Below are 57671 nucleotides of genomic sequence, written 5' to 3' on the forward strand. Positions count from 1 at the left end.
CGATCCGTTGCGAGCCGCCTATTAAACTGGATTCCGTATTCCGTGTCAACCGTCTTTTTTTCCGGTCAACCCCGAATCGGTTGGTGATCCGGGCCGCTCTGCCCTGAGCGAGCTGCGCATTTTAGACGCTTCTCGAAAAACGTCAACACTTTTTTCATCCTCTCGTCACTTCGACCTCCTCTCGCGCGCGCGTTCATTTATATGCGCGAGAATGAACGTCCACTCCTCGCCCCTGTCTGATGCCATCAGGGGCGCGCTGGTTTAATCTTCACTCGCACCGCATTCAACCAAGTACCGAGGACCTCATGCCAACCGATCCCCCACGTCACGGGCGCACCGGCAAGCCGATCAATACCGAGAAGCTCGATCGCGTGGTCGCCGCCGCGCGCAAGGCCAGCGACGACCGCGCCGCCGGTTACCGCGAACAGGCGCTCAAGCTCTACCCCTGGGTCTGTGGTCGCTGCGCACGCACCTTCACCCGCGAGAACCTGCACGAGCTCACCGTCCACCACAAGGACATGGACCACGACAACAACCCGGCAGACGGCAGCAACTGGGAGTTGCTGTGTCTGTACTGTCACGACAACGAACACCAGAAGTACGAGGAGCACCTCGCCGCCAAGGCCGGGGGCCGCACCCGCACTCGCGAAGACGGTCAGAAGGAGACCACCCACAACCCCTTCGCAGGCCTCGGCGCCCTGCTCAACAAGGGCGATTGAGCGGACGCAGCGCCCGCCATCCGGCGGGCGCCGTATAATCCCACCCCACGCCATCCCATTCGGACGCGCCGGCGCGCGTCACCCCAAGGAGTCCCCGCACCGCATGTCGCGTCACACCTTCTTCGCCTCGGCCCCGAAACACATGGGCGATCTGCTCGCCGACGAACTGCGCGGGCTGGGGCTCGCCGACGCCACCGAGACCCGAGGCGGCGCGCGCTTCTCGGGCGACCTGGAGGCGGCCTACCGCGCCTGTCTGTGGTCGCGCGTGGCCAACCGCATCCTGCTGCCGCTGGCCGAGTTCGCCGCCGAGGACGCCGACGCGCTCTATGCCGGGGTCACCGAGCTGCCCTGGGAGGATCACTTCTCGCCGGCGCAGAGCATCGCGGTGCAGTTCGACGGCACGCTGAACGCGACCCCGAACCGACACTACGCCACCCTGCGCGTCAAGGACGCCATCGTCGACCGCTTCTCGGCGCGTTGTGGGCAGCGCCCGGACGTCGATACCGAATGGCCGGACATCGGCATCCACGTCTATGCCCAGCGCGACCAGGTCACCGTCAGCCTCGATCTCTCCGGCGGCTCGCTGCACCGGCGCGGCTATCGCCGTCAGGGCTCGGCCGCGCCGCTCAAGGAGAACCTCGCCGCCGCGCTGCTGCTGCGCGCCGGCTGGCCCGAGCTGGCCGCCGAGGGCGCGGCACTGCTCGACCCGATGTGCGGCTCCGGCACCCTGGTGATCGAGGGGGCGCTGATCGCCGCCGACATCGCCCCGGGCCTGCTGCGCGAACACTTCGGTTTCCTCGGCTGGTCGGCGCACCAGCCCGAGGTGTGGGCGGCGCTGTGCGAGGAGGCGCGCGCGCGCGCCGAGGCCGGGCGCGAACGCGTCGGCACCCTGCGCGGCTACGACTGCAACCCCAACGCCATCCGCGTGGCGATCGACGATCTGGCGCTGGCCGGGCTCACCGGCCTCGCGCACTTCGAGCGGCGCGAGCTGAGCGACTGCCAGCCGGTGCATGCCGAGGATCGCGGGCTGGTGATCGTCAACCCGCCCTATGGCGAGCGCCTCGGCGCCGACGACGACCTCGAGGCGCTCTACGCGCGACTCGGCTCGGTGCTGCGCGAGCGCTTCCTCGGCTGGCGGGCGGCGGTGTTCACCGGCTCGCCCGAGCTCGGTCACCAGCTCGGACTGCGCGCGCACCGCACCCACACCCTCTACAACGGCCCGATCGAGTGCCGCCTGCTGCACTTCCAGATCGAGGCCGAGCGCTTCGCCACCAACCGCCCGCGCCCGTTGCCACCCGAGTCGCTCGGCCCCGGCGCCGAGATGTTCGCCAACCGGCTGCGCAAGAACCTCAAGGCACTGCGCAAGTGGTGCAAGCGCGAGGCGATCGACTGCTACCGTCTCTATGACGCCGACCTGCCCGAGTACGCCTTCGCCATCGACGTCTACGGCGGCGTCGACGGACGCTGGGTCAACGTCCAGGAGTACGCCCCGCCGGCGAGTGTCGATCAGAAGCGCGCGCGACTGCGCGCCCGCGAGGCGATGACGATGATCCCCGAGGTGCTCGAGATCCCCGCCGGTCAGGTCCATTTCAAGGTCCGTCGCCAGCAGAAAGGCGCCAGCCAGTACGAGCGCATCGCCGAGACCCGTCGCTTCCATGAGGTCGCCGAGGGCGGCCATCGCTTCCTCGTCAACTTCGAGGACTATCTCGACACCGGCCTGTTTCTCGATCACCGCGACACCCGCGCCCTGGTCGGGCGGCTGGCCGCGGGCGCGCGCTTCCTCAACCTCTTTGCCTACACCGCCAGCGCCACCGTCTATGCCGCGCGCGGCGGCGCGCGCTCCACCACCACGGTGGACATGTCGCGCACCTATCTCGACTGGGCCGAGCGCAATCTGGTGCTCAACGACATCGGCGGGCACGACCACACCCTGGTCCAGGCCGACTGTCTGCAGTGGATCGAACGTCACGCCGGACGACGCGAATTCGACCTGATCTTCCTCGATCCGCCGAGCTTCTCCAGCTCCAAGCGGATGCAGGGCACCTTCGACGTGCAGCGCGATCATGTCGACCTGATCGCGGCGACGATGCGCCTGCTCGCCCCCACGGGCACGCTGATCTTCTCCAACAACCGCCGCGGCTTCCGCATGGACCATGCCGCCCTGCCCCGGCTCGAGATCACCGACCTCACCGCACAAACGCTGCCGCACGACTTCGCGCGCAACCCGCGCATCCACAACTGCTGGCAGATCCGTCGCCGCGACCCGGCGCGAGGCAGCGATGTTGAGTAATACGTCACCAGCGTTTAAGGTTGCCGGCTCGACCCGGCGGCCCGCGGCGGCCCGCCAGACGTCAGAACCGGGCGCACCCGCCCCGTGCGGGGGATGCGCCGCAGCAATGGACCGGACCCCTGAACGACATGCTTGAGGTAGTGCAGCTCGAATGCCGACGCGGTGATCGGCTGCTCTTCAGCGCGCTGGACGTCGAGGTCGGGGGCGGCACCCTGCTGCACGTGCGCGGTCGCAACGGTAGCGGCAAGACCACCCTGCTGCGTGCACTCTGCGGTCTGTTCACCCCGGAGCGCGGCAAGATCCGCTGGCGCGGCACCCCGATCGCCGAACTCGGTGACGAGTACCACCGCGACCTCCTCTACTTCGGCCACCTCAACGGCATCAAGGGCGACCTGACCGGGGTCGAGAACCTGCGCGTCACCACCACCCTCGACGGCGAGCGCCTCGACGAGCAGGCGCTGTGGGCGGCGCTCGCGCGCATCGGTCTGCAGGGCTTCGAGGATCTGCCGACGCGGATGCTCTCGCAGGGGCAGAAGAAGCGGGTGGCGCTGGCGCGACTGGTGCTCAGCCGCGCGCCGCTGTGGGTGCTCGACGAGCCCTTCACCGCGCTCGACACCGCTGCCGTGGCGCTGCTCGAGACGTTGATCGCCGAGCACGTCGCCGGCGGCGGCATCGTCGTGCTCACCACCCATCAGGACGTGCCCCTGACCTCGGGGCAGGTCGCGCGACTCGACCTCGGGAGCTGAACCACCGGTGTTGCGACTCTTCTGGTGCATCCTCTCGCGCGACCTCACCCTCGCGCTCAGACGCGGCACGGACGTGCTGACCAGTCTGTTCTTCTTCGTCATCGTGGTGAGCCTCTTCCCGCTCGGCGTCGGTACCGAGCGCGAGGTGCTGCAGACGCTCGGCCCGGGCGTGGTCTGGGTGGCGGCGCTGCTCGCCTCGATGCTCGCACTCGAACGGCTGTTCGCCGCCGATCATGTCGACGGCACCCTCGAGCAGATGCTGCTCACCGATCAGCCGCGCGCGCTGCTGGTGCTGGCCAAGATCACCGCCCACTGGCTGCTCACCGGGCTGCCGCTGGTGCTGATCGCCCCGCTGGTGGGGATGCAGTACCACCTCACCGGCGCCGCCGTCGGGGTGATGATGCTCACCCTGCTGATCGGCACCCCGGTACTCAGCCTGCTCGGGGCGATCGGCGCGGCGCTGACCCTGGGGCTGCGCGGCGGCGGCATCCTGCTGGCGCTGCTGATCCTGCCGCTCTACATCCCGGTGCTGGTCTACGGCGCCGGGGCGATCGACGTCGCCGCCACGGTCTCGGTCGCCGACACCCGGCCCTACTTCGAGCTGCTCGGCGCCTTCCTGCTGGTGACATTGGTCTTCGCCCCGGTGGCCGCCGCCGCCGCGCTCAAGATCTCACTCGAATAAACCCTCAAGCGAACGCAGACACCCGCCATGGCACTGAACTGGTTCAAATTCGCCTCGCCCGCCTCCTTCTACCCGATCGCCGGCAGGCTGGTCCCGGCCTTCTGGATCATCACCCTGATCCTGCTCGGGCTCGGGCTCTACTGGGGCTTCTTCGAGACCGCCGACCGACTCGGCGGCAGCAATGCCCAGAAGGAGTACTACCGCATCATCTTCATCCACGTGCCGGCGGCCTGGATGTCGATGTGGCTCTACGTGGTGATGGTCGGCTGGGCGGCGATCGGACTGGTGTTCAACACCCGGTTGTCGTTCATGATGGCCAATGCCGTCGCCCCCACCGGCGCGATCTTCACCTTCCTAGCACTGTGGACCGGGGCCTTCTGGGGCCGACCGAGCTGGGGCACCTACTGGGACTGGGACCCGCGCCTGACCTCCGAGCTGGTGCTGTTCTTCCTCTACATCGGCTATATCGCGCTGCACTCGGCGATCGACGACGTGCGCCGCGCCGATCGCGCCGCGGCGCTGCTGGCGATCGTCGGGCTGATCATGGTCCCGGTGATCTTCTGGTCGATCAACTGCCCCGATCCCAACCAGTGCGCCGCGCTGCACCAGCGCTCCGACCTCACCCAGATCGACGCCAACATCCTCTTCGCGATGCTGGCGATGACCTTCGGATTCTGGACCTATTCCTTCGCCACCAGCTTCATGCGACTACGCGGCATCATCCTGCAGCGTGAGTCCGAGAGCGCCTGGGTGCGCGACCTGCTCGACACGGGGGACAAGGCATGAGCGACTTCTTCGCCCAGGGCGGCTACGCCTTCTTCGTCTGGGGGGCCTACGGCATGACCGCCCTCCTGCTGGTGATCGAGGTGCTGCAGTTGCGCGCGCGCCAGCGAACCATTCGCGCCCGGCTCGGTCGATTGATGCGGATTCGTGACGCAGGAGCCAACGATCAATGAAACCCCGACAGAAACGCCTGCTGTTCGTCGCCCTGGCCATCGTCGGTGTCGGCACCGCCGCCACCCTGGCGCTGACCGCGCTCAACAGCAACATCTCCTACTTTTTCAGCCCGACCCAGGTGCTGGCCAACGAGGCCCCCCAGGATCGCGTCTTCCGCCTCGGTGGACTGGTCACCGAGGGCAGCATCGCGCGCCAGGAGGACGGGCTGACGGTGCACTTCGATGTCACCGACAACGCCGAGACCGTCACCGTCGCCTATACCGGCATTCTCCCCGACCTGTTCAGCGAGGGTCAGGGCGTGGTCACCAAGGGACGGCTCGGCCCCGACGGCGTGTTCTACGCCGACGAGGTCCTCGCCAAGCACGATGAAAGCTACATGCCCCCCGAGGTCGAGAGCACCCTGCAGACGGCCCAGGCCGAGGGTGCATCGGACACCGCGGAGACGGCCGGAGTATCCAACTGATGGTTCCTGAACTCGGGCACTTCGCCCTGATCCTCGCCCTCGCGATCACCCTGGTGCAGGCGGTGCTGCCGCTGGCCGGCTCGTTCACCGGCAACCGCACCTGGATGGTGATGGCGCGCCCGCTGGCCTGGGGTCAGCTCACCTTCATCGGCATCGCCTTCGGCTGTCTGCTGCTGGCCTTTCTCACCGACGACTTCTCGGTGATCTACGTCGCCAGCAACTCCAACACCCTGATGCCGCTGATCTACAAGGTCTCGGCGATCTGGGGCGCACACGAGGGCTCGCTGCTGCTCTGGGCGCTGATGCTCGCCGGCTGGGGCGCGGCGGTGGCCGCCTACAGCAACAACCTGCCGCTGCCGATGGTGGCGCGGGTGCTGGCGGTGATGGGCATGGTGGCGATCGGCTTCCTGCTGTTCATGCTGCTGACCTCCAACCCCTTCGAGCGCATCTATCCCGCACCGCTCGAGGGCCGCGACCTCAATCCGCTGCTCCAGGACCCGGGGCTGGCGATCCATCCGCCGATGCTCTACATGGGCTATGTCGGCTTCTCGGTGGCCTTCGCCTTCGCCATCGCCGCGCTGATCGGCGGCAAGCTCGATGCGGCCTGGGCGCGCTGGTCGCGCCCCTGGACCACCGTTGCCTGGGTCTTTCTCACCATCGGCATCGCGCTCGGCTCCTGGTGGGCCTATTACGAGCTCGGCTGGGGCGGCTGGTGGTTCTGGGACCCGGTCGAGAACGCTTCCTTCATGCCCTGGCTGGTCGGCACCGCGCTGATCCACTCGCTGGCGGTCACCGAGAAGCGCGCGGCCTTCAAGAGCTGGACCGTGCTGCTCGCCATCTCGGCCTTCTCGCTGTCGCTGCTCGGCACCTTCCTGGTGCGCTCCGGGGTGCTGACCTCGGTGCACGCCTTTGCCACCGATCCAACGCGCGGCTCCTTCATCCTGCTGTTTCTCTGCGTGGTGATCGGCGGCTCGCTCGCGCTCTACGCTTGGCGCGCGACCGACATCTCCGGCGGCGGGCGCTTCGACCTGCTCTCGCGCGAGAGCTTCCTGCTGGTCAACAACCTGCTGTTCGCCACCCTCACCGTGCTGGTGCTGTTCGGCACCCTGGCGCCGCTGATCTACGAGGCCGCCGGCTGGGGCAAGATCTCGGTCGGCTTCCCCTGGTTCAACAAGATGTTCGTCGCGCTCTCGCCACTGCTGGTGCTGGCCACCGGGGTCGGTCCCAACACCCGCTGGAAGCATGACGAGCCGGTGCGACTGCTGCGCGCGCTGTGGCTCGCCGCCGCGCTCGGCATCGCCGCCTTCCTGCTGGTCTCCTGGCCCGGCTTCTCGGCGCGCGACATCGGTGTCGGCCTGGGCATCGGCATGAGCCTGTGGCTGGTGGTCACCCATCTGGCCAGCCTGCTCGATCGTCTCAAGCACAAGGGCGGGCTGCGCGCGCTGCGCCGCGACATCAACCCCAGCAGTCGCAGCTACTACGGCATGCTGCTGGCGCACCTGGGGCTGGCGGTGTTCATCGTCGGCGTCACCCTGGTCTCCAACGACGGCGCCGAGACCGACGTGCGGATGTCGCCGGGTGATGTCCACGAGGCCTCCGGCTACCGCTTCCTGTTCAACGGCGTCACCCCGGTCGAGGGCCCCAACTACACCGCCCAGCGCGGCGAGTTCGTGGTCTACGACGGTGAGCGCGAGATCGCCGTGCTCCACCCCGAGAAGCGTCGCTATGTCTCCGGCGGCATGCCGTTGACCGAGGCGGCGATCGACGCCGGGCTGCTGCGCGACATCTATGTCTCGCTCGGCGAGCCGATCGGCAACAGCGGCGACTGGGCACTGCGTCTCTACTACAAGCCCTATGTCCGCTGGATCTGGCTGGGCGCCATCCTGATGGCGCTCGGCGGCGTGCTCGCCGCCAGCGACCGGCGCTATCGCAGCGTTCGCAACCGCGCCACCGCGCCGTCCGGCGCGGCGACGAGCGCCGCCTGACCCAGACCCGCAAGGTATGCAGATGAAAGGTTCAAAAACCCGCGCACTGATCCCGCTGGGGATCTTCCTGGTCCTCGCCGCGCTGCTCTTCTACGGGCTGCAGCTCGACCCGCGCAAGGTCCCCTCGCCACTGGTGGGCAAGCCCGCGCCCGAGTTCGACCTGCCCTCGCTGAAGGACCCGCAGCAGCGACTCGATCGCGAACTGCTGCTCGGCGAGGTCTCGCTGGTCAACGTCTGGGCCTCGTGGTGCCCGTCCTGCCGCCAGGAGCACGCCGAGCTGCTGCGCATCGCTCGCGAGCACGGCGTCCGCGTGATCGGCTTCAACTGGAAGGACGACCGCGCCAGCGCGCTGCTGATGCTGCGCCAGTACGGCAACCCCTATACCGTCTCGCTCTACGACCCGGACAACGAGGCCGGCATCGACTGGGGCGTCTACGGCGCCCCGGAGACCTTCGTGGTCGACCCCGAGGGCATCATCCGTCACAAGGAGATCGGTCCCATCACCCCCGAGGTGTGGGAGGAGAAGATCCGTCCGATCGTCGAGCAGTATCGCGCGAGGAACTCATGAAGCGTCGTCACCACCGTCCACTGCTCGCCGGGATGGCACTCGCCGGCGCCCTGCTCGCCGGCACCGCCCAGGGCTACACCCTCGAGGAGTTCACCTTCGAGGACCCGAACCAGTTCGAGGACTTCCGCGACCTGATCAGCGAGTTGCGCTGTCTGGTCTGTCAGAACGAATCGCTCGCCGGCTCCCAGGCCGGGGTCGCCCAGGACCTGCGCGAGGAGGTCTACGCGATGATGCGCGAGGGTCAGAGTCGCAAGGAGGTCGTCGACTTCCTGGTCGCCCGCTACGGCGACTTCGTGCTCTACGATCCGCCGATCAAGCCCTCGACCTATATCCTCTGGTTCGGCCCCTTCGTACTGGTCGGCGGCGCCGGGCTGCTGCTGTGGCGCGCGATCAGACGCAAGAAGGCCGAGCCCGAGCAGGACCTCACCGCGGACGAACGCGCCCGACTCCAGCAACTGATCGCCTCGCGCGACGACGAGCAACGAGACTAGCGCCCCATGATCATCTTCTGGATACTCGCCGCCGGGCTGATCGGCCTGGCCTTCCTCTTCGTCGTCACGCCGCTGCTGCGTCCGACCCCGGAGCAACATGAGCCCGCCCAGGACGCGCTCAATCTCGAGGTCTTCCGCCAGCGATTGCAGGAACTCGACGCCGACCTCGAGTCCGGCTATCTCGACCGTGCCCGCTACGACGCTGCGCGTCACGACCTCGAGCGTGACCTGCTCCACGACGTCGACGGCAGTCAGCCGGTCGACGCGCACGGCGCTTCGCGGCTCGGACGCTGGACGCTGGCGCTGCTGCTCGCGCTGGCGCTCCCCGGCACCGCCACCCTGCTCTATCTGCAGCTTGGCGAACCGACGGTGATCGAGCGCATGGAACTGGCCGCGCGCGGCCTGCCCGCCGAGGACCAGGGCGCCGATCAATCGATGGAGGTGCTGGTACAGCGCCTGGCCAAGCGCCTCGAGGACAACCCCGACGACGTCGAGGGCTGGCTGATGATGGGGCGGACCTACTTCGCCCTGAAGCGCCCGGAGGACGGACTCGAGGCGGTGGCCAGCGCCTACCGGCTCGCCCCCGAGCGACTCGACGTGATGCTCGCCTATGCCGAGGCGATCGCCGCCAACCGCCCCGATCGCAGTCTCGAGGGCAAGCCCGCCGAGCTGGTGCGCGCGGCGCTCGAACTCGACCCGCAGAACGTCAACGCCCGCTGGCTGGCCGGATTGATGGCCTTCCAGCACGGCCAGTTCCAGGCCGCCGCGGTCGCCTGGCAGAAGATCCTCGACGAGTTCGAGCCCGGCAGCCAGGAGGCCGCCGAGCTGCAGGAGATGGTCGACGAGGCACGCCGCCGTGCCGGCATCGCCGCAGCCAAGGCCGCGACCGAGGAGCCGGTCGCTGCCCCGGTCGAGGGGTCGAGCGATGAGTCAACGGAGGCCGTCGGCGCCGAACGCATCGAGGTGAGCGTGAGCCTGGACCCGGCGCTTGCCGCCGAGGTCGCCGCCGAGGACACCGTCTTCGTGTTCGCCCGCGCCACCTCCGGCCCGGCGATGCCGCTGGCCGCCCAGCGGTTGCAGGCCGGATCGCTGCCGGCCACGCTCGCCCTCGACGACAGCATGGCGATGGCCCCGGGGATGCGTCTCTCGGCCCACGCCGAGATCCAGGTCACCGCCCGAATCTCGCGCAGCGGCGAGGCGGCACCGCAGCCCGGAGATCTAGAGGGTCAAAGCGAAACGATCGATACCCGCGAGACCACCGCCACTGCGGTCGTCATCGATCGCGCCCTGCCCTGAGCGCGCAGCGGCGCCGGCGCGCGGCACCCGCCGCGCGCCACCTGCCCTCATCCACCCTCACTCCTCGCCATAGACCCCGACCAACATCGCGCGAGCGATGATGTGCTCCTCCATCGCCAGCAGCAGCCGATCCTTGGTCGGCGTCCCCAGCTCATCGGGCAGACGGGTATCGAGGGCATAGAGACGGTGGAAATAACGATGTCGACCGACCGGCGGGCAGGGCCCGCCGTAACCCGTCCGCCCCCAGCTGTTGAGGCCCTGGCCGACACCCGGCGGCAGGCCGGTCGTCGGGTCCACCCCCTCGACCAGCTCACGGCACGTCGGCGGCAGATTGAAAAGCACCCAGTGGTCCCATACCATCCTTGGCGCTGCCGGATCCGGCGCATCCGGGTCATCGACGATCAGCACCAGGCTCCGTGTGCCCTCCGGAGGATCGGACCAGCACAGCGGCGGAGATCGGTCCTCGCCATGACACGTCAGACGCGCCGGGATCTCCCCGCCATCGACAAAGGCGGCGGATTTGAGAACGAGTTCCATAGCCAATCTCCGGTTCTGTGCTAGCCTTCTGGCTCAAGGATCGAGGCGAGAGACATTTCGATCATCGCCTTGATTATCGTCCATTCGACGGAATGGTCCATGGCACCAGGACGGTGACTCCATCCATCGGCCTGGCGCCACAGCATCGAGGGAATCCGCCCCCAAGTGATGCGGATCCCTGACAGACTGTGCGTCCTTCGGCGGCCGATCGGCCGCCTCTTTTTATCCACTCCATCCCGATTGATCTGGCGCACCCCGCGCGGCGATTCAATCCCACCCCGCCGATCCCCCGGTGATTGCCATCTATACTCCCTGTCATGACACCATTGCTGCGACGCGATCCCGCGCCCCTGCAACGTGCTGCACAACGACGGGAGCAACGATGTCCGACCACAATGCTGATGACGTCCGCAATATCGCCCTGATCGGTCATGCCGGTGCCGGCAAGACCTCCCTGGCCGAGGCGCTGCTTGCAGCGACCGGCGCAACCCCCGCCGCCACGGCCGCCGAGCGCGGTCCTGCGGTCTGCGACCAGGATCCACGCGAACAGGCGCTCGGACACTCGATCGACGCGGCCATCGTCGGCTTCCCCATCGAAGCGCGCCGGGTCAACCTGATCGACACCCCGGGGCTGCCCGACCTGCTCGGGCGCAGCCTGGCGGTCCTGCCCGCGGTCGAGACCGCCGCCCTGGTGATCAACGCCCAGGCCGGGATCGAGCCGATGACCGCCCGACTGATGAAGATGCTCGACGGTCGCGGGCTCTGCCGGATGATCATCGTCAACCAGATCGATGCAGCCGATCTCGATCTCGGCGCACTGACCGAGCAGATTCGCGACGGCTTCGGCCCGGCCTGCCTGCCGATCAACCTGCCTGCAGGGGGCGGCGAACGGGTCGCCGACTGCTTCTTCAACCCGGCGGAGAATGCCACCGACTTCTCCTCGGTGAGCGCGGCCCACGAGCAGATCGTCGACCAGGTGGTCGAGCTCGACGAGGCGCTGATGGAGACCTATCTCGAACAGGGTCAGACCCTCGCGCCCGAGCAACTTCATGACCCCTTCGAAGCGGCGCTGCGCGACACCCACCTGATTCCGATCTGCTTCGTCTCGGCACGCACCGGGGCCGGCATCCCCGAGCTGCTCGAGGTGATCGCCCGGCTGATGCCCAACCCCGCCGAGGGCAACCCGCCGGCCTTCCTCAAGGGCGAGGACGAGGCGGCCGAGCCGGTCGCCGTCAGTCCCGACCCCGAGCGTCACGCCATCGCCCATGTGTTCAAGGTGCTCAACGACCCCTACCGCGGTCGACTCGGCATCTTCCGCATCCACCAGGGACGCATCACCCCGACCAGCGCACTGTTCGTCGGCGACGCGCGCAAGCCGTTCAAGGTCACCCATCTCTACCGGCTGCAGGGCAGAGAGTTGATCGAGGTCGAGGACGGGGTGCCGGGTGACATCCTCGCCGTCTCCCGGGTCGACGAGGTCCATCTCGATGCCGTGCTGCACGACTCGCACGACGAGGATCACTTCCACCTCGCCCGTACCGACTACCCGATCCCGCTCCACGGACTGGCGATCACGCCGAGTCGTCGCGGCGACGAGCAGAAGCTCACCGAGGCGCTGCACAAGCTCCAGGACGAGGACCCCTGCTTCAAGGTCGATCATCACGCCGCGACCAACGAGACGGTGATCCGCGGACTCGGCGCCTTTCACCTCAAGCTGCTGATCGAGCGCCTCGCCGACCAGTTCCACGTCGAGGTCGATACCCGGCCGCCGCGCATCCCCTATCGCGAGACCATCACCGCCCCCGCCGAGGGACACTATCGGCACAAGAAGCAGACCGGTGGCGCGGGTCAGTTCGGCGAGGTCTACCTGCGCATCGAGCCGACCCCGCGCGGCACGGGATTCCGCTTCGTCGACGCGGTGGTGGGCGGCGCCATCCCCGGCAACTTCATCCCCTCGATCGAGAAGGGGGTACGCCAGGTCCTCGACGAAGGGGTGATCGCCGGCTACCCGCTGCAGGACATCCAGGTCACCGTCTATGACGGCAAGTCGCACGCCGTCGACTCCAAGGAGATCGCCTTCGTCACCGCCGCGCGCAAGGCCTTCGTCGCCGCCGTCGAACAGGCCCGTCCGGCGATCCTCGAACCCATCGTGCAGATCCGCATCAGCGCCCAGGAGCAGGCGATGGGCGACCTCGCCGGCGATCTTGCGGGACGACGCGGTCGCATCAGCGGCAGCGAGACCAGGTCGCAGGGGCGAGTGGTGATCGAGGGCGAGGTGCCGCTGGCCGAACTCGAGGGCTATGAGTCACGGCTCAAGGCGATCACCGGCGGCGAGGGGGTCTACAGCATCGAGTTCAGCCACTACGAGCCGGTCGGTGCGGCGATCCAACGGCAACTGATCGAGACGCACCAGCAGGAGGATCGGACCTAGCCTGCACCGAGCGCACCGAGCAGATCGGCGTTGATGGCGTGGAGGATCAGTCCACGGAACCTCTTCGCCCGCAACAGCTCACGCTCGCCCCAGGGCTCGGCCTGGCCGGAGGTGACCTCGACCCAACGCGCGAACGAGGCGCGTGGCGAGAGCTCGCCATCGCCCGATCGCACCAGCGCGTCCTTGCGTGGATCGCCCGCCCAGTGCACCTCCTGCGGCTGCTCCGGGCGCCACCACAGAAAGGTGCGCGAGACAGAGACACCGGCGCGCTCGACCCGTACCGCGAGCAATCCGCTGCCGCGATCGCGCCACTCCCGCGCCGGCGGATAGTGCTCGGCAAGCGCCGCGGTGGCGAACACCGTCGGCGTCTCGCTCGCCTCCAGCCAACGACACAGCGCGAGGAGCGCCGCGCACGGCGGCGTCTGGCCGAAGGTCGTGCAGCGCTCACCGTCGATCAACGCCGCGCCGCTCGCGCCGACGAGCGCCAGCAACTGCCCGGCAAGTGAGCCCTCCCCCGCCGTCGCCACCGATTCGATGTTGCCACCACTGCCGAGCCGCTCGACCAGCGCGGCGATCTCGCGATCGCTCTCGCTGACGTCCATCAGTCGCCGCGTGCTCTGATAACCGTAGATGGCCAGGGTGAAGGCGCGCGCCATCTCGGCGCAGCGCGCGCGCAACGCCGGCGCCAGCTGCGCGGGCTGGTCGTGGTGACAGGCGATCAGCCCCCACAGCCGCCCGGAGACGACCAGCGAGAAGGAGAGCGAGGCGCTCACCCCCATGTTGCGCAGATAGGTCAGGTGCACCGGCGAGACGGCGCGCAGCTCGGACAGGGTCAGGTCGGCGAGCGTCCCCTCGGGATCGGCGAGCAACGGCACCGGCGCTGCCGCGATGTCGGGGATCTGGCGATGGGGATTGAGCAGATACAGACGACGGGCGATCTGCGGGATGTCCGAGGCCGGGTAGCGCAGCCCGAGATAGGGATCGAGCCCTTCTCGCAGACTCTCGGCGACGACCTCGCCGCAGTCGTCGTCGCGGAAGCGATAGAGCAGCACCCGCGAGAAACCGGTGATGTGGCGCAGCGTATCGACCAGGAACTGACACTGACGCGACCAGTCCTCGGCGCTATAGGGCATGCGATAGAGCTGATGGGGAACGGGCCGATAGGCCGCGTGACGCTCGGCGGGCGCAAGCGCCGGCTCGAACTCCAGCAGCCAGGTCTCGGCGCTGCAGGAGAGCAGCGCATCGAGCGCACCCCGCGGACCGATGCAGAGATCTGGATAGAACCGCTTGTCGCTGCTCGGACGCAACCACGCATCGTCGCCGCCCTCCTCGGTACCCGGCACGCTCGGCGGCGGGAAGTCGGGGAGCAGCGAGGTCAACAGCCGCCCGAGCACCGCTTGCGCTTCCTCGCCGAGCCAGTGCGCCAGATTGGCGCTGGCGAAGCGGATCCGCGCATCGCCGGGACGACCGCCGAGCAGCGCTCCGCACGGCTGGATCGACTGCGCGCGCTGCAGTTGCTCGCGTTCGCACTCGGCGATGAACCCCTGTGTCGCCAGCTCACTCATCTCTCCGACCCTCTCGAACGATCATGCCCGCCATCGACGTCACAGGGCCAATGCTACACTGCCTGTGCCCTCATGGAGCTGGAGCGCGCCGCGATGAGCCAAGCCCCCCGACCGATATCGCCTCCCCCCGCCGCCGCCCTGGCGACAGCCCTGCGTCAAGCCACCGCAACCGCGCACCGGGCCGTGGAGACGCTGCCGCTGTCCAGACGCCTCCTCGCCCCCGACCTGACCCTGGACGAATACCGCGACTATCTCTATCGCCTGACCCTGCTCCATCAGGGGCTCGAACCCCATCTCACCACGATCGTGCCGGACGCGCTGCGACGACGCCTCGGGGCTCGACCACGACTCGCGGCGCTACGCGACGATCTTGCCCGACTCGACACCGAACCACCCGCCCCGCACAACACGCTGCCGGCACGGCTGTGTGCCGAGCAGGGCATCGACTGCGGCATCGGCGCGCTCTATGTCCTCGAAGGCTCGTCACTCGGCGGACAACTGATCGCGCGCCGTCTGCGCGCGCGCTTCGGCGCACGCTTCACCGCCACCGAGGCCATCGATCCGTACGGTGCCGCGGTCGGGGCGCGCTGGCGGGCATTCACCCTCACCCTCGACGCACTCGAGCATGAGGGCCGGATCGATCGTCCTCGGGTGCTGCACGGTGCCGTGACCGTCTTCGCCGACATCGCAGGTGCGCTATCCCTCGCGCCCCTTGATATCGGGCGAGCACGGGCGCAGGCAGAGAAGGGATGAAACAGGACAATAGATCAGCGATCGTTAATATTAAGAAAATGGATCATTAGTATTTAATTTCTAGCAAAGATCAGTATACTGCGACCCTGCTCGTGCGATTGCATTGGACCTTCTTCCGGGAACCGTCATGACCAAGCAGCCCGATATCGACCCCCAGGAAACCCAGGAATGGCTCGACGCGCTCGATGCCGTGTTCGAGAACGAAGGGGTCGACCGCGCCCACTTCCTGCTCGAGCGGCTGATCGACAAGGCGCGCCGCTCCGGGGCCTACCTGCCCTACAGCGCCAACACCGCCTATCTCAACACCATCCCCGTCCACCAGGAGCAACGCTTCCCCGGCGACCTGGCGATGGAGCGGCGCATCCGTTCCTTCGTGCGTTGGAACGCGATGGCGATGGTGATCCAGGCCAACCGGCTGTCGTCCGAACTCGGCGGCCACATCGCCAGCTTCGCCTCCTCGGCCACCCTGCTCGATGTCGCCTACAACCACTTCCTGCGCGCGCGCAGCGAGCAGCACGGCGGCGATCTGGTGTTCCTGCAGGGACACTCGGCCCCAGGCATCTATGCCCGCGCCTACCTCGAGGGACGGATCAGCGAGGATCAGCTCTACAACTTCCGCCAGGAGGTCGACGGCAACGGCCTGCCCTCCTACCCCCACCCCTGGCTGATGCCCGAGTTCTGGCAGTTCCCCACCGTCTCCATGGGGTTGGGACCGCTGATGGCCATCTATCAGGCGCGCTTCATGCGCTATCTCGACCATCGCGGCCTGATCGACAGCGCCGACCGCAAGGTCTGGGCCTTCCTCGGTGACGGCGAGATGGACGAACCCGAGTCGCTCGGCGCGATCTCGCTGGCCGCGCGCGAACGCCTCGACAACCTGGTGTTCGTGGTCAACTGCAACCTGCAGCGACTCGACGGCCCGGTGCGCGGCAACGCCAAGATCATCCAGGAGCTGGAGGCGGTGTTCCGTGGCGCCGGCTGGAACGTCATCAAGGTGGTCTGGGGGCGCTACTGGGACCCGCTGTTCGCCCGCGACAAGCAGGGCCTGCTGCTCAAGCGCATGGAGGAATGTGTCGACGGCGACTATCAGGCCTACAAGGCCAAGGGCGGCGCCTATACCCGCGAGCACTTCTTCGGCAAGTATCCCGAGCTCAAGGAACTGGTCGCCAACATGACCGACGAGGACATCTGGCGGCTCAATCGCGGCGGACACGACCCGATCAAGGTCTACAACGCCTATCTCGCGGCGACCACGGCGAACGGCAAGCCCACCGTGATCCTTGCCAAGACGGTCAAGGGCTACGGCATGGGCGTGGCCGGCGAAGGCATGAACATCACCCACTCGCAGAAGAAGATGGGCGAGGTCGCGCTCAAGGCCTTCCGCGATCGCTTCAATATCCCCATCTCCGACGACCAGATCGGTGCCGCGCCCTTCTACAAACCCGCCGACGACAGCCCGGAGATGGCCTATCTGCGCGAGCGCGAGGCCCGGCGCGGCGGCCACCTGCCGGCGCGCAAGGTCGAGGCCCCGGCGCTCGAGATCCCGCCGCTGGAGCGCTTCGAGTCGCTGCTGCAGGGCAGCGGCGAGAAGGAGATGTCGACCACCATGGCCTTCGTGCGGCTGCTCACCCTGATCATCCGCGACCCCGGGATCGGCCGTTATGTCGTCCCCATCGTCCCCGACGAGGCGCGCACCTTCGGCATGGAGGGGATGTTCCGCCAGCTCGGCATCTACTCCTCGCAGGGGCAGCTCTACGAGCCGGTCGACGCCGATCAGGTGATGTTCTACCGCGAGGACAAGCAGGGGCAGATCCTCCAGGAGGGGATCAACGAGGCCGGCGCCATGTCCTCCTGGATCGCCGCGGCCACGGCCTACGCCAACCACGGCCAGAGCATGATCCCCTTCTACATCTACTACTCGATGTTCGGCTTCCAGCGCATCGGCGATCTGGCCTGGGCCGCCGGCGACATGCGCGCGCGCGGCTTCCTCATCGGCGGCACCGCCGGGCGCACCACCCTCGCCGGCGAGGGGCTGCAGCACCAGGACGGTCACAGCCCGGTGCTCGCCGCCACCATCCCCAACTGCATCACCTACGACCCCGCCTACGCCTACGAGCTGGCGGTGATCGTGCAGGACGGGATGCGGCGGATGTACCAGGTGCAGGAGGATCGCTTCTACTACATCACCGCGATGAACGAGAACTACGTCCAGCCGCCGATGCCCGAAGGCGCCGAGACCGGCATCCTCAAGGGGCTGCATCGCGTCCATGTCGCCGAGCAGGGCGTGCACCGGGTACAGCTACTCGGCGCCGGCGCCATCCTCCGCGAGACCCTCGCCGCCGCCGAGCTGCTGGCGCGCGACTTCGACATCGCCGCCGACGTGTGGAGCGTGACCAGCTTCAACGAACTGCGCCGCGACGGTATCGACGCCGAGCGCTGGAACCGACTCCACCCCGAGCAGCCCCCGCGCACCAGCTATGTCGAGACCCAGCTCGGCGCCACCGAAGGACCGGTGATCGCCGCCACCGACTATATCCGCGCCTATGCCGAGCAGATCCGCCCGCACGTCCCGCGCGCCTATGTCACCCTCGGCACCGATGGCTTCGGGCGCAGCGATACCCGCAGCCAGCTGCGCCGCTTCTTCGAGGTCAATCGTCACTATGTCGCGCTGGCCGCGCTCAAGGCCCTCGCCGACGCCGGCACCATCCCACCGGCGCGGGTCAGCGAGGCGATCGAACGCTACCGGATCGACCCGGAGAAGCCCAACCCGACGACGGTCTGAGACCGCCCGCACAGCATTGGAGGACATCGAGTGGCCACCGTCGAAGACATCCTGTTGCCCGACATCGGGGACTTCACCGACGTCGAGATCATCGAGATCCTGGTCGCCCCCGGCGATCGTATCGAGGCGGAGCAATCCATCCTCACCCTGGAGAGCGACAAGGCGACGATCGAGATCCCGGCGCCGCGCGCCGGGGTGGTCGAGCGCCTCAAGGTCGCCGTCGGCGACCGGGTGAGCATGGGCGCGCCGTTACTCAGCATCCGCCCGACCGACACCCCGGCGCAGACGCCCACCGCCGCACCACAGCCTGCGCGCGAGGCAGCACCGCCCACCCCCGCGCCAGAGGACGCGCCAGCGGCACGGGAACCGGCCACGGGCACGCCGCCACCCACGGCAACGGCGACCGAGGACACCGCGGTGCTGCTGCCCGACATCGGCGACTTCTCCGAGATCCCGGTGATCGAGGTGCTGGTCGCGCCCGGCGACCGGGTCGAGCTCGACCAGTCGCTGCTCACCCTGGAGAGCGACAAGGCGACCATGGAGATCCCCGCCCCCGCCGCCGGGGTGGTCAGCGAGCTGGCGGTCGCCGTCGGCGACACCCTCAACACCGGCGACCTGATCCTGATGCTGCGCGCCGATGCCCCCGCCGAGACCGATGCGCCCGCAACGCCCGAGCCGACGCCGCCGCACGCCGACAACACGCCACCAGCCGCGCCCACCACCGCGCCGCAGCCGGGCGAGACGGCGCCGCGCAAGGCCCCGGTGCTGCCACGCCCCGAGGACGTCGCCGCGATCGCCCGGGGGCGCAAGGCCCACGCCAGCCCGGCGGTGCGGCGCTTCGCCCGCGAACTCGGCGTCGATCTCGACGTGGTCAAGGGGACAGGTCCCAAGGGGCGCGTACTCAAGGAGGACGTACGCGCCTTCGTCAAGCGCAGCCTCACCTCCGCCGAGCCGTCCAGCCACTCCACCGCCTCGCCGGCGCCGGTCGCTGCGACGCCGGCGCCGGCGATCGACCACGGCCGGTTCGGCCCCGTCGAGCGGGTCGAACTCGGACGCATCCGCAGGATCAGCGCGCGCCACCTGCACCAGAGCTGGACCGGCATCCCTCACGTCACCCAGTTCGACGAGGCCGACATCACCGAGCTCGAGGCCTTCCGCGCCGCCCACAAGACCGACCCCGACGACGCCTCGGTCAGGCTCACCCTGATCCCCTTCCTGCTCAAGGCGGTGGCCACCGCGCTGACCCGGATGCCGCTGCTCAAGGCCTCGCTCGACGCCGACGGCGAGCACCTCATCCACAAGCACTACACCCATATCGGCGTGGCCGTCGACACCCCCAACGGGCTGATGGTGCCGGTGGTGCGCGACGTCGATCGCAAGGGGCTGCGCACCCTCGCCGGCGAGCTGGCCGATCTCGGCGCCCGCGCCCGCGCCCAACGACTGCGCCCCGACGAGATGCAGGGCGGCTGCTTCACCATCTCCAGCCTCGGAGGCATCGGCGGCACCGCCTTCACCCCCATCGTCAACGCCCCGGAGGTGGCCATCCTCGGCGTCTCCCGCGCCGCCACCCGACCGGTGTGGGACGGCGAGCGCTTCGTCCCCCGCCTGCTGCTGCCGCTCTCGCTCTCCTACGACCACCGGGTGGTCGACGGCGCCGATGCGGCCCGCTTCACCACCCTGCTCGGCGACCTGCTCGGCGACATCCGCGAGTTGCTGCTATGACCCCCTGATCCTCGGGGTCAGCCTTCGCCTGGCCCCCGGGATCGTATAGGATGAGGCGCCGAACCCGACCACCCATAGAGCGCCCATCGCGGCCCATCGAGAAGCAAGCACACTATGAGCGACACCATCAAGGTCACGGTCCCGGACATCGGGGATTTCAAGGATGTGGAGGTCATCGAGGTCCTGGTCGCCCCTGGCGACAGCGTGCAGCAGGAGACCTCGCTGATCACCCTGGAGAGCGAGAAGGCCACCATGGAGATCCCCGCCCCCGCCGCCGGACGTGTCCAGGAGATCCATCTCGGCGTCGGTGACCGGGTCTCGCAGGGCGCCACCATCCTGACCCTGGCGCCGCTGGCGGCAGGCACTGAGCCGGCTCCAGACACCACCACGGACCCCGCCGAGCAGGTCACCGAGGTGGTGGTGCTGGGTGCCGGCCCCGGCGGCTACAGCGCCGCCTTCCGCGCCGCCGACCTGGGCAAGCGCGTCACCCTGATCGAGCGTCACGCGACCCTCGGCGGGGTCTGTCTCAACGTCGGCTGCATCCCCTCCAAGGCGCTGCTGCACACCGCCGCGATCATCAACGAGGCCAAGGAACTCGGCGCCATGGGCGTGACCTTCGCCGCTCCCGAGATCGATCTCGACAAGATGCGCACCGGCAAGGACAAGGTGGTGGCCAAGCTCACCAGCGGACTGGCCGGCATGGCCAAGCAGCGCGGCGTCGAGGTCATCCAGGGCACGGGCCGCTTCAGCGGCCCCAACCGCATCGTCGTCGACACCGCCGAGGGCGAGCGGCGCGTGCGCTTCGATCACTGCATCATCGCCTGCGGCTCCTCGCCGATGACCATCCCCGGCTTCCCGCACGACGACCCGCGGGTGATGGACTCGACCGACGCGCTCGAGATCCGCGACATCCCCGAGCGGATGCTGATCGTCGGCGGCGGCATCATCGGACTGGAGATGGCCACCGTCTACGCCGCGCTCGGCACCGAGATCGACGTGGTCGAGCTGCAGTCGCAGCTGATGCCGGGATGCGACGCCGATCTCGTGCGCAGCTTCGAGAAGGTCGCCAAGAAGCGCTATCGCAAGCTGATGCTCGAGACCAAGGTTGCGGCGATGACCGCCGCCGATGACGGCATCCAGGTCCGCTTCGAGGGCAAGCACGACGGCGAGGAGACCTACGACAAGGTGCTGGTCGCCGTCGGTCGTCGCCCCAATGGCGCGCTGATCGACGCCGAGGCGGCGGGCGTCGAGGTCGACCAGCACGGCTTCATCAAGGTCGATCAGCACATGCGCACCAATGTGCCGCACATCCATGCCATCGGCGATGTGGTCGGCGGCCCGATGCTCGCCCACAAGGCCACCCACGAGGCCAAGGTCGCCGCCGAGGTGATCGCCGGACAGCCGGCGCTGTTCGACCCGCTCACCATCCCCTCGGTGGCCTATACCGACCCCGAGGTCGCCTGGATGGGCCTGACCGAGACCAAGGCCAAGGCCGAGGGTATCGCCTACGAGAAGGGGGTCTTCCCCTGGGCGGCGAGCGGTCGTGCGCTCGGCATCCATCGCACCGAGGGCATGACCAAGCTGCTGTTCGACCCCGAGACCAAGCGCATCCTCGGCGCCGGGATCGTCGGTCCCAACGCCGGTGAGCTGATCGGCGAGGCGGTGCTCGCGCTCGAGATGGGCGCCGACATGGAGGACATCGCCCTCACCATCCACCCCCATCCGACGCTCAACGAGACCATCGGGCTGGCCGCCGAGATGGCGCACGGCTCGATCACCGACCTGCTCCCGCCGAAGAAGCGTTGAGCCGACGCGCGTCGCGGCCATCAGGGTGCGCGGCGCGCGATCTCCCCCAACCCAGGACAAGCAACACCGCATGACGTCGCCGGCGCATGCATCTGTCGGGCACGCGAACACGCCCGACGAATCGTGCACGTCGGTATCGACGGATCGATAGGGTCTTGTTCGAGAGGCGATCAGGCCATCGGGGGGACGGCCTGATCGAAGTGCCATCGGACCGACCAGACGGACGGTCCGACGACGGCGGGGATCAACGCGACTGGAAGTGGATCATCCAGGCCGGCATCGGCTTGTTGATCGGCTTGGCGGCAGGCGCAGGCTCCTCGGCGACCGGCTCGGCAGCGGCCTCCTCAGCAGCGACAGGCGCTTCCTCGGCGGTCTCGGCAACGGCAGGCTCGGCAGCCTCTGCCTCGGCCGGTGCGGCGGTCTCCGCGGCGGCGACAGGCGCCTCCTCGGTGGCCTCGACGACGGCAGGCTCGGCAGCCTCTGCCTCGGCCGGTGCAGCGGTCTCCTCGGCGGCGACAGGCGCCTCCTCGGCGGCCTCGACGACGGCAGGCTCGGCAGCCTCTGCCTCGGCCGGTGCGGCGGTCTCCTCAGCGGCGACAGGCGCCTCCTCGGCGGCCTCGACGACGGCAGGCTCGGCAGCCTCGGCCTCAGCCGGTGCGGCGGTCTCCTCGGCGGCGACAGGCGCCTCCTCGGCGGCCTCGACGACGGCAGGCTCGGCAGCCTCGGCCTCAGCCGGTGCAGCGGTCTCCTCAGCGGCGACAGGCGCCTCCTCGGCGGCCTCGACGACGGCAGGCTCGGCAGCCTCTGCCTCGGCCGGTGCGGCGGTCTCCTCGGCGGCGACAGGCGCCTCCTCGGTGGCCTCGACGACGGCAGGCTCGGCAGCAGCCTCTGCCTCGGCCGGTGCGGCGGTCTCCTCGGCGGCGACAGGCGCCTCCTCGGCGGCCTCGGCGACGGCAGGCTCAGCAGCAGCAGGCTCCTCGGCCTTCGGCTTGAGCGGAGCCATGTGCTCCATCCAGGCCGGACGCGGCTTCGAGATCACCGCCGGCTCAGCCGGGGCGCTCTCCTCGGCCGGGGCAGCCTCCTCGGCAACCTCGGGCGCAGCCTCGGCAGCCGGGGCCTCCTCGGCGGCAGCGGTCGTTTCAACCGCTGCAGCCTCGGCCGGCGCCGCGACCTCTTCAGCCGGGGCGGCAGGCGCCGGGGCCGGCTCGGGCGCGGGGGTGAGCTTCACACTGCCGATCGGGGCAAGATGCTCGGCCACCTCAACCGGAGAGGGCTCAACCCGGTTCTCCGCACGCTTCTCCGCGACGGCGACATAGATACCGCCGCAGATCACGGCGATACCCACTGCCCAGACGAGTATCTTCCCAATGTCGACCGTTTCTAAAGATTCCCTCGCCTTCGCGAGCCGGGTCGCGCTCTCATTCATCAAACTGGTCCTCTTTCGTGAACGTGCAGGATGTCAGGGGCGACAACATGCGATGAGTGTTTGTATAGCCTGCCTAGGCTGCCTGAATAGGCGCAAGGGTTCAAGGGAGAATCACCCTGTCCACAGCGCCGCGGCGTGGGGGGACGGGCCGGTCAAGGTTTGACCCAGGCAATCCTTACTATTGACTGAGCGCCGGGACGGTCATGCGGGCGATACGTTATATTCCTATGATTCTTCTGGGGCTGATCGATCAAACCTGCCGTCATCTGTGGGTCGTGCCCGCTTTATCGTTCACCTCGCAACGAACCGCGACCGCCCGGCCAACGCCCGGGCGGCGCAACCTCTAAGACCGGAGAAAGAACACAATGACCGACTACGTCCGCTGGCTGAGCGACCTCGGGATGGATGACGTGCCCATCGTCGGTGGCAAGAACGCCTCCCTGGGCGAGATGATCCAGAACCTGACCGATGTCGGTGTCCAGGTGCCGGGCGGATTTGCCACCACAGCCGAGGCCTATCGCGAGTTCCTCGCCAAGGACGGGCTGGATGCGCGCATCCGGGAGGCGCTCGACGCGCTCGACGTCGACGATGTCGCCGCCCTCGCCGAGGTCGGCCCGCGCATCCGCGGTTGGGTGATGGAGCAGCCCTTCCCCGAGGGGCTGGAGTCGGCCATCGACGCCGCCTACGCCAAGCTGGTCGAAGAGGCCGGCAGCGATGCGGTGTCCTGGGCGGTGCGCTCCTCGGCCACCGCCGAGGACCTGCCCGACGCCTCCTTCGCCGGACAGCAGGAGACCTTCCTCAACGTCCAGGGCCTCGACAGCATCAAGCATCGGATCAAGGAGGTCTTCGCCTCCCTGTTCAACGACCGCGCCATCTCCTACCGCGTCCACCAGGGCTTCGAGCACCACAACGTCGCGCTCTCGGCCGGCATCCAGCGTATGGTGCGCAGTGACCTCGCCGCCTCCGGCGTGATGTTCACCCTCGACACCGAGTCGGGCTTCCGCGACGCGGTGTTCATCACCGCCAGCTACGGTCTCGGCGAGATGGTGGTGCAGGGCGCGGTCAACCCCGACGAGTTCTACGTCCACAAGCCGACCCTCGAGGCCGGTCGCCCGGCGATCCTGCGTCGCAGCGTCGGCGACAAGGCCGTGCGCATGGTCTACAGCGACGCCGACAGCGACCAGCTGGTGCGCACCGAGCCGGTGCCCGAGGCCGACCAGCAACGCTTCAGCATCAGCGATGCCGAGGTCGAGGCGCTGGCCAAGCAGGCGCTGCTGATCGAGCGCCACTACGGCCGCCCGATGGACATCGAGTGGGCGAAGGACGGTATCGACGGGCGTCTCTACGTCGTCCAGGCCCGTCCCGAGACGGTGCAGAGCCGCTCGGGCAACGTCATCGAGCGCTACACCCTGCAAGAGAAGGGCGAGGTGCTCACCACCGGACGCAGCATCGGCAACCGCATCGGCGCGGGTGCTGCCAAGATCGTCAACAGCATCGCCGACATGCACCGTGTCGAGCCCGGTGATGTGCTCATCACCGACATGACCGACCCCGACTGGGAGCCGGTGATGAAGCGCGCCGCGGCCATCGTCACCAACCGTGGCGGGCGCACCTGCCACGCCGCCATCATCGCCCGCGAGCTGGGCGTCCCGGCGGTGGTCGGCTGCAACAACGCCACCGAGGTGGTCAAGGACGGCCAGGCGGTGACCGTCAGCTGCGCCGAGGGCGACACCGGCTTCATCTACGACGGCAAGCTCGACTTCGAGCACAAGCGCATCGAGCTCTCGGCCATGCCCGAGATCCCGGTCAAGATCATGATGAACGTCGGCAACCCCGACCGGGCCTTCGCCTTCGCCGCCACCCCCAACGCGGGTATCGGTCTGGCGCGACTCGAGTTCATCATCAACAACATGATCGGCATCCACCCCAAGGCGCTGCTCGAGTACGACCAGCTGCCCGAGGAGCTGCGCGCCCAGATCGCCCCGCGCATCGCCGCCTACGACAGCCCGCGCGAGTTCTACGTCGCCAAGCTCGCCGAGGGCATCTCCACCCTCGCCGCGGCCTTCGCGCCCAACTCGGTGATCGTGCGCATGTCGGACTTCAAGTCCAACGAGTACGCCAACCTCATCGCCGGTCCGCGCTACGAGCCCGAGGAAGAGAACCCGATGATCGGCTTCCGTGGCGCCGGGCGCTACGTCGCCGATCACTTCCGCGAGTGCTTCGAGATGGAGTGCGAGGCGCTCAAGCGGGTGCGTGACGACATGGGCCTGACCAATGTCGAGATCATGATCCCGTTCGTGCGCACCCTCGGTCAGGCCAAGGCGGTCAGCGAGGCGCTCGCCGCCCAGGGTCTGGAGCGCGGCAAGAACGGGCTGCGCCTGATCATGATGTGCGAGCTGCCCTCCAACGCGGTGCTGGCCGACGAGTTCCTCGAGTACTTCGACGGCTTCTCGATCGGCTCCAACGACATGACCCAGCTCACCCTGGGGCTCGACCGCGACTCCGGTCTGGTCGCCGACTACTTCGACGAGCGCGACCCGGCGGTGAAGAAGATGCTCGCCATGTCGATCGCCGCCTGCCGCGCCAAGGGCAAGTACGTCGGCATCTGCGGCCAGGGCCCGTCGGACCACAAGGACTTCGCCGACTGGCTGCTCAAGCAGGGGATCAGCAGCATCTCGCTCAACCCCGACACCGTGATCGACACCTGGCTCTACCTGGCCGAACAGGCCAAGACCCTCTGAGGTCGACCCCGCACCGGCGCCGCGGCGCCGGTCGCAACGAACCCCGGACCGCCACGGCGGCCGGGGTTTTTTCATGCCCGTTCAGCGCCCTGCGGCGTCGTCCTGATCGCCGCCTGTCTCGCTCGGCGCGGGCTCGGGGGCGGTCGGCGGCTCCTCGATCAGGTCGATGCCCTCCAGCACCTCCTCAACGTCGGGCAGCACCTCGGCGAACTCGACCCCGTACATCTCCCACACCGAGATGAACAGCGAGGCCACCACCGGGCCGATGAAGATCCCCGCCAGCCCGAACATGAAGATGCCGCCGAGGGTGCCGAAGAAGATCATCAGCTCGTGCATCTTGGTGTCCTTGCCGACCAGCACCGGGCGCAGCAGGTTGTCGAGCGAGCCGACCACCAGGCCGCAGAACAGCCCCAGCGTCACCCCGGTCACCACATCGCCCTGCACCACCAGGATCGCCACCGCCGGCGCCCACACCAGCGCCGCGCCGACGTTGGGGATCACCGACAGCACCGCCATCACCGTGCCCCAGAACACCGCGTTGTCGATGCCGGCGACGGCGAAGGCGATCCCCGCGAGCGTCCCCTGCAACAACCCGATCAGCAGCGAGCCCTTGAGCGTGGCGCGGGTCACCGAGGTGAACTTCTCCAGCATCACCCGCTCGTCGCTGGTCTTGAGCGGCAGGTAGTAGAGGATGCGCTCGATCAGCTTGGACCCGTCCATCTGCAGGAAGTACATGCTGTAGAGCAGCACGAAGGTCATGAAGACGAAGTTCGCCGTCCCCAGCGTCACCCCCGAGACCCACTCCACCAGCAGCTTGCTGAGCGCGGTGGTGGCATTGCCGAGCTGGCCGAGGATCTCGTCCTCGTAGACCATCAGCTGATCGTAGAAGGGCAGGCGGTGCAGATGATCGGCGAGCACGCCGGGGTCCTGCAGCGAGCCCTTGAACCACTCGCCGATGGCGTGGCTGACATCGAGCGCCTGCGCCAACAGCACCCAGAACAGCACCCCGAGCGGGATCAGCACCACCACCGCCATGATCAGCAGGGTCGTCATCGAGGCCAGATGACGCCGCCCGGAGAAGCGCGTCTGCAACCTCAGAAACAGCGGCCTGGCCAGCGCGCTGAACAGCCCGGCGAGGAACAGCGCCATCAGAAAGGGCTGGATCATCGTCAGGAACAGCGCCGAGATCCCCAGCGCCAGCAACAGCACCACGGTCTTGTTGACGTAATCTTGATTCATCTTCGCTCTCGTCTTGCAGTCGCCGCGCCAAAGCGCGCAACATCGAAGGGGACGGGATCAACAGGATACGCGCCCTCCCCGGCCACGCACCCCGCCCCGTGAGCGCACAGCATAGCCGCTCGGGGTTAACGGATGCAGTCGAGGACGTTGGCGCGAATCACACGGGGCAGACAAGACTGGCGCAGAGAGACACAACCGACCCGACAGCAACCCCGCCATCGAACAGTGAGTCGAGCCAGAGTAGACGACCAGCCGCGCCAGATCAGTCTCGGCCGACCCGACCTGTTCGAAGCGGGCACCCGAGCCCCGCACGGGACCCGGGCGACCCTGCCGGGGTCTCAGTGCCCGCCGCCCTTGAGCGCGGCGTTGATCGCCTCGATGGTGTCCTTGGCGTCGCCGAAGATCAGCGAGGTGTTGTCCTGGTAGAAGAGCAGGTTGTCGACGCCGGAGTAGCCGGGACGCATCGAGCGCTTGAGGAAGTAGACCTGGCGCGCGCGACCGGCCTCGAGGATCGGCATGCCGTAGATCGGGCTGGAGGCGTCCTCGCGTGCGGCGGGGTTGACCACGTCGTTGGCGCCGACCACCAGCACCACGTCGGTGCCGGGGAAGTCGGGGTTGATCTCGTCCATCTCCTGGACGTTTTCGTAGGGGATGTCCGCTTCGGCGAGCAGCACGTTCATGTGCCCCGGCATCCGCCCGGCGACCGGGTGGATGGCAAAGCGCACCTCCACCCCGCGCCCCTCGAGCTGCTGCATCAGCTCCTTGAGCGCGTGCTGGGCCTGGGCGACGGCCATGCCGTAGCCGGGCACCACGATCACCCGCGCGGCGTCCTCCATCCAGTAGACGGCGTCCTCGACCGCCGCCGACTTGACCCCGCGCTCGGCGGCCTGGGCGCCGGCGCTCTCGCCGCCGCCACCGCCGCTGCTGCCGAAACCGCCGAAGACGACGTTGAGGATCGAGCGGTTCATCGCCCGGCACATGATGAAGGAGAGGATGGCGCCGGAGCAGCCGACCAGCGCACCGACGATGATCAGCAGGTTGTTGTGCAGGGTGAAGCCGGTGGCCGCCGCCGCCCAGCCGGAGTAGCTGTTGAGCATCGAGATGATCACCGGCATGTCGGCGCCGCCGATGGGGATGATCAGCGTGAAACCGAGCAGCAGCGCGAGCAGGGTCATCAGCAGCAGCGAGAGCAGGCTGCCGGTGAGCGCGAAGTGCACCGCCAGCGCCACCGTCGCCAGCGCGATCAGGGCATTGAGCAGATGCTGCCCGGCAAAGCGCACCGGGGCGCCGCCGATCAGCCCCTGGAGCTTGCCGAAGGCGATCACCGAACCGGTGAAGGTGATCGCGCCGATCACCACCCCGGCCGAGATCTCGCTCATCAGCAGGGCGTCGAGCCCGCCGCTGGCGCTGCGCTCGAGGAAGGTGCCGATGCCGACCAGCACCGCGGCCATGCCGACGAAGCTGTGCAGCGCCGCGACCAGCTGCGGCATCGCGGTCATCTGGATACGCACCGCGACCACCGCGCCGATCACCGCGCCGATGGCGATGCCGGCGATGATGAAGCCGTAGGACTGCACCTGAGCGCCGAGCAGGGTGGCGGCGATGGCGATCACCATGCCGAGCATGGCGTAGAGGTTGCCGCGTCGCGCGGTGGCCGGGTGGGTCAGCCCCTTGAGCCCGAGGATGAAGAGGACGGCCGCGGCGAGATAGGCCAGCGCCTGATGATTGACTGAAAGCTCCATCGAAATGCCGTCCCTATCGCTTCTTCTTGAACATGGAGAGCATGCGGTGCGTCACCAGGAAGCCGCCGAAGACGTTGATCGAGGCGAGCAGCACCGCGAGGAAACCGAGCAACTGGGTCAGCAGCCCGGCCTCGGGATCACCGGCGACCAGCAGCGCGCCGATCAGCACGATGCCGGAGATGGCGTTGGTGAGCGCCACCAGCGGGGTGTGCAGCGAGGGGGTCACGCCCCACACCACCCAGTAGCCGATGAAGCAGGCGAGGATGAAGACATAGAGCGCGATGATGGTTGGATCGAGCAACTCGGGCATGAGTCTCTCCGTTGGCAATGGGTGGACGGATGGCGGGCGCGCGCTCAGTCGGCGCGCGCCACCATCGCGGCGGTGATCTCGTCGTCCGCCGGGTCCCTGAGCTGGGGTCCGGACGCCCCGGTCTCGATCATCAGCTCGAGCAGGTTGGCGAGGTTGCGCGCGTAGAAGGCGCTGGCGTCGGCGGCGAGCAGTGCCGGGTAGTTGGTCAGCCCGACCAGGGTGACGCCGTGACGCTCGACGACCTTGTCGGCGACGGTGAGCGGGCAGTTGCCGCCACTGGCGGCGGCCAGATCGACGATCACCGAGCCCGGGCGCATGCGCTCGACCACCGTCTCCGGGATCAGCATGGGGGCCTGGCGACAGGGGATCTGCGCGGTGGTGATGATCACCTGGGCGCGCGCCAGCTCGTCGGCGAGCGCGGCCTGCTGGCGGGCCTTGGCCGCGTCGGAGAGTTCGCGGGCGTAGCCGCCCTCGCCGGCGCCGCTCTCGCCGAGATCGAGCTCGATCGGGCGCGCGCCGAGCGAGCGGATCTGTTCGTGGGTCTCGGGGCGCACGTCATAGGCGTGGACATCGGCGCCGAGCCGCCGTGCGGTGGCGATCGCCTGCAGCCCCGCGACCCCGGCGCCGAGCACCACCAGCCGCGCCGGCTTGGCCGAGCCGGCCGAGGTCATCATCATCGGGAAGAAGCGCCCGTAGCGGCTCGCCGCCTCGAGGGTGGCGCGATAGCCGGCGATGCTGCTCTGCGAGGAGAGCGCGTCCATCGACTGCGCGCGCGAGGTGCGCGGCATCCGCTCGAGCGGGAAGACCAGCAGCTCGCGCGCCTGCATCGCCGCCAGCAGGTCGTCCTCGCCGCAACTCTCCAGAAAGCCGAGATAACGCGCGCCGCGGCGCATCAGCGCGACCTCATCGGGCTCGGGGCGGCGCACCTTGAGCACCAGGTCGGCGTCGTAGACCGTCTCGCGCGCGCCGAGGCTCGCACCGGCCTCGGCATAGTCCGCATCGGGGTAACCGGCGCGCGCACCGGCGCCCTCCTCGACCCAGACCTCCAGGCCCTTGGCCACCAGCTTGCGCACCACCTCCGGGGTCGAGGCCACGCGGGCCTCGCCGGGACGGCGCTCCATGGGAATGCCTATCTTCATTCGCGTCTGTCCCTTCTCGTCCTCGTCTCGACACGTGCATGGTCGTGCCTGCAAGTCATTATCAGGACCGCCAAAGCAGCCCGCAACCGCGCCGGTCAGCCGGCACGCGCGTCTCGACAGCGGCGGTCGAAACCCTGTTCGGATCAGGGGTTAATCGGCAATTTAAAATATCTTTAAATGCTTATTCAACACCCAAACGGGATCGGGCGGGCGTGGCCCGCCCACGCGCTCAGCGTACCCGTAGCGCCAGCGGTCGCTCCTGGTTTTCCTTGAAGCTCTTGATGATCTGCGCCGAGACCTCCTCGATCGACTGGCTGGTGGTGTTGATTACCGGCACCTGGAGACGGCGGAAGATCTGCTGCGCCTGACGCAGATCCTGCTGGCACTTCGACAGCGAGGCATAGGGACTGCCGGGGCGACGCTCCTCGCGGATCAGCTGCAGGCGCTGGGGGTCGATGATCAGCGCGAACAGCTTGTCGCGACAGTCCCACACCTGCTTGGGCACGTCGCCGTGCTCGAAGTCCTCCTCGGTGATCGGGTAGTTGGCCGCACGCAACCCGTAGTGCATCGCCAGATAGAGACAGATCGGGGTCTTGCCCGAGCGCGAGACGCCGAGCAGCACCACGTCGGCGCGGCTCAGGTTGTCGGGGCGCACGCCGTCGTCGTTGGCCATGGCGAAATTGATCGCCTCGATCCGCTTGGTGTAGAAGTTCGGTCGGGTGATGGCGTGGCTGCGCCCGGACTCGCGACTCGGCGAGACCCCGAGTTCGGCCGAGAGCGGCTCGACGAAGCCCTCGAACAGCTCCATGTAGAAGCAGTTGCCGGTCTTGAGGATGTCGCGGATCTCGTCGTTGAGCATGGTGGCGAAGACGATCGGTCGCACCCCGTCGCGCTCGGCCGCCTCCTGCATCCGCTGGGTGAGCGCCTTGGCGCGCATCTCGGTGTTGATGTAGGGCATGTAGACCTGCTCGAAGTCGACGGTGTCGAACTGCGACAGCAGGCTGTGGCCAAGGGTCTCGGCGGTGATGCCGGTGCTCTCGGAGACGAAGAAGACGGTTCTGTTCATAGACTCGATTCCAGACGGGGAGGAAGACACCCGCGACCGGGGCACACCCGGCCACTGTCCCTATCCTCGCATAAAGTCGCCAGCTATCAGCCGCCAGCCTCCAGTGGGCCTGTATCCGCAACGACGGCGCGCGCTTGCCGCCCCGTCCCTACGCCCAGCGATCGAGGGCAGACTGCGGCTGGCGGCTGGCGGCTGGCGGCTGGCGGCTGGCAATATGATCATTTACTGATATTCTTGACGCGATCTCAGCCGGTCCTTCACCCGCCAACTCGAGGAGCCGATCATGGCCATCCGTATCGAGACCGACCAGGACCTTCGCGCCGCGCTCGACGCGCTCACGCATCGCGCGCGACGCGTCCTCGGTTGCCGCTTCGCCGAGCGTGTCGGCGCGCTGTGCAGCGATGCGCGCGTCCATCAGGCGATCGCCACCGGGGTCGATCCGGCCAGCCCCCCGGAGGCGCTCGCCGAGGCCTTCCGCATCGCCAAGGCGCACGCCACCCGCACCTATACCGACTGTGGCAAGGACACCGACTGGATGGCCCAGGCCGAGCACTTCGTCGCCGCCGCCGCCAGCGCCGCGCTCGCCCCCGAGGACGTACGTCGCGATGCCCGCAACCCCGCCTGGAAGGCGGCGGTGCAGGCACGCATGGCGATCAACTGCGCGATGATGGAGGACGATACGCAGTCGGAGTCCGCCGAGGTCGAGGCGCAATACGCGCTCGCCCGCGAGGTCCAGGGCTGAGCGGCCCGCTACTCCCGTCCCGCCGCCAGCATCTCGTCGTAGAGACGCCAGGCCTCGGCGGCGGCCTCGGGATCGACCCGTTCGATCGCGTGCCCCAGGTGGACCACCACGTAGTCACCGACGACGAGCGGCTCGTGCGCCAGCATCAACAGGCTGGCCTGTCGCTCCACGCCCCCGGCCTCGCAGTGGGCGACCAGACCGTCGATCGCGCGGATCCGCATCGGTATCCCGAAACACATCTGTTCTCTCCCGACGGCCCGAGGCCGTCTCTCCAGCACGGCGCGCCCGCATCCAACCAGGATGGACCCAGACCATGCATCAGCCCCCATCACCGCCACCCCGCGAACCCGATACCCTGATCCTCGGCATCGGCAACCTGCTGCTCAGCGACGAGGGCCTCGGCCCGCGCCTGGTCCGCCGGCTCGAGGTCGAGTCCGGCCCGGGCGCGCCCTTCCGCTGTCTCGACGGCGGCACCCTGGGATTCACCCTGGCCACCGACATCGCCGCCTTCGCGCGGCTGATCGTGGTCGATGTCGCCACCCTGGGCGAGCCCCCCGGCACCATCCTGGTGTTCGAGGACGCGGCGATGGATGCGCATCTGCGCGCCCACGCCAGCAGCGTGCACGAGGTCGGGCTCGCCGACCTGCTCGACATCACCCGGCTCACCGACAGCCTGCCGCAGCCGCGCGCGCTGGTGGCCATCGAGCCCGAGCGGATCGACTGGGGCGAACACCTGAGCCTCTCGGTCGAGGCCGCGCTGCCCGGCGCCATCGCCGCGGTTCACGCCCTGCTCAGACGTTGGGACGATGAATAACCCCGCGAGACACTCACTATATTGGAGCTTGCTAACCTTCTTAAATAGCTGCGCCAAGTCAACTCGAAACGCAGACAAAGCGCCTAAACTCCCTCCCAAGGTCAGTCCGAGGTGAGCGACATGCCCACACTGGAATCCATCGCCCCCGCCGGGGACACGGACACGGACGCTCTCCCCCCCCTGCCCGGACCACTGGTCCCGCTGCTCCATGAGGTGCGCCACGCGCTCGCCCGGCTCGTCGCCGATGGCGGCGAACACCGCATCGATCTCCATGCCCTGCCGCTCGACGCCACGCTGATCGACCAGCTGCTGGCCTTCATCGGTCGCGGCGAGGTCGAGGCGCGGATCGAGGCCATGGGACCGACCCGGGTCCACGAGTCGGCCATCGCCGGGGTGTGGGTCGTCGACTACCGCGACGCCGACGACCAGCGGCTCGCGCTGCATCTCGAGATCGCCACCGTACCGCAGATCCTGCGCACCGATCGGGCCACGCTCAGCGCCGGTCTGCAGCGCCTCGACGCCGGGCTGGCCGGCGCGGGCGACCCGTCTCCACCGTCCTGACGCCACGAGGAGGGATCATGGCCGCCTCCCAGACACTCGCCGAGCAGCTGCGTGCCCAAGGGGTCTCGCGGCGTGGTTTTCTCAAGTTCTGCGCTGCCACCGCCTCGCTGATGGCGCTGCCGCCGAGCCTGATCCCGAGGATCGCCGAGGCGCTGGAGGCGGCGCGCCGCCCCTCGGTGATCTGGCTCTCCTTCCAGGAGTGCACCGGCTGCACCGAGTCGCTCACCCGCAGCCACGCCCCGACCCTCGAGGGGCTGATCTTCGAGGCGATCTCGCTCGACTACCACCACACCCTGCAGGCGGCCTCGGGCGAGGCGGCCGAGGCCGCACGGCTGCAGGCGATGCGCGACAATGCCGGGGCCTATCTGGTGGTGGTCGACGGCTCCATCCCCGGTCCGGAGGCCAACCCCGGCTATTCCACCGTCGCCGGTCACAGCAATCACGCGATCCTGATGGAGACCGTGGAGCATGCCGCGGCGGTGATCGCGGTGGGCACCTGCGCCGCCTTCGGCGGACTGCCGCGCGCCGCCCCCAACCCCACCGGCGCGCGCGCGGTGATGGAGCTGGTGCACGACAAGCCGATCGTCAACATCTCCGGCTGTCCGCCGATCCCGATGGCGATCACCGGGGTGCTGGCGCATTACCTGACCTTCGGTCGACTGCCCGAGCTCGACGCCTACCGGCGGCCGCTGGCCTTCTTCGGCGAGTCGATCCACGACCGCTGCTATCGCCGTCCCTTCTACGACCGGGGCCTGTTCGCCGAGTCCTTCGACGACGAGGGCGCGCGCCAGGGCTGGTGTCTCTACCGGCTCGGCTGCAAGGGTCCGACCACCTACAACGCCTGCGCCACCCAGCGCTGGAACGGCGGCACCAGCTGGCCGATCGAGGCCGGGCACCCCTGTCTCGGTTGCTCGGAGCCGGCCTTCTGGGACGCCGGCGGCTTCTACCGGGCCGTCTCGGTACCACCACGGGTGAACGCCTCAGCACTGCTCGGCGCCGGCGCCGCCGGGGCCGCGCTCGGCGCCGGCACGGCGCTGGCCGCCAGGCACCTCACCCGCGACGAGCAGCAGCACCGCGAACCGGTCACCGTCGAAGAGCTGGAGAAGAAGCTATGAACGGCGCGATGGAATTCCTGCTGTGGACCAAGGGGCCGATGTTCCAGATCGCACTCGGCATCTTCGCCGTGGGGATGCTGGCGCGGCTGTTCGAGATCCTGCTGCTCGGGCGCGCCACCAACCATGCCGAGGCGCGCGCCGGTGAGTGGCTGCCGGGGCTGCGCACCGTCTTCACCCGCACCATCCCCGACCCCGGCACCTTCAGGCGCGCACCCTTCGACGTGCTGGTCGGCTGGGTCTGGCACCTCGGCTTCATCATTGTGCTGCTGCTCTCCGTGCCGCATGTGGAGCTGATCGCCGGGGTCTTCGGCGTCTCCTGGCCGGCCCTGCCCAACCCGGTGATCGACCTGCTCACCGCCATCACCCTGGCCGGGCTGGTCGCGGCGCTGCTCCATCGTCTGCTCCACCCGGTCAAGCGCCGGATCAGCATCCCCCAGGACTATCTGGTGTGGGCACTGACCTTCGCCGTGGTGCTGACCGGCTATCTCGCCTATCACCGCCTGGTCGAGCCCTATCCGCTGGCGCTCGGCATGCACATCCTCAGCGCCGAGCTGCTGCTGATCTGTCTGCCCTTCACCAAGCTCACCCATATCTTCACCACCGTCTTCGCGCGCTGGTACAACGGCGCGGCCTTCGGCCGCAAGGGGGTGCGGTCATGAGCGAACTCTCTCTCGAACGTGGACTGGCCGCGCTGCGCGCCGAGATCGACGCCCCGGTGGCGGCCTTCTTCTCGAGCTGCGTGCGCTGCGGGCTGTGCGCCCAGTCCTGCCCCTTCTATCTGGAGACCGGCGACCCGCGCTACACCCCGATCCTCAAGCTCGAGCCGCTACGACGGGTGTGGGAGGCCGAATTCACCCTGTGGGGACGGATCAAGCGCTGGCTGGGTCTGGGACAGGAGGTCAGCGACGCCATGCTCGCCGAGTGGGAGCCGTTGCTCTACGACAGCTGCACCATGTGCGGACGCTGCTCCATGGTCTGTCCGGTGGGCAACGACCTCGCCTACATGATCCGCAAGACCCGTGAGGGCATGGTGCAGTCCGGCCACGCCCCGGAAGGGCTGGTCGCCGCCTCGGTGCGCGCGATCCAGACCGGCAGCCCGATGGGACTGCAGTGGAAGACGCTGGCGGTACAGATCCAGCACGTCGAGCGCAGCACCGGGCTGACGGTGCCGGTCGATCGCGCCGGGGCCGAATACCTGGTGATGCTCTCGTCGATGGAGATCATCAACTTCCCCGAGTACCTCGAGGCGATCACCCGCATCTTCGATCACGCCGGGGTGCGCTGGACGCTCTCCACCCAGTGCTTCGAGGCCACCAACGCCGGCATCCAGATCGGCAGCAAGGACATCGCCGCCGAGCTCGTCGAGCGGGTGGTGGCCGCAGCCTCGGCGCTCGGAGTGAGCCGGGTGATCAGCCCCGAGTGCGGTCACGCCTTCACCGCGATCCGCTGGGAAGGCCCGAACCTGATCGGGCGCCCCTATCCCTTCCGCGTCTTCCACATCATCGAGGTGCTCGACGAGCTGCGCCGCGACGGACGACTGCACACCGAGGGCAAGGAGGCAGACCGGCTGTCGATGCACGATCCCTGCAACCTCGCGCGCAAGAGCGGGGTGATCGGCGAGCAGCGCGCGCTGATGGGCCTGGTGGCGGAGAACTTCGTCGACCTCGACGAGCACGGGCGCTTCCAGTGGTGTTGCGGGGCTGGCGGCGGGGTCAGCTCCAACGAGCGCGCCGAGCCGCTGAAGCTCGCCGCCTTCAAGCGCAAGAAGGCGCAGATCGAGGCGGTCGAGCCCGAGCGCATGGTGACCATGTGCGCCACCTGCCGCACCCAGCTCGAGGAGGGGCTCGAGGAGTTCAACATGGACATCCCGGTGGTCGGGCTGACCGAGATGATCGCCGAGCATCTGGTCGAGCGACCGGCCGTCGAGCCCGAAGCGGGCACCGAGTCCGGCCAGCCGGCCTGAGCCAACCCGCATGAGCCAGGCCGGGAGACCCGGCCAGCAGCAGGAGAGCCAGTTCCATGAGTCAACGTGTCGTCGTCGACCCCGTCACCCGCATCGAGGGGCACCTGCGCATCGAGGCCGAGCTGTCCGGTGACCGCATCGCCCGCGCCTACAGCTCGGGCACCTCGGTGCGCGGCATCGAGACCATCCTGCGCGGTCGCGACCCGCGCGAGGCCTGGGCCTTCGCCCAGCGCATCTGCGGCGTCTGCACCCTGGTCCACGGCATCGCCTCGGTGCGCGCGGTCGAGGACGCGCTCGGCATCACCCCGCCGCTCAACGCCCAGCGCATCCGCAACCTGATGATCGGCGCGCAATACATCCACGACCACGTGATGCATTTCTACCACCTCCACGCGCTCGACTGGGTGGACGTGGTCTCGGCGCTCGAGGCCGATCCGGCGGCAACCTCGACCCTGGCCCAGACGATCAGCGCCTGGCCGAAGTCCTCGCCGGGTTACTTCAGCGAGGTGCGCAAGCGGCTGCGCGGCTTCGTCGAGTCCGGCCAGCTTGGCATCTTCGCCAACGGCTACTGGGGGCACCCGGCCTACCGGCTGCCGCCGGAGGCCAACCTGATGGCGGTGGCGCACTATCTCGAGGCGCTCGCCTGGCAGCGCGACGCGGCCCGGCTGCACGCCATCTTCGGCGGCAAGAATCCGCATCCGAACTTCGTCGTCGGCGGCGTACCCTGCCCCATCGACCTCGATTCCGACTCGGCGCTCGACGCCAGCCGACTGGCCGAGGTGGCCGCGATCATCGCGCGCATGCGCACCTTCGTCGAGCAGGTCTATCTCCCCGACACCCTGGCCATCGCCGGCTTCTACAAGGACTGGGCCGAGCGCGGCGAGGGGCTCGGCAACTTCCTCTGCTACGGCGACCTGCCCAGCGGCGAGACGCTGAGCCCGGAGGGCTTTTTGTTCCCGCGCGGGGTGATCCTCGGGCGCGACCTCGACACCATCCACGAGATCGATCTCGACGACCCCGAGCAGATCCAGGAGTTCGTCGCCCACGCCTGGTACGACTATCCCGGAGGCAAGGATCAAGGCTTGCACCCCTATGCCGGCGAGACCCGGCTCGACTACGACGGGCGCGGCGGGGTGCGACCGCCCTATACCCAGCTCGACGTCGCCGATGGCTATTCGTGGATGAAGTCGCCGCGCTGGAAGGGCCACGCGGTCGAGGTCGGCCCGCTGGCACGGGTGCTGCTCCTCTACGCCCGCGGTCACGAACAGACCCGCGAACTGGTCGGTCAGGCGCTGCGCCAGCTCGATCTGCCGATCACCGCGCTCTACTCGACGCTCGGGCGCACCGCCGCACGCGCGCTCGAGACCCGCATCCTGGTCGACGCCATGGACGACTGGTATCGCGGCCTGATCGACAACATCCGCGCCGGCGACACCCGCACCTTCGACGCCCGCACCTGGGACCCCGAGACCTGGCCGCGCGAGGCGCGCGGCGCCGGTTACATGGAGGCCCCGCGCGGCGCGCTCGGTCACTGGATCGTGATCCGCGACGGTCGGATCGAGAACTATCAGGCGGTGGTGCCCTCGACCTGGAACGCCGGCCCCCGCGACGCCGCGGAGCAGCCCGGTGCCTACGAGGCGGCACTGGAGCACAACCACCAGCTGGTCGACCCCAGACAACCGGTGGAGATCCTGCGCACCATCCACTCGTTCGACCCCTGCATCGCCTGCGCCGTGCACCTGGCCGACCCCGACTCCGGCGAGCAACTGGAGATCAAGGTCTGCTGACCCCGGTGCGCGGACAGCTCAGCGCCCGACCTTGATGGCCAGGCGCGCTCGGCATGGGAGATGCCCATAGGGCGGCCAGGTCGCGCTCAGCAGGCCTCGGACAGCACCTCGTCGACCCGGCTCGCAGGCCGGGGGCGACTCGTGTGCGCGCCGACCGGTCGGGATGGCGCGACGGCCTCCGGGAGCGCTGCGGCGCTCACCTGCGCCGACTCGACATGGCCCAGCCCCAGCGCGCTCGGCACCCAGCGATAGGCCGCAGGCGAGCACATGCCGAGCATCCACCCGGAGGCGAAGGCCCAGGCGGGGACCAGACCGAAGGATTGGTAGAAATAGGTCACGATCGGACTCCACTGCTTGATCGATGCGCGTACGAGGAGAGTCCGTCGCCTGTCGCATACACCGGATTGGGATGGTCTCGCGCCGACATCGCCACCGGCGACTCAGCGGAGCCAGACACCATCGCTTTCGTCCTGGGTTCAGGGTAACCCAGACAGGGGCGGAGCGACGCGATCCGGGTCGCGTTTCACTCGCTCGCCCAGCACGACGGGCCGCCTCGCGGGCGAGGCATCGTCGAGGGCGTATACTGAGATGTTGCAATCCAACCTCCAGTGCGTCCCCGGACGCATCACCAGCAAGACATGACAGCATCAACCGATCTCAGCTTCACCATCCTCGGCACCGGCGCGCTCGGCGGCTTCTACGGGGCACGGCTGCAGGCAGCCGGCGCGACCGTGCGCTTCATCGCCCGCAGCGACGCGGCGACCATCGCCCGCGACGGGCTGCGCGTCGACTCGCCCCTCGGCGACCTCCATCTCGACCCGGTCGAGGTCTATCGCGACAGTGACGCCATCCCGCCGAGCGACGTGGTCTGCGTCGCGCTCAAGACCATCCAGAACCACCGCCTGCCGACACTGCTGCGCCCCCTGGTCCGTCCCGGCACCATCATCCTCAACCTGCAAAACGGCCTGACCATGGAGGACGAGCTGGCCGCCGCCTTCCCCGAGGCGCGGGTGATCGCGGGGATGTGCTATCTGTGCTCGAACAAGGTCGGACCCGGACACATCGTCCATCTCGACTACGGCACCGTGAGCTTCGCCCCCTTCGACGAGGCCGACCGCGCCTGCATCGAGCCGCTGATGCAGGCCTTCTCGGGCGCCGGGGTCGAGGTCGAGTCCCTGCCCGACCTGCACCAGGCACGCTGGCGCAAGCTCGCCTGGAACATCCCCTTCAACGGTCTCTCGGTGCTGCTCGACGCCGATACCGACCGGATCATCGCCGACCCCGACGCGCGCCGCCTCGCCCAGCGGCTGATGGCCGAGGTCGCGCGCGGCGCCGAGGCCTGCGGCCATCCCTTCGCACCGGACTTCCCCGAGCGGCTGATACGCTTCACCGAGCAGATGCGGCCCTATGCCCCGAGCATGCGGCTGGATTATCTCGACAAGCGTCCGCTGGAGCTCGAATACATGTATCGCCGTCCGCTGCGCGAGGCAGAGCGCCACGGCGCGCAGCTGCCCGTGATCGCGGCCCTCGCCGATGCCCTGGCCTTCCGCGATCGGCACAACCGCGACGCCGGTTGAAGCCCTTCGCAGCCACGATGCGCCCCAGCAGATGGGGCGCCACCCATCGGGTGTTTCCCGCCAACCTCGACGATCCGGCCAGCGGCGCTTGAACCCACCCCAAGCGTCGCCACCATCCAACGGCGGTCTGGACGCACGATCGCCACCCCGGGACTGACCCGCGCCTCACCGCGGGGGCGCGCCCGAGTCCACCCGTCAGCAGCAGTCGCCGACACCGGTGACAGGCGCCGAGACCGCACTCGCCAGCAGCAACGACAAGGACCTGGACGAAGCCCCCAGGAAGCGCCCTCGTGGAGGAATCGATGATGTCGACCCGAGCAGCCACGCTCACCGATCACGCCGCTTCCGCGCCAAGACCGGCACCCCACCGATGGCCGGCACTCTGCTGCCGGGATCCTGACCGACGCCTGCCCGACTGAGCGTGATGGCGACCTCCAGACTCCGCCGGCTCGCTGCCACGGTCCCGCTGTACCTCCCGCTGCTGCTGCTCGCGGCCGGGCTGGTCCTCGCCGTCGTGGTCCACGCCCAGCTGGCCAACGAGAACGAGACCACCAAGCGCGAGCGCTTCGCCTTCCTGGTCGAGCGGGTCGTCGACCAGCTCAGGGATCGCATGCAGATCTACGAATACGGCCTGCGCGGTGCCCGCGGCGCGATCATCAGCGCCGGCGGCGACCAGGTCCGACTCGCCGACTTCCGCCGCTACATGGCCTCACGCGAGCACCGACGCGAGTTTCCCGGATCACGGGGTTATGGCTATATCAGCCGGGTCGCTCCTGACCAGGTCGACGCCTTCATCAGGCGCATTCGTCACGATGGACGTCCCGACTTCACTGTCCACCAGCTCCAGAAACACGATGGCGAGCGCTTCGTGATCCAGATCATCGAGCCGCTCGAGCACAATCGCGAGGCCATCGGTCTCGACATCGCCTCGGAGTCCAATCGACGCCAGGCAGCCATCAACGCCATGCACAGCGGTCAGCCGACCCTGACCGCGCCGATCACCCTGCTGCAGGCCAGCGGCAAGCCTCTACGCTCCTTCCTGTTGTTGCTGGCGCTCTCCGAGCCGGCAGCGGCCAGGGACGACAAGACGACCGTGGTCGGCTGGGCCTATACGGCACTGGTGATCGACGAGGTCCTGGCGGACTTCGACTTCCGCGGCGACGAGTTCAGCCTGACGCTCACCGACCTCGACGACAACGAACGACCCGAACGCTTCTACAGCTCGCCCGGCAGCGACACGCCGATCATCGACGACCTCGTCGCCCGTCACACCATCGCGCTCTACGGACGACGCTGGCAGATCGAGATCAAGGTACTGCCAGCCTTCCTCGCCAACCTCAACCTGCGCGATCCCCAGCATGTCGCCGGGCTGATCGCGCTGTTCTCGACTCTGATCTCGGGGCTGCTGTGGATCTATCTCGACAATACCCGCAAGCGATTGCAGACGGCCGAGTCACGCGGCCGACTCGCCGCCATCATCGAGTCGACCGACGACGCCATCATCGGCCAGGGACTCGACAATCGGGTCGTCAGCTGGAACCCGGCGGCGGAGCGGCTGTTCGGCTACCGTGCCGATGAGATGATCGGCCAGCCACCGCCGGTACTCGATACCAAGGGGAATGTCGAGGCCTGGAAGGCGGGACTTGCCCAGGTCCGCAGCGGCCAGACCCTGCGTCGATTCGGCATCCAGCATCGCCATCGCGACGGGCGTCTCATCGAGCTGGCCGCGACCATCTCACCGGTCCGCAACGGCGACGGCGGGATCATCGGGCTGTCCTATATCGTTCGCGACCTCAGCGACTACCATCGTCTGGAGGCCCAGCTGCGCACCACACTCTCGCGCATGCGCCTGGCGCTCGATGCCGCGGGCATCGGCATCTGGGAGTGGCAACTCGACGACAACCAGTTGACCTGGGACCAGCGGATGTACGCCATCTACGGACTCGAGCACGGTCGCGACGGCAGGCCGGCACTCGACTATACCGCCTGGCTGTCACGGATCCACCCACTCGACCGCCCCCATGTCGAGGAGCGATTGCGACTGCAGTTGCTCGGCAAACAGGTCGACGAGCTCAGCTTCCGCATCCAGCACACCAGCGGCGAGATCCGTCACATCCACTCGGCGGCGCTGATCGAGCGTGACCAGCAAGGGCAGCCACTGCAGATGGTCGGCACCAACCGCGACGTGACCGACAAGTACAAGGCCGAGCAGGCACTGATCGACGCCAACCGTCAGCTCGAACTCAAGGTCGGCCAGCGCACCCACGAGCTGCTCGCCCTCAACGAGCGGCTGCGCGAGGCGGTGCGCCAGGCCGAGACGGCCACCGAGGCCAAGAGCGGATTTCTCGCCAACATGAGCCATGAGATCCGCACCCCGATCAACGCCGTGCTCGGCCTGACCTATCTGCTCGACCAGACCGCGCTCGACGATGAGCAACGGCGACTGGTGGTCAAGATCCACAGCGCCAGCCGCGCCCTGCTCGCGCTGGTCAACGACATCCTCGACTTCTCCAAGATCGAGGCCGGGCGACTCGAGGTCGAGCATGTGCCGTTCAGTCTCGGCGAGGTCCTCGAGAACATCGCCACCATCATGGCCCCGGAGAGCGGCAACCATCAGGTCGAGCTGATCGTCGGCGTCCCGCCCAAGGGGGTCGACACCCTCTACGGCGACGCCCTGCGACTCCAGCAGGTGCTCACCAACCTGGTCTCCAACGCGCTCAAGTTCACCGAGCAGGGCCAGGTGCTGGTGCGGGTCCTCTGCGACGACTCCGAACCCGATCAGCTCAGGCTGCACTTCAGCGTCAAGGACACCGGGATCGGCATCGCCCCGGACAAGCTGCAGGCAATCTTCCAGGCCTTCACCCAGGCCGACACCTCGACCACCCGGCGCTTCGGCGGCAGCGGGTTGGGACTTGCCATCTGCCGGCGCCTGGTCGAGGCGATGGGCGGGACGCTCGGCGCGACCAGCCAGGTCGGTCAAGGCAGTGAGTTCTGGTTCACTCTGCCCTACGCCGCGGCACCCACCATGTCGCAGCGTCCCCCGCTGCCGCGCTGCAATGTGCTGGTGGTCGACGACAACGAGGCCGCGCGCGCAACCCTGAAGGCCTGCGCCAGGACCCTCGGCTGGGACTCGATGACAGCCAGCTCGGGCGAGGAGGCGCTGGCGCTGCTGTTCGATCGCCAACCCGGACCGTCCCCCTTCGACCTGTTGCTGATCGACTGGCGGATGCCGGGGATGGACGGCATCGAGACGGTCAGGATCGCGCGCGACACGCTCCCCTCCGAACAGATGCCCCGCGTGATCATGGCCACCGCCTATGGCCGCGAACACGAACTCGCCACAGAGATCGACGCGCTCATCCACAAGCCGGTCACCCCTTCGGCGCTCTACAACGCCATGCAGCAGATCGAACAGCCGACGACGCGACACGCCGGCTCGGCGGCGCAGCCCCCCGGACACCAAGAGCCACGTCTTGAAGAGGTTCGATTGCTGGTGGTCGACGACAGCGAGATCAATCGCGAGGTCGCCCGCACCATCCTCGAGGGCGAGGGCGCCGAGGTCCACGAGGCCGCCAACGGGCGCGAGGCGGTCGACTGGGTCGAGCAGCACCCGCAGGGTGTCGATCTGGTGCTGATGGATATCCAGATGCCGGTGATGGACGGCTACATGGCAACCCACGAGATCCGCCAACGGCTCGGTCTCGCGCAACTGCCGGTGATCGCCCTGACCGCCGGCGCCTTCCAGCCTCAGCGCGAGGCCGCGCTCGCCGCAGGGATGGATGACTTCCTGCCCAAGCCCTTCGATGTCGACCAGATGATCGCGACCATCCGCAGCCATCTCGGTCACACGCCGACGAACGGCAAGGGAATCGAGTCGCCGGCGCCCTCACACCATGACACAGAGGGCAGCCTGCCCCTGCTCGACAGCGCCGAGGCGATGACGCGCTGGCGCAACGCGACCGTCTATACGACCAACCTGCGCCGTTTCGGCGACGAGTACGCCAATACCGGGAGCAAGCTCCACCGGCTCGAGGAGTCGGGCGATCGCAACACCATCGCGACGCTCACCCACAAGCTCAAGGGAGCGGCCGGCAACCTCGGGCTGAAGTCGCTGCAGCAGGCGGCCACGGAGCTGGAGACGGCCGCGCACTCAGGCATGGCCGAGCAGACGAGATCGGCGATCGACCAGCTGACGCGCACCATGACAGCCAGCCTGCACGCGATCGCCGAGTACATCGAGCAACACCCGCCGCCGGCCGCGGCGGCGCAAAAACGATCGCCAAGCACGGAGGCCGGGACGGATGCCCTGGTACAGCAACTGCTCGAAGCGCTCGATCAGGACGACCCGGCGAGGGTTCGCCCGCTGCTCGACAGCCTCGAACCTCGCATCGCCCCCGAGCTGCTCGCCCCGATTCGCGAGCGACTCGAGGCCTTCGATTTCCGCGCCGCGGAGACGGCGACTCGACGCCTGATCGAGACACTGGATACGACGCTAGATGGGTGACCCGCAATGCAACACGGCAAGCTTCTGGTCGTCGATGACGAGCCGAGCAATCTCGCACTGATCGAGCAGATCCTCGGCGAGGACTACAACCTGGTATTCGCCCGCAATGGCCAGGAGGCGCTGGCGGCGGTCGCCAAACACGCGCCGGTGATGCTGCTGCTCGACGTGCAGATGCCGGACATGGATGGCTACGAGGTCTGCCGCCGGCTCAAGGCCAGCCCCGGCGGCGACCAGATCCCGGTGCTGTTCATCACCTCGCGCTCCGACGAGATCGACGAGAACGAGGCCTTCGAGGCCGGCGGGGTCGACTTCATCACCAAACCGATCTCGCCGCTGGTACTCAGGGCACGGGTGCGTACCCACCTCTCACTGGTGCGCGCCACCGACCTCGAACGCAGCCAGCGCGACGCCATCGACATGCTGGCGCGCGCCGGACACTTTCGCGACAACGATACCGGCGTCCATATCTGGCGCATGGCCGACTACTCGGCGCTGCTCGCCGAGGCCGTCGGCTGGTCGGAGGAGTCGGTCGCGCTGATGAAGCTCGCCGCGCCGATGCACGACACCGGCAAGATGGGCATCCCCGACGCCATCCTGCAGAAACCGGCCAAGCTCGATGCCGCCGAGTGGACGGTAATGAAGACCCATGCGCGGATCGGGCACGACATCCTCGCGCGCAGCGAGGCGCGAGTCTTCAAGCTCGCCGCCGAGATCGCGCTCTATCACCACGAGCGCTGGGACGGCAGCGGCTATCCCGAAGGACTCGCCGGAACCGAGATCCCCCAGTCGGCGCGCATCGTCGCCGTCGCCGATGTCTTCGATGCCCTGAGCATGCGCCGCCCCTACAAGGATCCCTGGCCGGTCGAGCGCGTGGTCGAGACCCTCAACACCGAGGCGGGACATCACTTCGAACCGGAGCTGATCACCCTGTTCAACGCATCGCTCGAGCGCATCCTCGAGATCAAAGCGACCTGGGATGCTCGCGAACCCGACGAACTCAACTGAGCTCGCCCGAGGAGCGAGACAGGATCTCCGAGGCTCGCATGACCAGCGCCGCAAACCGCGCCTCGATCCCGGCATCGAGATGGCAGCAGACACAGCGTCGATCGGCATAGATCAGACCGAGCACGACACCGCCGCGCCACAACGGCATCGCCAGGAAGGCATCGACCCCGAGACGCTCGGCCAGCTCATCGGGTAGCGTGACCGTACCGCCGCACCCGACCCGCACCACGCCCGGAGCATCGAGCAACCCCTCGAGCAAGGTCCGCGCCCGATGCCGCCAACCACCCTGATTGAACTCGGGCTCGAACTCCGAACCGACGAACAACCGCGGGGTCAGGGTCCGGTCGTCGGGCGCGCAGGCGAAGAAGGCCACGCGATTGAGTCCGAGCCCGCGATGCAGCCCGTAGAGCAGGGTCGTCAGCAGCGCCTCCTCCCCACCCCCGCACTCGAGCCGATGCCGGCACCGAGCCAGCTCGTCGGCGCGCGGTGCCAGACAGAAAGGCGCCTGATAAGGCGCCCGCAGATCCCAGACCGCAGGCGCACGCGCCGGCGTCGGCAAGGGCATCAACGCCGTCTCGGCGAGCACCGGAAGACGCTCGCGCGTCAGCGCCAACACCCGGTTGACCCGTCGAGTCAGGACATCGGGAGAGAGCTCGAGCAGCTCGCTCGCCAGCCACAGGTCTCGCCCGAGCAACGGATGGCGCCATCCCGAGCAGGCATCGCGCGCCATCTGATTGGCGAGCATCGCCCCCAGCGGACGGCTGTGCGCGGCATTGTGCGGACGCATCGATTCACGCACCATCTCGGGTAACGCCCAACGGCAGGCCAGCCGGTAGCCCAGGGTTCCCAGACTGTCGCTGAGCGCGACATAATCGGCCTCGTGCGGCAAGACATGATGGAGATAGACGAGCTGCAGATAGCGTCCGATCCGCCGATCGCCCACCGCGAGCAGGACGAACTCGCCAAGGGTGTGCAGGAGCGCGGCCGCGGCCACCTCGGCCGGGAACATGTCACGCCCACAGGCCGCCCAGTCGGCGGCCAGCGCACCGGCCAGCGCGCCGCGCGCCAGGGCATAGCGATAGGCGCGCAGCCGGTTCCCCTCGAGCTCGCGCTCGGCCTCGACGACCTCTTCGAGGAGGCGCGCAAGACCGCGCTCGCCGAGCATGTGCACCGCATCCTCGAGGGTGGCGATCTCGGTGCGGAAATGGCGATGCGGCACGGCGTTGGCACGATGCAGTGCCTGCAGCGCCAGCGCCGGATCATCGAGCAGCACCGCAGCCATGCGCTGACGCGAGGTCTCGGGGCCAGCGAGCAGCCCCCTGAGCCGCTCGCGCGAGCGCGCCAGCACCGGCAGGCGCCCGGGCTCGACCAGCGCGGTCAATTGACCCATCCAGTCCTGCTCCATCGCGGCCCCCTCCCTCCATCGGATCGCTCGGCGGCATTATTCGCAAAAGGACCAGCCGGCGACAAGCGACGCAGTGGGTCAGACCCCATCGGTTTACGCGTCCGCTGGTCCCCGGGCAACTCAGGGGGCATGGGATGAAGTTACTGCTCGGCGCGCTGATCACCTTCGGCGCCGTGCTCGGCGGCTTCGCCGCCCACGGCGGCAACCTGCTGGCGATCTGGCAACCCTACGAGATCATCATCATCTGCGGCGCCGCGCTCGGCGCCTTCGTCATCGCCAACCCCGGCGCGATCATCCGCGAGACCCTCGCCACCCTGCCAGAGCTGCTGCGTGGACCGTGCTACACCCGCGCTGACTATCTCGATCTGCTGGCGCTGATGTTCAAGCTCTTCGGCAAGATTCGCAAGGACGGACTGATGGGGGTCGAGGCCGATATCGAGGAACCACGCAACAGCGCGCTGTTCCGCGCCCATCCCCGACTGCTGCAGCACCCGCACGCGCTCGAGTTCATCTCCGACTACATGCGTCTGGTGGTCAGCGGCGGCATGAACCCCTTCGAGCTCGACGCGCTGATGGATGTCGAGCTCAACGCCCATCACGAGTCGCGCACCGCAGCGGCCCACGCGGTGCAGCGCAGCGCCGATGCCCTGCCCGCCTTCGGCATCGTCGCCGCAGTCCTCGGCATCGTGAAGACCATGAGCGCGCTCGGCGGCGCGCTCGACGAGATCGGCGCCCTGGTCGCCGCAGCGCTCGTCGGGACCTTCCTCGGGGTGCTGATCGCCTACGGCCTCATCGGCCCGATCGCCACCGCGATGGAGCATCGCGCCGAGGAGGAGCAGCAGTTCCTCACCTGCATCAAGGCCTGCATCCTCGCCAACGTCCAGGGCTACGGCCCGCAGATCGCCGTCGAGTTCGGCCGCAAGACGATGCACGCCCCGCTGCGCCCGAGCTTCACCGAGCTCGAGCGCCATCTGCACGGCGGACGGGCGAGGTAGCCGGGATGTCGCTCGAACCGAAGAAACAGCCGATCGTCATCCGCCGGGTCATCCGCAAGGGCGGCAGTCACGGCGGCGCCTGGAAGATCGCCTACGCCGACTTCGCCACCGCGATGATGGCCTTCTTCCTGCTCCTGTGGATCCTCAACGCCACCGACGATCAGCAACGCGCGGCGATCGCCGGCTATTTCCAGGACCCGGCGCTGTTCGAGGCCGGCAGCCCGGTGCTTACCGTCCCGGCCGGTGAGGGCAGCGGCAACGCCCCCTCGATCATCGACTTCGAGGGCGGTTTCGCACCCTCGCCCGAGGGGTGGAGTCCGTCCCGGCTCGAGGCCCTGGCCCAACGGCTCGATGCCGCACGGCTCGAGAGCCTGCGGGTCAGCCTGCAGGCGGCGCTCGACGACAGCGCCGCGCTCGCCCCCTACAAGGAGCAACTCCTGATCGATGTCGTCCCCGAGGGGCTGCGCATCCAGATCATCGATCGCGAGAACCGACCGATGTTCGACCTCGGTAGTGCCCGACTGCGACCCCACGCCGCGGCCATCCTCGAGGAGATCGGCACCATGATCGAGACGGTGCCCAACCCCACCGCCATCTCCGGGCATACCGACGCGCGCCCCTATACCAGCCCGGACTATACCAACTGGGAGCTGTCGACCGATCGTGCCAACGCCGCCCGGCGCGCGCTGATCGCCGGCGGAATGCCGGACGAGCAGGTTGGACGCATCGTCGGACTGGGATCAAGCGCCCCGGCCGACCCCGAGCATCCGAGCGCGCCGATCAACCGGCGGATCAGCATCGTGGTGATGCGCCTGGAGGCAGCCGAGGCGGCCTTCGCACACGACAGCGCCACCATCGAGCTGCCCGGCGACTGAGTTCGGGCGTCGTCATCGCGACGCCTTGCTCCAGAGCGCCGCCGACAATCGTCATCTTATTGACGCACACAGCCCAGACGCCACATTGTTTCGTGACACCAAATAGGTGGCGCGCTTCCTGCTTATCTGGTTTCAGACCAGGGCCGAATGGCCCCGAACCCGATAACCGGCGGACGCTCAACCATGCTCGAATCAATCGCACTCGGCGTACTCTCGGCCCTTCACCAACTCAATGCGATGGCGGTGATCGGCGCCTTCACCCTGCTGCTGGTCGCGCTCTTCAGCGCAGCGCTGGCGGCGATCGGTCGTGGTCGCGGCGAGGAGTTCTATCACGGTGCGCCAACCCTGCTGACCACGCTGGGGATCCTCGGCACCTTCCTCGGCATCGCCATCGGGCTGCTGGAATTCGACGTGCGCGACATCGAATACAGCATCCCGGTGCTGCTCGACGGACTCAAGCTCGCCTTCGTCACCAGCATCATCGGCATCCTGCTCGGCGCCATCCTGCGTCTGGTGCTGCTGCTCGGCACCGATACCCCGTCGGCGCAGATGCAGTCCGACGCCGCGACCAAGATCGAGCGGCCGGAACTCGACGCCCTCGAGCGATTGGTGGCGCTCGGCGAACACCAGGCCGAGGCCGCCCGCGCCCAGCTCGCAGCCACCCAGACGCTCGAACGGCGGCTGGAGCATCTCGACCACGACCTGACCCAGACCCTGGAGACGCATCACGCGCAGCTGCTCGGCCAGCTCGACGACTTCGCCCGGCGGCTCGGCGAGATGGGCTCACGCCAGCTCATCGAAGCCCTCGAAGGCGCCATCCGCGACTTCAACGACAAGCTCGGGGTGCAGTTCGGTGAGAACTTCCGCCGACTCGACGACTCGGTCGGCAAGCTGCTGCAATGGCAGGAGCAGTATCGCCAGCACATGCAGGCGCTCGGCGATCAACTCGACCACGCCGTCGGTGCCGTCGGTCAGTCACAGACCGCGATCGAGGCGCTCACCCGTCAGGCGATGCAGATCTCGCGTCATGTCGAGGACCAGGAGACGACCATGGCCGGGCTGAGGCGCGAGACCATGGAGCTCGAATCCCTGCTCAGCGGCATCGCCGAGCTGCGTGATCGCGCCAAGGAGGCCTTCCCGGCGATGGACACCCGGCTCAAGGCGATGCTCGAGAACATCGAGAACGCAGTGCTCTCGGCGCTCGAGGCACAGCGACGCATCGCCCAGAGCACCCCCGCACGCGGCACGGCGCTGGCCGCGGGAGCCGGGGCATGAGCGCCTTCACACCACGCCTCCCCGGACACCGCCAGCAGCACGAGGGCGACAGCCACTGGCTGGTGGTCTCCGACCTGATGGCCTCGCTGATGATGATCTTCCTCTTCCTCGCCCTGCTCCACATGGTGCAGATCGAGCGCGCCCACGAGGTCGAGACCGAGGTGCGCACCTCCGCGGCCGAGCTGCGTCAGGCGATCTATCACGCGCTGGAAGACGAGTTCGTCGACGACCTGCCGCGGTGGAACGCCGAACTCGAGCGCGACACGCTGACGCTGCGCTTTCGCGAGCCAGACGTGCTGTTCGATCGCAGCTCGTCGCGGATCAAGCCGGAGTTCGAGGCCATCCTCAGCGACTTCCTGCCACGCTATGTCGCGCGCCTGCGCCCGTTCAGCACGGTGATCCGCGAGATCCGCATCGAGGGTCATACCTCCAGCGAATGGGCGCCGGGGAGCAGCCCGCTTGAGGCCTATTTCGCCAACATGGAACTCAGTCAGAAACGCACCCGCGCAGTGCTGCGCTTCGCCTACGGACTCGAGGCGCTGCGTCACGAGCAGTGGTTCAGGTATCGGGTGGCCGCGGTCGGGCTGTCCTCGTCACGGCTGGTACTCGACGCCACCGGACACGAGGACCCGACCGCCTCGCGTCGGGTGGAGTTCAGCGTGCTGACCAACTTCGAGGACCGACTGCTGGCCCCCACCGGGCTCGATGTCGCCGCGACACCCTGAGCCCGACGCATGAGCGGCGCGGGACTCAGCCGGGATCGCGCAATGCCTCGACGGCGCAAACCTGATACTGCGCGGCATCGAGGCTGGCAAGCAGCTGATCGGGGGTCACCCCCACACGATCCCAGATCTCGGGAACGATCGGTGGCGCATCGTTCCAGTCACGCGAATCGAGCTCGGCGAGATGGGCCCCGGTGTTGGCGAGATGGACGATGGCGACCGCCTCGAAGTGCTCGGCGGGCGCATCCAGCGGGGCATGGTGATAACGCAGACAGGCACACAGCGACTCGGGCAACCCCCAGCGTTCGGCCAGGGCACCACCAAGCTCGGCGTGGTCGAAACCCAGCTCGCCGTGCTCGGCCGCCTGCGGCGAGATCTCGTTGGGGGCATCGAGACTGCTGAGGAAGGCGCGGTGCGCCTCCTCGGGCACCTCGGAGAACAGTACCAGCTGACCGAGGTCATGCAGCAAGCCACCGAGGAACACGGTGCCGGCAAGGGCCCGCGAGCGATCCTCGGCAAGCAGGCGTGCGATCACCGCGCAGTAGGCCGAGTGGTGCCAGAACACCTCGAGCGGCAACAGGTTCTGGACCGGCAGACGGTCGGATGCCTGGGTCACCGCTCCGGCGATCACCAGTCTGCGCACATGCTCACGCCCGAGCAGCGCCAGCGCGCGCTCGACCGAATCGACGGTGCGCGCCGGCGCGAACGCCGGACTGTTGGCCAGCCGCAGCAGGATCGCCACCAGCCCAGGGTCCTGCTCCAGCCGTGAGGCGATCTCGCGCTGCGGGCTGTCGGGGTCGTCGAGCAGCTTCATCACCTCGCCAACCACGCGAGGGATGGCCAGCAGCCGCCCCGTGTTCTTTACCAGGCCTTCGATGGTCATCGCGGACACGCGCCAATCCTCCAATATCGTCCCGAGCGCCAGGCAACAGGGAAGCGCGGCTCGGGATCGCAAACACGACCGGGGATTCCCCCGGGTCGAACGCGTCTGCGGAGTGGATCAGACATCGAACATCATCTTCAGCGACTCCAGGGTTTCGGTGCTCGAGGCCAGTTCGCCGATTGGCTCACCGGGCGCGGGCGGGGTCAACCCCAGGGTGGCGAAGGCGGGAACCTCGCTCGCCTCCGGGTGCTCCCTGCCCTCGCTCTGTAACGCCGCCCAGCGGGCAACGATGGCGATGCTTGCATAATCGGGCTCGGGCGCGACATAGGACCAGTCGTGCGAGTGCTCGGCCACCGCGACCAGATCCTCGCCCAGCCCCCAGTAGTTGATCACCAGAACGCCGGTGATACCACTGAGTTTGTCGACCAGGGAGGCGATGAGTTCAGGACTGGGGTCGGGGTCGCGCATCTCGATGAACTGGATGATGGGGACGGCACCGATCCCGGCCACCAGACCGGCGAGCAGCGCCCGCTCGCGATGCAGCAGCCCGAGCGTCTCGGCCAGCAGGTAGCTGTAGGCCGAGCACAGCACGCCATCGGCCCAGACCTGCTGCATCGCCTCGCGGGTGACCACGTGACGCGCCTTGAAGGCCTGGCGCAACGCCAGGTTGGTGGTGAGCATCCGGGTGTTGCGGAATCCCAGCCGCAAGACTGCGTCTCGCACCGACTGGATCTGCTTGGTGGCGCGAAACAGCGGACTGTTGGTGGCATGCAGCAGGGCCCCGGCGATGGTCCCGTCGCTCTGGATGACCTCGGTCAACTCGACGATCCCGGCTTCGGGATCGTTGGTGAGCTCCTGGATCTTGAACGCCACCTCGGGCCGTGCCGGCAGCTCGAGTCGATTGCTGGAGATCAGGCCGTAGAGTTCGGCGAGGAACTCGCCCTCGGTGGCATCGAGCTCGATGTCGCTGACCTCCAGACCCGACTGCTGCGCCGACTCGAGTGCCGCCGAGGACACCTTGAGCAGCAGGCAGGGGCTCTCGGTGACGATCATCGACTCGCCACGGGTCACGCCATCGAACACCTCGATCGGATCACTCAGGCCACGAAAGCTCTGGAAGCGTTCGCCCGAACCGTCGGTCAGACGCACCAAGTGTCCGTCGACCAGGAACAGGCGCTGCCCCCCTGACTCGGTCAGGCGGATGCGCTGCTTGGCCGGAACCTCACCGAAACCACAGTGCGCGGCCAGTTCCTCGCGCGCGGCCTGGGGGAGATCCTTGGTGATGTCCATCTCGGCGAGCAGTGAGAGGACCTCGAGCGTCTGGGACATTGAGTGCTACCTGAACAGTCGACAAGGCGGTGATCGCACATAGTCTAGCAGTATCGCACCTGCGTCCAGCATCGCTACGCATCAGCGGTGTCATGCGTCCCGGACGGGATCCGCATTGCGATCACGCCTCGGCCCGATAGCCCAACAGGACATCGGCGAGCTCACCGCGCGAACCGTCGTCACGCACGAACTGGCCGGTCTGGGCCACGACATCATAGGCATTGAGCGCCTTGCGGGTATGCTGATAGCCGGTCTCCAGGGACTGGATCGATGCCTCGGCCAGAGTACGCTGCACCTGGGTGCCGTCGGGGCCGATCTGCAGCAGCCGCAAGGCGCCGAACACCGGATCGTCGGCGTTGATCTGCCCATCTCCGTTGGAGTCATAGCGCGCCAGCTCACCGAAGCCGTGGGCGGCACCGTTCTGATCACCGAACAGCTCGCGACCATCGTCGATCTGGCCATTGCCGTTGCGATCGAGCGCCAGCGCCCAGGTCCCGCCGGTGACGAAACTGACCTGTTCGGCTTGACCGTCGGCGTCGAGATCAAAACTCACCCCGCCCTCGATCCCGGTGGTCTGGAGACCCTCACCGGAGAGGTCGAGCACCAGGGGGTCACGCACGTTCACGCCGCCTGGACCGGCCTGCAGACTCAGGCTGAAACTCTGCATCTGGGCAAACTCGAGCCTCTGCAGGCCACCGCCACCGAACTCGAGACGCAGGCTGCTACTGCTCTGCCAGGAGAGCTCGAGCTCGGCCAGACGACGATGGATCTGCTCCTGGGCGAGCCGGACCTGGGCATTCATCACCCGCTCCTTGATCCGTGTCGCACGCGCATCGAGCGTCCCGGATTGGCCTTCGGCGAGGGGAACCGCAACCTTTTCGAGATCGAAGGACTTGCGCAGGATCTGATAGTCCTGATCGGCATTGACACGATTGGCGACCTCGGCAGCGAGGCCCTGGCTCGGTAGCGCGGCGGTGGCCACCTGCTGACTGGCAGGAGCAGTCGCCGGCGGCGCCAGCGGACGCGCTGGACGCATGGGAAAGGGTTCGGTGGCGAACAGCGTGGTGGTACGGGCGGCAAGCATGACATCGACTCCCGATGCGCGCACGAACGAGACGGCCTCCAGGGGATCGCGCGCTTGATCGGCGTGCAGACTCCGTCTCAACACGCCCCTCTCGCCCACCTCCCGACACTGCGGGAGCAGGCTTAATCGTCGTCCCAGCAACAACAACGGCCGCCAGCACGAGATCTTGAGCAAGCGCGGGGATCAGTCCACGGGATCGTCGTCGTCATCGAACGAGAGCGCCAGACCATCGGGCAGATGGCGTACCACCTGCGCCCTCACCAGGGGCGGCGTTTCACCTGCCCCGAGGGTTCCGGTCACCTGCAGCTCGACCCAGCTGCCAACCGCGGGGCGGTCGGTGTCATCCATCAGGATCATCACCCCACCGCCACTGAGGTCATTGGTCCAGACCCGCTGAGCCGGACGACCGGACCGAAAGAGATCGACCTCGACCTGCATCGGCAACCGTGGATGACGCCGCCTGTCTGAATCCATTATCACCACCCCCTTAGCCCCAGGCGCGTCACTGAATCGCGGCGGCCAACAGCCGCCGGGGCATGTCGATCGATCAAGCATCCAGCGTGGGGCGCAACAGATCCGACAACCGCCAGAAATCGATCCCACGCAGGAACCCCGCACGAATCTCCGAGCGCAGCCGCACCGGGCGGCCGCCGCCATCACACTCGGCCACCCACTCCTGTGGCAGATGCTCAAACGTATGCGCCTCGGCCAGCTCGCCGTCGATCGTACGGCACAATCTGACCTCGCCGCTGCGCACGTCGCAGAAGGCGGGACGAAAGCCGCTCAGCAGAGACTGTGGCAAAGGCAGGTTCGTCGCAGGAGGCGGCGTTCCTGACCGGGGGCTGAGGGGACCTTGCTCGAGCATCGTTCGACTCCAGGATCATTGTCGCCGGGAGCCGAGCCCGGCATCCCGCGCGGAGACGCTGACATCGCCTCCCCCATCGATAACGACCCGGGCACCACGAACTTGAGTCTACACAGGCTCGCCCTCAAGCAATAGTTGGTACGGCAAGATCATTGCCGCACCGGACTGTGCGCCACCCGACGTCAAGGATAGCCACCTTGGTCTACAGTTTAGGTAAACCGCAGTCATCGCAGATGAGGGGTTTAACGTCCCCAGTTCGCGCCGGACGCCGCGATACCGCCCTTGAGAGGATCGGGAGTCGGCCGCGGTTTATCGCGATGCGGGACAGGTAAAGACGCAGCAGCAGAAAACCGACAAGCCCCGGCATCGCCAATCGACACACAGAGAACACGGGATTCGATCATGGACATCTCATCGATGGCAGGCGTCGCCACCGTAACCAACACGATGGCCGGCAGCAAGACCGCAAACGACACGAGTGCAGCATCGCTCAACCAGGCACTCGACACCCAGGCACAACAGGCCGCGCAGCAGGTCGACCAGTCGCTGACGCCTCAGCAGGCGCCGCAAGAGCCTTCGAGCACGCGGGGGCTGCCGGAGAATGTCGGGCGCAACATCAACGTCACCGCCTGAATCCACGCCTCGCGACACCGAGGCGCGTGTCCCGCCGGAGCACATCCGCCTGACGGGACACGCCACCCCGGCGACACAGCCCGGCCAAGAGACGACACCAACGCCCGGGTGCTAACCGCTCCACACTCAGGCGAACTGGTTGATCTGTTCTGCCGAGCGCGCTGGCGCAAAGAATCCGGCAATCCTACGCTCGAGTCGGTCACGCTCGGCGCCCGGCTCCTGCATGCCCGCAGCGTTCGTATCCTGCGCATTCGCATCGGCCCGCGCAGCCGACGCCTCGCCCTCCATTCGACGCATCTCCTGATCCGCCTGCTCGAGGACACGCATCTCGCGTTGGGCCTCGATCTGCATCGCGCGCGCCTGTGCGGCAACCCGCTGATCCTGGCCGGAAGGTTCTGCGGGCGCCAGGGCGGCGCGCAGCACGGTCTCGGCCTTCTCCAGCGTCGCCGCCGGATCGGCCTCCTCCGAGGTGTCGATCTGCACCTCGCCACCGATCGCGTACTGACGCCCGTCGGGGCCGGTTTGATAGGTATAGGAGGGACCGCCAGTGACATAACGCCCGCCCGCAGCGACATGCGCCTGCTCGTGCATGCGGACCTCGCGGTCGCGCTGGCGCAACTGCTCGATCAGCCGCAGCTCTTCGGGCGGGGGCGTCTGTTCTGGTTGCTCTACGGGGTGGGGCTGTGCGTTCTCACCGCTCTCGCGACCAGCGGTGGATGCCGTCTCTTGCTGGCGGGTGGCGCCACCGGAGGAATCGGCAACGGGCGCGGGAGATGGTCGAAGCGACGCACCGACCCCGGAATGGATCTCCATCGGCACTCACCGGGTATCGACTGTCTCTCAGTCTAGCCGTTAGCGCATGACGCTGCCGCAGCATCACCTCGACAATGCGACCTGGATCTCCATGAGAATGCTACGCGATTCGGCCATTGCCCCACCAACCGAGCGATCCCGGCAGCATCAGCGATGATACAGCGCGCGCAGCACGATGGCTCCGGCATCACGACATCGCCTGAGCCCACGCAGAAAGCTCTGCCCGAGCAGGACCTCGCCAGACCCGTCGCCGGTGACGACCACTGCAGCGACCCGTTCGCGCACGAGACCACCGACCTGCACGCTGTCGAGCACCACGGCATGCCCGAGGCCCACACCTGCCGCCCCCTGATGGCGCACGATGCGGCCGCGTGAGTACCTGAGTCCCAGCCTGGCCGCCTCACGCTCGCCGAGCACCAAGGTGTCGGCCTCGGGCGCCAGCCGAAAGGTCACCGCCGAGCGACCGATCCGACCACGCAACCGATAGTCGCCTCGACTGTCGCGATAGAACCGTGCCTCCGGCCCCGCCGCTTGAGCCTGTCCGCCGGGACAGGGGTCGAGCGCCATCACCGGGCCGGTCGTCACGGTACAGAGCAGCACGAGCGCCATTCCCCATCGATGCGCCCTCATCGCAGTGATCCCTGCACCGAACCGATCGCGCGAATCCACGGCCGATCGGCGCGTACCGCATCGGGCAGGGCCGCATAAACCCGTTCGGCCTCGCCGCGACTGGCAAAGGCCCCGGCGAGCACGACCACGAAGTCACGATCGCGGGAGCGGATCGGCAGGAAGCGCACGCCATCGAGACGGTGACGCGTCACATAGTCGCGCGCCGCCTCGAGACTGCTGACGGCGATCAGCTGAATGGTGTAGCGATTGGGATTCTGCGCCACCAGCCAGTCTCGATCCGCCGTCAGATCGATGCCTGATCGGGGTTGCGGCGGCGCCGGCGCGACCGGCTGAGGGCGCTCGAGCGGCGGCGCAGCTGGCGCAGGCGGCTCCTCCCGGGGCGGCGGCTGCGTCAACGAACGTGGAGGGGCGGGCTCAGGGGCTGGCGGCATCACCGCGCCGGGCGCGGGACGGCTCAGCTCCCCGGGTGGCTGAGCCAGCCGCGGGCGCGGTGGTGGCGCAACCTCTGCCGACTCCAGCAACAAACGGGCACGATCACGTGGCGCCGACGACGGGGCTGGACGCGGATCCTGCCCCTGCAGCTGAAAGATCACCGGCAACAGGATCGCCAGGGCCGCGCCACCGGCGATCGCCGGGAC

The 57671-nt window shown here is 68.1% G+C and carries 51 protein-coding genes (1 of these 51 running past the window's edge); 32 read left to right on the top strand and 19 right to left on the bottom strand.

Translation table 11 applies throughout. The annotated features are described in order from the left end of the window. Positions 1–305 precede the first annotated feature (305 nt). From EBL85_RS02225 to ccmI, 11 genes are all read left to right on the top strand, one after another. Positions 306–719: a YajD family HNH nuclease gene (locus EBL85_RS02225; RefSeq protein WP_123140735.1), complete on the top strand. Its 414-nt coding sequence runs from the start codon at positions 306–308 to the stop codon at positions 717–719. 103 nt (positions 720–822) lie between these two features. Further along, positions 823–3009, top strand: coding sequence for a bifunctional 23S rRNA (guanine(2069)-N(7))-methyltransferase RlmK/23S rRNA (guanine(2445)-N(2))-methyltransferase RlmL (rlmKL, locus tag EBL85_RS02230; RefSeq protein ID WP_123142055.1), 2187 nt, complete (start codon positions 823–825; stop codon positions 3007–3009). Between the two features lie 128 nt (positions 3010–3137). Then, positions 3138–3755 (top strand): cytochrome c biogenesis heme-transporting ATPase CcmA, encoded by a 618-nt coding sequence (gene ccmA / locus EBL85_RS02235; protein ID WP_123140733.1) that lies wholly within the window; start codon positions 3138–3140, stop codon positions 3753–3755. Between the two features lie 7 nt (positions 3756–3762). Further along, complete coding sequence (gene ccmB, locus EBL85_RS02240) at positions 3763–4437, top strand: heme exporter protein CcmB (protein WP_123140732.1); 675 nt, start codon at positions 3763–3765, stop codon at positions 4435–4437. Positions 4438–4464: 27 nt separating this feature from the next. Next, complete coding sequence (ccsA, locus tag EBL85_RS02245) at positions 4465–5223, top strand: cytochrome c biogenesis protein CcsA (RefSeq protein WP_123140731.1); 759 nt, start codon at positions 4465–4467, stop codon at positions 5221–5223. Continuing rightward, positions 5220–5393 (top strand): heme exporter protein CcmD, encoded by a 174-nt coding sequence (gene ccmD / locus EBL85_RS02250; RefSeq protein WP_005221019.1) that lies wholly within the window; start codon positions 5220–5222, stop codon positions 5391–5393. The genes ccsA and ccmD overlap by 4 nt, the downstream gene beginning before the upstream one ends. Beyond that, complete coding sequence (ccmE, locus tag EBL85_RS02255; RefSeq protein WP_123140730.1) at positions 5390–5857, top strand: cytochrome c maturation protein CcmE; 468 nt, start codon at positions 5390–5392, stop codon at positions 5855–5857. Before ccmD ends, ccmE begins: the two co-directional genes overlap by 4 nt. Continuing rightward, positions 5857–7842, top strand: coding sequence for a heme lyase CcmF/NrfE family subunit (locus EBL85_RS02260; protein WP_123140729.1), 1986 nt, complete (start codon positions 5857–5859; stop codon positions 7840–7842). The genes ccmE and EBL85_RS02260 overlap by 1 nt, the downstream gene beginning before the upstream one ends. 22 nt (positions 7843–7864) lie before the next feature. Continuing rightward, a complete protein-coding gene (locus tag EBL85_RS02265; RefSeq protein WP_123140739.1) occupies positions 7865–8410 on the top strand; it encodes a DsbE family thiol:disulfide interchange protein in 546 nt (181 codons plus the stop codon). Next, the gene (locus tag EBL85_RS02270; RefSeq protein ID WP_123140728.1) at positions 8407–8901 is read left to right on the top strand and encodes a cytochrome c-type biogenesis protein; all 495 of its coding nucleotides are present in this window, start codon (positions 8407–8409) and stop codon (positions 8899–8901) included. The genes EBL85_RS02265 and EBL85_RS02270 overlap by 4 nt, the downstream gene beginning before the upstream one ends. A 6-nt stretch (positions 8902–8907) precedes the next feature. Next, a complete protein-coding gene (ccmI, locus tag EBL85_RS02275) occupies positions 8908–10197 on the top strand; it encodes a c-type cytochrome biogenesis protein CcmI (RefSeq protein WP_123142056.1) in 1290 nt (429 codons plus the stop codon). A gap of 57 nt (positions 10198–10254) precedes the next feature. Here ccmI and EBL85_RS02280 read toward each other — a convergent pair whose 3' ends face one another. After that, positions 10255–10734: a YbhB/YbcL family Raf kinase inhibitor-like protein gene (locus tag EBL85_RS02280; protein ID WP_123140726.1), complete on the bottom strand. Its 480-nt coding sequence runs from the start codon at positions 10732–10734 to the stop codon at positions 10255–10257. A 382-nt stretch (positions 10735–11116) separates the two neighbouring features. On the opposite strand from EBL85_RS02280, the gene fusA reads away from it, so the two are divergent. Further along, positions 11117–13165 (top strand): elongation factor G, encoded by a 2049-nt coding sequence (gene fusA, locus EBL85_RS02285; RefSeq protein WP_123142057.1) that lies wholly within the window; start codon positions 11117–11119, stop codon positions 13163–13165. Here the strand turns inward: fusA and EBL85_RS02290 are convergent. Continuing rightward, positions 13162–14730: a GAF domain-containing protein gene (locus EBL85_RS02290; protein WP_123142058.1), complete on the bottom strand. Its 1569-nt coding sequence runs from the start codon at positions 14728–14730 to the stop codon at positions 13162–13164. The genes fusA and EBL85_RS02290 overlap by 4 nt on opposite strands. A 93-nt stretch (positions 14731–14823) precedes the next feature. On the opposite strand from EBL85_RS02290, the gene EBL85_RS02295 reads away from it, so the two are divergent. The 4 genes from EBL85_RS02295 to lpdA all read left to right on the top strand — a co-directional run bounded on the left by EBL85_RS02295 (position 14824) and on the right by lpdA (position 21793). Then, positions 14824–15483 (top strand): biliverdin-producing heme oxygenase, encoded by a 660-nt coding sequence (locus EBL85_RS02295; RefSeq protein WP_190287934.1) that lies wholly within the window; start codon positions 14824–14826, stop codon positions 15481–15483. Positions 15484–15610: 127 nt separating this feature from the next. Further along, positions 15611–18265: a pyruvate dehydrogenase (acetyl-transferring), homodimeric type gene (gene aceE / locus EBL85_RS02300; protein WP_123142059.1), complete on the top strand. Its 2655-nt coding sequence runs from the start codon at positions 15611–15613 to the stop codon at positions 18263–18265. Between the two features lie 30 nt (positions 18266–18295). Continuing rightward, complete coding sequence (gene aceF / locus EBL85_RS02305) at positions 18296–19987, top strand: dihydrolipoyllysine-residue acetyltransferase (protein WP_123142060.1); 1692 nt, start codon at positions 18296–18298, stop codon at positions 19985–19987. Positions 19988–20101: 114 nt separating this feature from the next. Continuing rightward, entirely contained in the window at positions 20102–21793 is a 1692-nt protein-coding gene (gene lpdA / locus EBL85_RS02310; RefSeq protein ID WP_123140720.1) for a dihydrolipoyl dehydrogenase, read from the top strand. Between the two features lie 244 nt (positions 21794–22037). On the opposite strand, the gene EBL85_RS02315 is transcribed toward lpdA, so the two are convergent. Beyond that, on the bottom strand, positions 22038–23219 hold the full coding sequence (locus tag EBL85_RS02315; RefSeq protein WP_123142061.1) for a hypothetical protein: 1182 nt from the start codon (positions 23217–23219) through the stop codon (positions 22038–22040). Positions 23220–23584: 365 nt separating this feature from the next. On the opposite strand from EBL85_RS02315, the gene ppsA reads away from it, so the two are divergent. After that, positions 23585–25960, top strand: a complete 2376-nt coding sequence (ppsA, locus tag EBL85_RS02320; protein WP_123142062.1) for a phosphoenolpyruvate synthase — start codon at positions 23585–23587, stop codon at positions 25958–25960. 81 nt (positions 25961–26041) lie between these two features. On the opposite strand, the gene EBL85_RS02325 is transcribed toward ppsA, so the two are convergent. The 5 genes from EBL85_RS02325 to EBL85_RS02345 form a co-directional block, all read right to left on the bottom strand. Continuing rightward, complete coding sequence (locus EBL85_RS02325; RefSeq protein WP_123140717.1) at positions 26042–27199, bottom strand: AI-2E family transporter; 1158 nt, start codon at positions 27197–27199, stop codon at positions 26042–26044. Between the two features lie 338 nt (positions 27200–27537). Beyond that, positions 27538–28941, bottom strand: a complete 1404-nt coding sequence (locus EBL85_RS02330; RefSeq protein WP_123140716.1) for an NAD(P)(+) transhydrogenase (Re/Si-specific) subunit beta — start codon at positions 28939–28941, stop codon at positions 27538–27540. A gap of 13 nt (positions 28942–28954) precedes the next feature. Further along, the gene (locus EBL85_RS02335; protein ID WP_005220991.1) at positions 28955–29251 is read right to left on the bottom strand and encodes a proton-translocating transhydrogenase family protein; all 297 of its coding nucleotides are present in this window, start codon (positions 29249–29251) and stop codon (positions 28955–28957) included. 44 nt (positions 29252–29295) lie between these two features. Beyond that, the gene (locus EBL85_RS02340) at positions 29296–30390 is read right to left on the bottom strand and encodes a Re/Si-specific NAD(P)(+) transhydrogenase subunit alpha (RefSeq protein WP_123142063.1); all 1095 of its coding nucleotides are present in this window, start codon (positions 30388–30390) and stop codon (positions 29296–29298) included. A 229-nt stretch (positions 30391–30619) separates the two neighbouring features. After that, complete coding sequence (locus tag EBL85_RS02345) at positions 30620–31456, bottom strand: pyruvate, water dikinase regulatory protein (protein WP_005220989.1); 837 nt, start codon at positions 31454–31456, stop codon at positions 30620–30622. 283 nt (positions 31457–31739) lie between these two features. On the opposite strand from EBL85_RS02345, the gene EBL85_RS02350 reads away from it, so the two are divergent. Further along, a complete protein-coding gene (locus EBL85_RS02350; RefSeq protein WP_123142064.1) occupies positions 31740–32198 on the top strand; it encodes a hypothetical protein in 459 nt (152 codons plus the stop codon). Positions 32199–32206: 8 nt separating this feature from the next. Here the strand turns inward: EBL85_RS02350 and EBL85_RS02355 are convergent, their stop codons facing one another. Continuing rightward, positions 32207–32437, bottom strand: coding sequence for a HypC/HybG/HupF family hydrogenase formation chaperone (locus EBL85_RS02355; RefSeq protein WP_123140713.1), 231 nt, complete (start codon positions 32435–32437; stop codon positions 32207–32209). A 74-nt stretch (positions 32438–32511) separates the two neighbouring features. Here EBL85_RS02355 and EBL85_RS02360 point away from each other — a divergent pair, with 74 nt between their 5' ends. From EBL85_RS02360 to EBL85_RS02385, 6 genes are all read left to right on the top strand, one after another. Then, positions 32512–33012 (top strand): hydrogenase maturation protease, encoded by a 501-nt coding sequence (locus EBL85_RS02360; RefSeq protein WP_123142065.1) that lies wholly within the window; start codon positions 32512–32514, stop codon positions 33010–33012. Between the two features lie 120 nt (positions 33013–33132). After that, a complete protein-coding gene (locus EBL85_RS02365) occupies positions 33133–33573 on the top strand; it encodes a hydrogenase expression/formation C-terminal domain-containing protein (protein ID WP_123140711.1) in 441 nt (146 codons plus the stop codon). A 17-nt stretch (positions 33574–33590) separates the two neighbouring features. After that, a complete protein-coding gene (locus tag EBL85_RS02370) occupies positions 33591–34688 on the top strand; it encodes a hydrogenase small subunit (protein WP_123142066.1) in 1098 nt (365 codons plus the stop codon). Beyond that, a complete protein-coding gene (locus tag EBL85_RS02375; protein ID WP_123142067.1) occupies positions 34685–35347 on the top strand; it encodes a hypothetical protein in 663 nt (220 codons plus the stop codon). The genes EBL85_RS02370 and EBL85_RS02375 overlap by 4 nt, the downstream gene beginning before the upstream one ends. Beyond that, on the top strand, positions 35344–36651 hold the full coding sequence (locus EBL85_RS02380) for a (Fe-S)-binding protein (RefSeq protein ID WP_123142068.1): 1308 nt from the start codon (positions 35344–35346) through the stop codon (positions 36649–36651). Before EBL85_RS02375 ends, EBL85_RS02380 begins: the two co-directional genes overlap by 4 nt. A gap of 56 nt (positions 36652–36707) precedes the next feature. Continuing rightward, positions 36708–38438 carry a nickel-dependent hydrogenase large subunit gene (locus EBL85_RS02385; RefSeq protein WP_123142069.1) on the top strand — a complete coding sequence of 577 codons (1731 nt, stop codon included), beginning with the start codon at positions 36708–36710 and terminating at the stop codon, positions 38436–38438. Between the two features lie 86 nt (positions 38439–38524). On the opposite strand, the gene EBL85_RS02390 is transcribed toward EBL85_RS02385, so the two are convergent. Next, positions 38525–38776: a hypothetical protein gene (locus EBL85_RS02390; RefSeq protein ID WP_123142070.1), complete on the bottom strand. Its 252-nt coding sequence runs from the start codon at positions 38774–38776 to the stop codon at positions 38525–38527. Positions 38777–39076: 300 nt separating this feature from the next. Between EBL85_RS02390 and EBL85_RS02395 the strand changes: the two genes are divergently transcribed. The 3 genes from EBL85_RS02395 to EBL85_RS02405 all read left to right on the top strand — a co-directional run bounded on the left by EBL85_RS02395 (position 39077) and on the right by EBL85_RS02405 (position 45524). Then, positions 39077–40015 (top strand): putative 2-dehydropantoate 2-reductase, encoded by a 939-nt coding sequence (locus tag EBL85_RS02395; protein WP_123142071.1) that lies wholly within the window; start codon positions 39077–39079, stop codon positions 40013–40015. A 424-nt stretch (positions 40016–40439) separates the two neighbouring features. Then, positions 40440–44519, top strand: a complete 4080-nt coding sequence (locus EBL85_RS02400; protein WP_123142072.1) for a response regulator — start codon at positions 40440–40442, stop codon at positions 44517–44519. A gap of 6 nt (positions 44520–44525) precedes the next feature. Continuing rightward, positions 44526–45524 (top strand): HD domain-containing phosphohydrolase, encoded by a 999-nt coding sequence (locus EBL85_RS02405; RefSeq protein ID WP_123142073.1) that lies wholly within the window; start codon positions 44526–44528, stop codon positions 45522–45524. On the opposite strand, the gene EBL85_RS02410 is transcribed toward EBL85_RS02405, so the two are convergent. Next, positions 45517–46914, bottom strand: a complete 1398-nt coding sequence (locus EBL85_RS02410) for an HDOD domain-containing protein (protein ID WP_190288026.1) — start codon at positions 46912–46914, stop codon at positions 45517–45519. The two genes, EBL85_RS02405 and EBL85_RS02410, sit on opposite strands and share 8 nt — an antisense overlap. Positions 46915–47063: 149 nt before the next feature. Between EBL85_RS02410 and motA the strand changes: the two genes are divergently transcribed. The 4 genes from motA (at position 47064) to EBL85_RS02430 (ending at position 50799) form a co-directional block, all read left to right on the top strand. Then, positions 47064–47924 carry a flagellar motor stator protein MotA gene (gene motA / locus EBL85_RS02415; protein WP_123142075.1) on the top strand — a complete coding sequence of 287 codons (861 nt, stop codon included), beginning with the start codon at positions 47064–47066 and terminating at the stop codon, positions 47922–47924. A 5-nt stretch (positions 47925–47929) separates the two neighbouring features. Then, positions 47930–48799 (top strand): flagellar motor protein MotB, encoded by an 870-nt coding sequence (gene motB / locus EBL85_RS02420; protein ID WP_123142076.1) that lies wholly within the window; start codon positions 47930–47932, stop codon positions 48797–48799. Positions 48800–48982: 183 nt separating this feature from the next. Continuing rightward, positions 48983–50074 (top strand): hypothetical protein, encoded by a 1092-nt coding sequence (locus tag EBL85_RS02425; RefSeq protein WP_123142077.1) that lies wholly within the window; start codon positions 48983–48985, stop codon positions 50072–50074. Next, positions 50071–50799, top strand: a complete 729-nt coding sequence (locus EBL85_RS02430; RefSeq protein WP_123142078.1) for an OmpA family protein — start codon at positions 50071–50073, stop codon at positions 50797–50799. Before EBL85_RS02425 ends, EBL85_RS02430 begins: the two co-directional genes overlap by 4 nt. A gap of 25 nt (positions 50800–50824) precedes the next feature. Here the strand turns inward: EBL85_RS02430 and EBL85_RS02435 are convergent, their stop codons facing one another. From EBL85_RS02435 to EBL85_RS02455, 5 genes are all read right to left on the bottom strand, one after another. Then, on the bottom strand, positions 50825–51679 hold the full coding sequence (locus tag EBL85_RS02435; protein ID WP_123140697.1) for an HDOD domain-containing protein: 855 nt from the start codon (positions 51677–51679) through the stop codon (positions 50825–50827). A 117-nt stretch (positions 51680–51796) separates the two neighbouring features. Continuing rightward, positions 51797–53008 carry an HDOD domain-containing protein gene (locus EBL85_RS02440; RefSeq protein WP_123142079.1) on the bottom strand — a complete coding sequence of 404 codons (1212 nt, stop codon included), beginning with the start codon at positions 53006–53008 and terminating at the stop codon, positions 51797–51799. A 121-nt stretch (positions 53009–53129) separates the two neighbouring features. After that, positions 53130–54092 carry a hypothetical protein gene (locus EBL85_RS02445; protein ID WP_123142080.1) on the bottom strand — a complete coding sequence of 321 codons (963 nt, stop codon included), beginning with the start codon at positions 54090–54092 and terminating at the stop codon, positions 53130–53132. A gap of 183 nt (positions 54093–54275) precedes the next feature. Beyond that, positions 54276–54566, bottom strand: a complete 291-nt coding sequence (locus EBL85_RS02450) for a PilZ domain-containing protein (RefSeq protein ID WP_123140694.1) — start codon at positions 54564–54566, stop codon at positions 54276–54278. Between the two features lie 73 nt (positions 54567–54639). Further along, a complete protein-coding gene (locus tag EBL85_RS02455; protein ID WP_123142081.1) occupies positions 54640–54957 on the bottom strand; it encodes a hypothetical protein in 318 nt (105 codons plus the stop codon). A gap of 402 nt (positions 54958–55359) precedes the next feature. On the opposite strand from EBL85_RS02455, the gene EBL85_RS02460 reads away from it, so the two are divergent. Then, positions 55360–55590, top strand: coding sequence for a putative motility protein (locus tag EBL85_RS02460; protein WP_132230476.1), 231 nt, complete (start codon positions 55360–55362; stop codon positions 55588–55590). A 126-nt stretch (positions 55591–55716) separates the two neighbouring features. On the opposite strand, the gene EBL85_RS02465 is transcribed toward EBL85_RS02460, so the two are convergent. The 3 genes from EBL85_RS02465 to EBL85_RS02475 form a co-directional block, all read right to left on the bottom strand. Then, complete coding sequence (locus EBL85_RS02465; RefSeq protein WP_123140691.1) at positions 55717–56403, bottom strand: putative metalloprotease CJM1_0395 family protein; 687 nt, start codon at positions 56401–56403, stop codon at positions 55717–55719. 147 nt (positions 56404–56550) lie between these two features. Then, positions 56551–57033 (bottom strand): TIGR02281 family clan AA aspartic protease, encoded by a 483-nt coding sequence (locus tag EBL85_RS02470; RefSeq protein WP_123142082.1) that lies wholly within the window; start codon positions 57031–57033, stop codon positions 56551–56553. After that, on the bottom strand, positions 57030–57671 hold the 3' end of the coding sequence (locus tag EBL85_RS02475; RefSeq protein ID WP_123140689.1) for an AAA family ATPase. The gene runs 1080 nt beyond the window's last position; the window shows 642 of its 1722 coding nt (coding positions 1081–1722); its start codon lies off the right edge, out of view — the gene reads right to left on this strand; its stop codon occupies positions 57030–57032. Before EBL85_RS02475 ends, EBL85_RS02470 begins: the two co-directional genes overlap by 4 nt.

Source organism: Marichromatium sp. AB32, assembly GCF_003718675.1.
Lineage (GTDB): Bacteria > Pseudomonadota > Gammaproteobacteria > Chromatiales > Chromatiaceae > Marichromatium > Marichromatium gracile.

Bases quoted from the DNA above. Each gene is read 5' to 3' on its own strand.
- EBL85_RS02225 (WP_123140735.1), top strand. From the start codon at position 306: ATGCCAACCGATCCCCCACGTCACGGGCGCACCGGCAAGCCGATCAAT.
- rlmKL (WP_123142055.1), top strand. From the start codon at position 823: ATGTCGCGTCACACCTTCTTCGCCTCGGCCCCGAAACACATGGGCGAT.
- ccmA (WP_123140733.1), top strand. From the start codon at position 3,138: ATGCTTGAGGTAGTGCAGCTCGAATGCCGACGCGGTGATCGGCTGCTC.
- ccsA (WP_123140731.1), top strand. From the start codon at position 4,465: ATGGCACTGAACTGGTTCAAATTCGCCTCGCCCGCCTCCTTCTACCCG.
- ccmD (WP_005221019.1), top strand. From the start codon at position 5,220: ATGAGCGACTTCTTCGCCCAGGGCGGCTACGCCTTCTTCGTCTGGGGG.
- ccmE (WP_123140730.1), top strand. From the start codon at position 5,390: ATGAAACCCCGACAGAAACGCCTGCTGTTCGTCGCCCTGGCCATCGTC.
- EBL85_RS02260 (WP_123140729.1), top strand. From the start codon at position 5,857: ATGGTTCCTGAACTCGGGCACTTCGCCCTGATCCTCGCCCTCGCGATC.
- EBL85_RS02265 (WP_123140739.1), top strand. From the start codon at position 7,865: ATGAAAGGTTCAAAAACCCGCGCACTGATCCCGCTGGGGATCTTCCTG.
- EBL85_RS02270 (WP_123140728.1), top strand. From the start codon at position 8,407: ATGAAGCGTCGTCACCACCGTCCACTGCTCGCCGGGATGGCACTCGCC.
- ccmI (WP_123142056.1), top strand. From the start codon at position 8,908: ATGATCATCTTCTGGATACTCGCCGCCGGGCTGATCGGCCTGGCCTTC.
- EBL85_RS02280 (WP_123140726.1), bottom strand. From the start codon at position 10,734: ATGGAACTCGTTCTCAAATCCGCCGCCTTTGTCGATGGCGGGGAGATC.
- fusA (WP_123142057.1), top strand. From the start codon at position 11,117: ATGTCCGACCACAATGCTGATGACGTCCGCAATATCGCCCTGATCGGT.
- EBL85_RS02290 (WP_123142058.1), bottom strand. From the start codon at position 14,730: ATGAGTGAGCTGGCGACACAGGGGTTCATCGCCGAGTGCGAACGCGAG.
- EBL85_RS02295 (WP_190287934.1), top strand. From the start codon at position 14,824: ATGAGCCAAGCCCCCCGACCGATATCGCCTCCCCCCGCCGCCGCCCTG.
- aceE (WP_123142059.1), top strand. From the start codon at position 15,611: ATGACCAAGCAGCCCGATATCGACCCCCAGGAAACCCAGGAATGGCTC.
- lpdA (WP_123140720.1), top strand. From the start codon at position 20,102: ATGAGCGACACCATCAAGGTCACGGTCCCGGACATCGGGGATTTCAAG.
- EBL85_RS02315 (WP_123142061.1), bottom strand. From the start codon at position 23,219: ATGAATGAGAGCGCGACCCGGCTCGCGAAGGCGAGGGAATCTTTAGAA.
- ppsA (WP_123142062.1), top strand. From the start codon at position 23,585: ATGACCGACTACGTCCGCTGGCTGAGCGACCTCGGGATGGATGACGTG.
- EBL85_RS02325 (WP_123140717.1), bottom strand. From the start codon at position 27,199: ATGAATCAAGATTACGTCAACAAGACCGTGGTGCTGTTGCTGGCGCTG.
- EBL85_RS02330 (WP_123140716.1), bottom strand. From the start codon at position 28,941: ATGGAGCTTTCAGTCAATCATCAGGCGCTGGCCTATCTCGCCGCGGCC.
- EBL85_RS02335 (WP_005220991.1), bottom strand. From the start codon at position 29,251: ATGCCCGAGTTGCTCGATCCAACCATCATCGCGCTCTATGTCTTCATC.
- EBL85_RS02340 (WP_123142063.1), bottom strand. From the start codon at position 30,390: ATGAAGATAGGCATTCCCATGGAGCGCCGTCCCGGCGAGGCCCGCGTG.
- EBL85_RS02345 (WP_005220989.1), bottom strand. From the start codon at position 31,456: ATGAACAGAACCGTCTTCTTCGTCTCCGAGAGCACCGGCATCACCGCC.
- EBL85_RS02350 (WP_123142064.1), top strand. From the start codon at position 31,740: ATGGCCATCCGTATCGAGACCGACCAGGACCTTCGCGCCGCGCTCGAC.
- EBL85_RS02355 (WP_123140713.1), bottom strand. From the start codon at position 32,437: ATGTGTTTCGGGATACCGATGCGGATCCGCGCGATCGACGGTCTGGTC.
- EBL85_RS02360 (WP_123142065.1), top strand. From the start codon at position 32,512: ATGCATCAGCCCCCATCACCGCCACCCCGCGAACCCGATACCCTGATC.
- EBL85_RS02365 (WP_123140711.1), top strand. From the start codon at position 33,133: ATGCCCACACTGGAATCCATCGCCCCCGCCGGGGACACGGACACGGAC.
- EBL85_RS02370 (WP_123142066.1), top strand. From the start codon at position 33,591: ATGGCCGCCTCCCAGACACTCGCCGAGCAGCTGCGTGCCCAAGGGGTC.
- EBL85_RS02375 (WP_123142067.1), top strand. From the start codon at position 34,685: ATGAACGGCGCGATGGAATTCCTGCTGTGGACCAAGGGGCCGATGTTC.
- EBL85_RS02380 (WP_123142068.1), top strand. From the start codon at position 35,344: ATGAGCGAACTCTCTCTCGAACGTGGACTGGCCGCGCTGCGCGCCGAG.
- EBL85_RS02385 (WP_123142069.1), top strand. From the start codon at position 36,708: ATGAGTCAACGTGTCGTCGTCGACCCCGTCACCCGCATCGAGGGGCAC.
- EBL85_RS02395 (WP_123142071.1), top strand. From the start codon at position 39,077: ATGACAGCATCAACCGATCTCAGCTTCACCATCCTCGGCACCGGCGCG.
- EBL85_RS02400 (WP_123142072.1), top strand. From the start codon at position 40,440: ATGGCGACCTCCAGACTCCGCCGGCTCGCTGCCACGGTCCCGCTGTAC.
- EBL85_RS02405 (WP_123142073.1), top strand. From the start codon at position 44,526: ATGCAACACGGCAAGCTTCTGGTCGTCGATGACGAGCCGAGCAATCTC.
- EBL85_RS02410 (WP_190288026.1), bottom strand. From the start codon at position 46,914: ATGGGTCAATTGACCGCGCTGGTCGAGCCCGGGCGCCTGCCGGTGCTG.
- motA (WP_123142075.1), top strand. From the start codon at position 47,064: ATGAAGTTACTGCTCGGCGCGCTGATCACCTTCGGCGCCGTGCTCGGC.
- motB (WP_123142076.1), top strand. From the start codon at position 47,930: ATGTCGCTCGAACCGAAGAAACAGCCGATCGTCATCCGCCGGGTCATC.
- EBL85_RS02425 (WP_123142077.1), top strand. From the start codon at position 48,983: ATGCTCGAATCAATCGCACTCGGCGTACTCTCGGCCCTTCACCAACTC.
- EBL85_RS02430 (WP_123142078.1), top strand. From the start codon at position 50,071: ATGAGCGCCTTCACACCACGCCTCCCCGGACACCGCCAGCAGCACGAG.
- EBL85_RS02435 (WP_123140697.1), bottom strand. From the start codon at position 51,679: ATGACCATCGAAGGCCTGGTAAAGAACACGGGGCGGCTGCTGGCCATC.
- EBL85_RS02440 (WP_123142079.1), bottom strand. From the start codon at position 53,008: ATGTCCCAGACGCTCGAGGTCCTCTCACTGCTCGCCGAGATGGACATC.
- EBL85_RS02445 (WP_123142080.1), bottom strand. From the start codon at position 54,092: ATGCTTGCCGCCCGTACCACCACGCTGTTCGCCACCGAACCCTTTCCC.
- EBL85_RS02450 (WP_123140694.1), bottom strand. From the start codon at position 54,566: ATGGATTCAGACAGGCGGCGTCATCCACGGTTGCCGATGCAGGTCGAG.
- EBL85_RS02455 (WP_123142081.1), bottom strand. From the start codon at position 54,957: ATGCTCGAGCAAGGTCCCCTCAGCCCCCGGTCAGGAACGCCGCCTCCT.
- EBL85_RS02460 (WP_132230476.1), top strand. From the start codon at position 55,360: ATGGACATCTCATCGATGGCAGGCGTCGCCACCGTAACCAACACGATG.
- EBL85_RS02465 (WP_123140691.1), bottom strand. From the start codon at position 56,403: ATGGAGATCCATTCCGGGGTCGGTGCGTCGCTTCGACCATCTCCCGCG.
- EBL85_RS02470 (WP_123142082.1), bottom strand. From the start codon at position 57,033: ATGAGGGCGCATCGATGGGGAATGGCGCTCGTGCTGCTCTGTACCGTG.